This window comes from Tepidamorphus sp. 3E244 (genome assembly GCF_046159835.1).
Lineage (GTDB): Bacteria > Pseudomonadota > Alphaproteobacteria > Rhizobiales > Tepidamorphaceae > JACKJK01.
Map to the genome: position 1 here is coordinate 56148 of NZ_JBJXCY010000001.1, position 57494 is coordinate 113641.

A 57494-nucleotide genomic window follows, 5' to 3' on the forward strand; every position below is an offset into this window, starting at 1 on the left:
ACGGCCCGACCTGAGTCGTGATGTTGTCCTGGCCGATCTCGTAATCGGTGGTGATCACCTCGGATGGCCCTTCGGGCGTCGGAATGCCCGGGCTTCCCTCTGTTGAATCGCTCATTTTGAAATTTCTCCCCCGTTATTAGTTCAGGTCCGCGCTTGGCGCGCGGTGCTCAGCGCACGACGAAGACGGAAACCTTCGCGTGGCTGGCGACATGGCCGGCATTGGAACTGAACATGTGCTCCAGCGCGCCCGGCACGTGAGAGCCCATGACGACGAGATCTGCCCCGGTCAACTCGACGGCTTCGAGAAGCTTTGCGTCGAGATCGACGGCCGGATCGTGGCTGACGATGGTGTGCGTCGAAGCCGTCTTGCCGTGGCCGCTGGCCTGCTCGCGTGCGAACGCCTCCAGCCGCTGGCCGAACTCTTCCGGGTTGTGTGCCACCGAACCCGGTGCCGTCGACGTGACGCCGACATAGCAGATCTCGGCGGCGTACTGCTTGGCGAGGTCGCCGGCGGTTTTCAGCGCCTTGTCGAGCTTTTCGACATGGGCAAGGTCCACCGGGACCATGATTTTCGAATACATGAGTTGCCTCCCATTGTTGCGTGCGCTGCTACGCACGTCGCCGGCCACGAGGGCTCAGCGTGCCTTGGGGGCCGGTATGGGCATGGTACGCGTCAAAGTGACGCGCTCCATTCGCGTCACACGACGCGGTGTATGCTGAATGCGACAGCATCGGCGTGCGGGATACGCATATCCCGCTGCGCCCGGCCCCCTTCCAGTCGACCTAGTTCCGTGTCCAGGTCTCGTAGCCGATGTCTTCGCCGCCGCCATAGGTCCAGGAACCAACCCATGTGCCGTTCGGCTGCAGCACGTAGATCGTCGTGCCGTAGGTGTTGCCTGCCACATAGGCGACGGACAGGACGACATCGTTGTCCTGAGCCTCCCCGACCAGCAGCGCGCCGTCCTCGAAGACGGCACCAACGCCCGTGCCTTCGTAGCGCGTTCTGCCGACATCCCACACGATCTTGTAGGTATTTCCGGTCCGGGTGACTTCGACGGTGCCGGCATATTCGTTGCCGTCATCCGGGTTGGTGCCCTCGACACGGTACGTGCCCTCGGGGTTTGCAAGAGCAGCCCCGATCGTCAGCACGAAACCGGCGGCGGCAGCGACAAGTGTCGTGATCGCGGATGTGCGCATCAAAACTCCACGACCGAGCGGATCGACTTGCCCTCGTGCATCAGGTCGAAGGCGTCGTTGATCTTGTCCAGCGGCATCTTGTGGGTGATCAGGTCGTCGATGTTGATCTTCCCGTCCATGTACCAGTCGACGATCTTCGGCACGTCCGTGCGCCCCTTCGCGCCGCCGAAGGCGGTGCCGCGCCAGTTGCGCCCCGTCACGAGCTGAAACGGGCGGGTGGAGATTTCCGCGCCAGCCGGCGCCACGCCGATTATGATCGAGGTGCCCCAGCCCTTGTGGCAGCACTCCAGCGCATCGCGCATGACCTTCACGTTGCCGATGCACTCGAAGGAATAGTCCGCGCCGCCCTTCGTCAGGTCGACGAGATAGGGGACGAGGTCGCCCTCGACTTCGCTGGGATTGACGAAATGCGTCATGCCGAACTTCTCGGCGATCTCCTTGCGCGCCGGGTTCAGGTCGACGCCGACGATCATGTCGGCACCGGCGATCCGCGCGCCCTGGATGACGTTGAGACCGATGCCGCCGAGACCGAAGATGACGACGTTGTCGCCCGGCTGGACCTTGGCCGTGTTGATGACCGCGCCGATGCCCGTCGTCACGCCGCAGCCGATGTAGCAGATCTTGTCGAATGGGGCGTCCTCGCGAACCTTGGCGAGCGCGATCTCCGGTACGACCGTGTGATTGGCGAAGGTCGAGGTGCCCATGTAGTGGAAGATCTTCTCGCCGCCGGCCGAAAAGCGCGACGTGCCGTCCGGCATGACGCCCTGACCCTGCGTGGTGCGGATCTTCTGGCACAGGTTCGTCTTGCCCGAGGTGCAGTAGTCGCACTCGCGGCATTCCGGCGTGTAGAGCGGAATGACGTGGTCGCCCTTCTTCAGGCTGGTGACGCCGGGACCGACCTCGACGACGACGCCCGCGCCTTCATGGCCCAGGATCGCCGGGAAGATGCCTTCCGGGTCCGCGCCGGACTTGGTGAACTCGTCGGTATGGCAGATGCCGGTCGCCTTGATCTCGACCAGGACCTCGCCTTCGCGCGGACCGTCCAGTTTGACGGTCGTGACCTCAAGCGGCTTGCCGGCTTGGACGGCAACGGCGGCGCGTGTTTCCATGGGTCGTCTGGCCTCCCGGGCATGCGTATTCAAAAACGAAGCGGCAGGCTAAACGCGATTGGTGCGCAATGAAAAGGCCCAATCAGGAATGAGCGGCCTGCTTGCCCGTGAAGATCGATGCAATCGGCAGGATGACCTTGGTGACGATGGGGATGAGCAGCAGGCCGAGCACCAGCCCGATGACGCCGTCGAGCGCTGCGGTCACGAACCACTCGACGAAGCCTTCCAGCGACGGCGGCACTGCCTGCGCGGCGTTCACCGCGATCGAATGGATCACGTCGTAGGGCGCATGGAAGCCCAACTCGTCCGCGCCATGCACGATGATCGAACCCCCGACCCAGATCATCGCGGCGGTGCCGACGACGACGAGGATCTTCATCACCCACGGCATGCCCTTCACGATCCAAGACCCGATATGGCGGGTGATGGCGGCGTTGCCGGCAGCGGCCATGCGGATGCCAACGTCGTCGGCCTTCACGATCAGCGCGACCGCGCCGTAGACAGCGATGGTGATGATGACGCCGGCAATCGCCAGCGAGGCGGCCGTCATCGCCAGCCCCATGTCGGGCGGCAGGGCGGCGAGCGTGATGGTCATGATCTCGGCGGAGAGGATGAAGTCGGTCTTGATTGCGCCCTGCACCTTGGATTCCTCAAGGTGCGCGTCCTTCAGCTTTTCCTTGTAGACCTCTTCCACCGTGTGGTCGGCGGGGTTGATGGCGTGGAAGACCTTCTCCGCGCCTTCAAAGCAAAGATACGCACCGCCCAGCATCAGCAGCGGCGCGATCAGCCACGGCGCGAAGACCGACAGCAGCAGCGCGATCGGCAGCAGGATGACCAGCTTGTTGAAGAGCGAGCCCTTGGCGATCTTCCAGACAATGGGCAGCTCGCGGTCGGCGGAGAAGCCGTGCACGTATTTCGGCGTCACGGCGGCATCGTCGATCACCGCACCCGCTGCCTTGGTCGATGCCTTCACCGCCTGTCCGAAGACGTCGTCCACGGAAGCCGCGGCCACGCGGGCAATGGCAGCAACATCGTCCAGCAGGGCGAGAAGTCCGGTCATGTCGGGTGTCTTTCCGTTGAGAGCGTCACAGGAACAATCAGTTTCGGGCAGAAGCGTTCCATCCGCTCAGCCGCGCAGCCGGTTCACCAGGTTGGTGGTCGAGTGCCCGTCCAGCAGCGGCACGAGTTCCACGCGCCCACCGCGCGCCTCCACCACGTCGCGCCCGACGACCGGCTTGCCCTCGTAGTCCGCGCCCTTGAACAGCACGTCCGGCTGCACCGCCGCGATCAGCTCCTGCGGGGTATCTTCGTCAAAGATCACGACAAGATCGCAGAAACGCAGCGATGCGAGAAGCCTTGCGCGCGAGGCTTCGTCCTGCACCGGGCGGCTCTCGCCCTTGAGCCGCTTGACGGAAGCATCGGCATTCACGCCGACGATCAGCACGTCGCAGCGGCTGCGCGCATATTCCAGCCCGTGCAGGTGGCCCGCATGCAGCAGGTCGAAACAGCCATTGGTGAAGCCGACCGTCTTGCCGGCCTCGCGCCACCCGCCCGCGATGGCGGCAGCCTGCTCGCGGCTGACCGGGCGATGCGGTGCGTCGATGCCGACGCCGTGGCGAAGTTCCTCGCGGCTGACGGTGCTGGTGCCGGCCTTGCCCACCGCGATGCCGGCCGCCGCGTTGCCGAGCCGCACGGCGTCCGCCAGCGAAAGCCCGGTCGCAAGACCCGCGGCAACGGTGGCGATCACCGTGTCGCCTGCGCCCGACACATCGAAGACAGAGCGCGCCATGGCCGGCACGTGCAGCGGCTCGCCGCCGCGTTCCACCAGCGTCATGCCCGCTTCGCCGCGTGTCGCCAGCACGCTTGCAACACCGGGGAAACGGTCGAGCAGCAGGTCGCAGGCGCGCGCGGCATCCGCGTCGGAGCGCACGTTGATGCCGGTGATCTCGGCCAGCTCGCGCAGGTTTGGCGAGACCATATGCACGCTGGAATAGGCGTCGAGGTCCTGCCGCTTCGGGTCGACGAGAACCGGCACCCCGGCCTCCGCCGCGATCTGGCTGAGTTCCTTGCAGATATCCGGCGTCAGCACGCCCTTGGCATAGTCGGAGAGGATCAGCGCGCCGCAGCCGGGAATGATCTTGCGTGCATCTGCGATGATCTGTTCAGCCGTCGCGGCGCTGACGGGCGCGGCGGTTTCAGAATCGAGGCGGATCATCTGCTGGTTCTGCACGACGATCCGCGTCTTCACCGTGGTGCGGCGGTCCTCCTCGCGCACGAGGCGGGCTTCCAGTCCCGGTTCGGCGGCACAGCGCGCGATCAGCGTTTCGCCGTCCGGGCCGGCGCCGCAGACGCCGATCAATGTTGCGCGCGCACCGTAAGCGAGCAGGTTCATGGCGACATTGGCCGCGCCGCCCGGCATTTCGTGGACATGGGCTTCCGCCACGACCGGCACCGGGGCCTCCGGCGAGATGCGTGCCACGCCGCCATGCACAAACCGGTCGAGCATCACGTCGCCGACCACGCAGACATGGACGGTGTCCAGCCGGTCGATGGCCGCCGACAGATCGTTCGGGTTCGAAGCGCGCTGGATCATCCGCAAACCTTGAAGACGCCTGGCCGTGGTGGCGGCCCAACCGGCTCGGTTCTTCCCACAACCGGGCGCGCGGCTCAACCGATTCCGCCACCACCGGGCTTGCCGTGGCGCGCCGCGACCCTTAATCACCGGCCACGCCCTGTCGATTGGCGCGCGTGGTGCGTGCCTCCTTCGGGAGGGCAGGTCCGTTCCTGAATGTCGAAGCGAATTCTCCTCGTCAAACTGTCCTCGCTGGGCGATGTGGTTCACACCTATCCCGCCTTGACCGACCTTGCGCGCGCGGTTCCCGGCGCGAAAGTGGACTGGGTCGTGGAGGAAGCCTTCGCCCCGCTGGCAGCGCTTCACCCGGCTGTCGGCGAGATTTTCCCGGTGCGGCTTCGCGCACTGAAGAAGGCCGGATGGCGCGCGCAACTGGCCCACCTGAAGGAACTGCGCGGCAAGCTGAAGGGCCGCTACGACCTCGTCATCGACGCGCAGGGCCTGATGAAAAGTGCGCTCGTGGCAAAGCTCGCCGGTGCCCGCGTCGCAGGTTATGGCCGCGACCACGCCCGCGAGAAGCTGGCGGCGGTCGCCTATCGCGACGAATTCGACATTTCCGTCATGCAGCACGCGGCAACCCGCACGCGGAAGCTCTTTGCCGACGCGCTCGGCTACGATCTCGAAAAACTGCCGCTCGACCACGGCCTGAAGGTGCGCAACATCGCGTCCATCGGGCGCTCCGCCCTCGCCAAGCTCGGGATCACCAAGCCGCCCGCGATGATCCTTCATGGCAGCGCCTGGCACACGAAGACCTGGTCGCCGGCGGAATGGCGCAAGGTTGCGGAAATGATCGACGCGCGCGGCGTGCCGCTGGTGGTGCCCGCCGGCAGCGCGGAAGAACTCGAAACCGCCCAGACCATCATCGATGGTCTTGAGCGCGCCTACGTGCTGCCGCCGCTCTCCCTGCATGAACTTGCGGGAGTGCTGGCGAAATCGCGCTTCGTGCTGGGGGTTGATTCCGGCCTGACGCATCTCGGTGTCGCGCTCAACCGCCCCGGCGTCTTCCTGATCGGGCCGACGGACCCGGTGCGCACTGGCCCCATCGGCGACACCTTCCGCACCATTGTCTCGAAGGGGCCTGCCGCGCCGTGCTACAAGCGAACCTGCGACTTGACCCCCGACGGGCGCTGCTGCATGGACGCGATCAAGCGGCAGGACGTGCTGCGCGCCGTGGAATACGCACTCGCTGCGACCTGAGCGAAAGGCATCTTTTCAGCCATGATCATCGTGACCGGCGGCGCCGGATTCATCGGTTCCAACATCGTGCGCGCACTCAACGCGCGGGGGATCGGCGATATTCTCGTCGTCGACGACCTGACCGACGGCCACAAGTTCGAGAACCTCGCCGATCTCGACATCACCGACTACATGGACAAGGATGCCTTTCGCGATCTGATCCGCCGCGATGACGCGGGGCTTTCCGCTGAAATCGTCTTCCATCAGGGCGCCTGCTCGGACACCACCGAGTGGAACGGCCGCTACATGATGGACACGAATTTCGAGTTCTCGCGCGACCTGCTGGCCTGGGCGCTGCGCCACGGAACCCAGTTCATCTATGCCTCGTCGGCCGCCGTCTACGGTGCGGAGACCGCCTTTTCGGAGACGCCCGGCGGCGAGAAGCCGATCAACGTCTACGGCTACTCCAAGGCCCTGTTCGATGCCCACGTGCGCAAGCGAATGCAGGCGGGCGTCACATCGCAGATTGTGGGCTTGCGCTATTTCAACGTCTACGGCCCGCGCGAGCAGCACAAGGGGTCGATGGCGTCCGTCGCCTTCCACCTCGACCGGCAGCTTGCCGAGACCGACACGGTGAAGCTGTTCGAGGGCTCGCACGGCTACGCCGATGGCGGGCAGCTGCGCGACTTCGTCCATGTCGATGACGTCGCCGCCGTGAACCTGTGGTTCATGGACAACCCGAAAGTCAGCGGCATCTTCAATTGCGGCACCGGCCGCGCGCAGGAATTCAACGATATCGCCAATGCCGTCACCGGCTGGCACGGTCGCGGCGCAATCGAGTATGTCGCCTTCCCCGAACACCTGAAGGGCGCCTACCAGGCCTTCACGCAGGCGGACCTGACGCGCCTGCGCGAAGCCGGATGTGACGTCGAATTCCGCCCCGTCGAGCAGGGCGTGCGCGATTATCTCGACGTGCTGCACGGGGCGAACAGGTAGCCGCCATGAGCCGGGTTCTGGTGATCGCGCCGTCCTGGGTCGGCGACATGGTCATGGCGCAGACGCTGTTCCGGCGCATCGTGCGCATGGACCCGGACGCCGAGATCCACGTGGTCGGGCCGGAATGGTCGATCCCGCTCACCGCCCGCATGCCGGAAGTGACGCGCGCCTACGTGCTGGACGTGCCGCATGGCAGCTTCGGGTTCGGCGCGCGCCGGATGCTTGGCAAGGCGCTGCGGCCGATGGCCTTCGACGCATCCTTCGTCATGCCGCGCTCGTGGAAGTCCGCGCTGGTGCCGTTTTTTGCCGGTGTGCCGCGCCGCATCGGCTATCGCGGCGAGATGCGCTTTTGGCTGCTGAACGACATCGTGCCGCGCCGCGCAGTTGCCCATGACGGCGCGCACAAGCCGCGCACGGTGGATGAGTTCGTCGGCCTTGCCGACCCGAGCGAACCGGAAATGCGCGCCGAGGAAGCCCCGAAGATCGAACGCGACATGGCAAGCGAGGCCAAGGCGCGCGATGCGTTCTCGATTTCCGATGACGCCTCTCCCGTCACAATGTGTCCGGGAGCCGAGGCCGGCCCCATCAAGCAGTGGCCGGTGGAGCATTTCGCGACGCTGGCCAGCGAGGTCGGCAAAACGGGGCGGCCCGTCTGGCTGCTGGGCTCAGCGCGCGACCGCGAGGATTGCGAGAGAATCGCGGAAATCGTCGGCAGCAATGCGGACGTGCAGGTCTTCGCCGGGCGCACCAGCCTCGTGCAGGCCATCGACCTGATCGGCATGAGCGCAGGCATCGTCAGCAACGATTCCGGCCTGATGCACGTGGCCTCCGCCATGCGCAAGCCGACGGTCGCCCTCTACGGGCCGACGAGCGAGAAGGTCAACCCGCCGCTCTCTCCGGCAGCGCGCATCGTTGCCGACAGGCCGGCAGGCCGCGAGCCCGCCATGGACCGGATCGAACCGGCAGACGTGCTAGCCGCCCTGGAGGACGCCGGCGGGCTGTAGCGTGCGATCCGCCTAGTTGCGGACGACGTGGACCGACTGGGTGGCGTGGCGCACGACGCGCGCCGCATTCGGCCCGAGAAGGTAGTCCTGCAGTTCGGGGCGGTGCGAGGCGATCACGATCAGGTCGCAGCCGAGCGCTTCGGCGGCCTTGATGATCTCCTGGTACACGGTGCCCTTGGCCACGTGGCCCTTCACGACGAGGTTGTCCGGCGCGTTTTCGTCCAGGAACGCCTTCAGCCTGACCTTGGCGTCCTCGATGGCCTGCGCTTCGGCCTCCTTGGGCATGTAGCTGCCGACGATGGACATCCCCATGTCGGGGATGACCGTCATCACGTGCAGTTCGGCGGACGACGATTCCGCCAGCGCCACGGCCACGGGTGCGGCCTTGGTCCAGGAGCTGTCCTGTGCAAGGTCGATGGGAAGCAGGATTCGCTGGTACATGGGTCCGGTCCTCTAGAACGCGGGCTGCGTCTGGCGACGCCGCTGCATGACGATGACAAAGCCGAGCAGCAGCAGGGCCGGGATGTAGAACACTTCCTTCGGGATCCGTTCCGCTTCGAGTTCGACGGTTTCGATCACCACCGGCTCGTCCGCATAGAAGTCGAACATCTGGAAGGTGGTGAAGAACGGCGTGCCGGCGAACGGCTCTTCCAGAACCGTGCGGTCGGCTTCCTCGACAACCGGCAGGCCGGCCTGGCCAAGACGCGTGACGCCGTCGCCCTCCGCCTCGAGATCGGCCATCACGGTGATCTGCGACATCTCGTCTGGCCGGTCGAAGTCGGGACCGGAGACGATCATGCGCAGCGGCTGGCCGACGGGCTGGTCGGCGGCGAGCTGGACAACTTCGCTGCCGGGCCGGTGGTCATAGGGCGGCTGCACCATGTCGAGCCAGAAGCCCGGCCGGAACAGGGTGAAGGCAACGAGGACGAGAGCCACGGATTCCCAGATGCGGCTTCTGGCGAAGAAGTAGCCCTGGGTCGCCGCGGCGAACAACATCATCGCGATGACCCCGACGCAGAAGACGAAGATCGCCTTCCAGATGGTCACGTCGATGAGCAGCAGTTCGGTGTTGAAGATGAACAGGAACGGCAGCAGCGCGGTGCGGATGTCGTAGGCAAAGCCCTGCAGGCCGGTCTTGATCGGGTCGCCGCCGGAAATGGCGGCGGCCGCGAATGCCGCAAGGCCCACCGGTGGCGTGTCGTCGGCGAGGATGCCGAAATAGAACACGAACATGTGGACCGCGATGAGCGGCACGACGAGGCCCGACTGGGCACCGACCGTGACGATGACGGGCGCCATCAGCGAGGACACGACGATGTAGTTGGCGGTCGTCGGCAGGCCCATGCCGAGGATCAGGCTCATGATCGCGACGAGGAACAGCATAAGCATCAGGCTTCCGCCCGACAGCAGTTCGATGAACTCGCCGATCACCTGGTGCGCGCCGGTCAGCGACACGGTGCCGATGATGATGCCCGCGACGCCGGTCGCGACGCCGATGGGGATCATGTTGCGTGCGCCGGCGATCATGCCGTCGACGAAGTCACGCACGCCCTGCCTGAGTGCGCCGGCCACATCGCCGACACCCCGGAAGAGGTTCTTCACGGTGTGCTGGGTCAGCACGATGGTGATCATCGCGCAGGTCGCCCAGAAGGCAGACAGCGCCGGTGACAGCCGTTCGATCAGGATGCACCACAGCAGGATGACGATGGGCAGCAGGAAGTAGAGTCCGGTGACGGCAACCTCGCCCGGCCGCGGCAGGACCAGCAGCGGTGCGTCGGGATCGTCCATTTCGAGGTCGGGATGGCGGGCCGCATAGCCTGCCAGCAGCAGGTAACCGGCGAGGAACAGCGCAATGGCCATCCACAGCGTCATGTCGGGGAAGGCGACCTTCACCCAGCCGAGGACGTAGTAGACGAGCATGCCGAGCACGGCCATCGCGATGAAACCGGTGAGCACGCCGATCATCTTCTGCATCGCAGAGACGCGCGCCGGCGGCTTCTCAAGGCCCTTCAGGCCGAGCTTCAGCGCTTCCAGGTGCACGATGTAGACCAGCGCGATGTAGGAGATCAGCGCGGGCACCAGCGCGTGCCGGATGATGTCGGTGTAGCTGATCCCGGTGAACTCGGAGATGAGGAACGCGGCTGCGCCCATCACCGGCGGCGTCAGCTGGCCGTTGGTTGAGGAGGCGACTTCCACAGCGCCGGCCTTTTCCGGCGAGAAGCCGGTGCGCTTCATCAACGGAATCGTGAACGTGCCGGTCGTCACCGTGTTGGCGATGGACGAGCCAGAATACAGGCCGGACATGGCGGATGCCACGACGGCGGCCTTGGCCGGTCCGCCGCGCAGGTGGCCGAGCAGGGCGAAGGCGAGCTTGATGAAGTAGTTGCCCGCGCCCGCTTTCTCCAGCAACGCGCCGAACAGCACGAACAGGAAGATCATGGTGGCGGAGACGCCGAGTGCGACGCCGAACACGCCTTCCGTCTGCATCCAGTAGTGCCACATGGCCTTGCCGAAGGATGCGCCCTTCCACTGGATCGCGTTGGGCAGCCAGCTGGCATGGCCGAAGAACACGTAGAGCACGAAGACGCCGGCAACGATCAGCATCGGCAGGCCGAGCGAGCGGTAGACCGACAGCGCAATGGTGATCATGCCGATGGTCGAGAACACGAGGTCGCCGGTGGTCGGCAGTCCGGCGCGGCTGGCAATGTCGTCCTTGAACACCAGCAGGTAGAGGCAGCTGGATGCCGCGAGGATCGCAAGCACCCAGTCATAGACCGGGATCTTGTGGCGCGGGCTCGACTTGAACAGCGGGTAGGCGAACGTCGCCAGCGCCATGGCGAAGGCGAGGTGCACGAAGCGCGCTTCGGAGTTGTTGAAGACGGCGTTGAAGCCGAAGGTCTGTGTCACCCAGAAGGGCACGCCGGAGGCGATATAGAGCTGGAACACCGACCAGACAAACGCCAGCGCCGCGATGAACTTGCCGATGGTGCCGGGTACGTCCCGCGCACCGGAATCGACGGAAGCGACGAGATCGTCGACGTCGATGTTCTTGCGTGCCGTCTCGGCCTGTACGTCGGCCTTGGTGCTGACTTCGTTCATTCCAGCCATTCCCCCGAATGGACCGGTTCCGAAACGCCTGGCCGCGAATCTCGCGTCCGCTCGCCGAGCTTTCGTTTCCGGTCGTTCCCGCTCGTCATGGTGTCTCCGCGAGGCACCATGAAGAACGGGCGGCCCGTGTTGGGGCCGCCCGCCGGAAGGCTGTTACATCCAGCCGCGTTCCTTGTAGTACTTCTCGGCACCCGGATGCAGAGGAGCGGACAGGCCGTCCTTGATCATTTCCTCTTCCTTCAGGTTGGCGAAGGCGGGGTGCAGCTTCTTGAAGTCGTCGAAGTTGTCGAAGACGGCCTTCACGACCGTGTAGACGACCTCGTCGGAGACATCGGCGGACGAGATGAACGTCGCGCCGACACCGAAGGTCACGACGTCTTCGTCGTTGCCCTTGTACATGCCGCCCGGAACGGTCGCCATGCGGTAGTAGGCGTTGTCATCCACCAGCTTCTTCACTGGATCGCCATCCACCGGCACGAGCTTCACGTCGCAGGTGTTGGTGGCTTCCGTGATCGCTGCGGCCGGGTGGCCGACCGTATAGATCATCGCGTCGATCTTGCCGTCGCACAGGGCCTGGGCCATTTCGGCGCCCTTCAGCTCGGCTGCGAGCGCGAAGTCGGACATGGCAAGGCCGTACTTTTCCATGACGATTTCCATCGTCGCGCGCTGGCCCGAACCCGGGTTGCCGACGTTGACCTTCTTGCCCTTCAGGTCCTCGAACTTCGAGATGCCCGTGTCGCTGCGGGTCAGCAGGGTGAAGGGCTCCGGATGCACGGAGAACACCGCGCGCAGACCTTCGAACTTGCCCTGATCCTCGAACTTCGAAGTGCCGTTGTAGGCGTGGTACTGCCAATCGGACTGGGCAACGCCGAATTCCAGCTCGCCGGAACGCACGGTGTTGATGTTGTAGACCGAACCGCCGGTGGATTCCGCCGAGCAGCGGATGCCGTGTTCCTTGCGGTTCTTGTTCACGAGGCGGCAGATGGCGCCGCCGGTCGGGTAGTAGACGCCGGTGACGCCACCGGTGCCGATCGAGATGAACTGCTGCTCCTGGGCACTTGCGCCATAAGCGACGCCAGCGGCGAGCGCGACACCTGCGATCCATGAAATGGTGCGATCCATACGCATGTTTCTGAAAACTCCTCCTTTGGTGCCGCCGGTCATGTGGCGGCAGGTCAAGAATGCGGGATGCGGGGTCCGGGCCAGTGCCCGAACGCCGATCGACGCCAAGGTCAGCGTCCACGCCCGTTTCAGGGAACGGGTTGCGCAAAATGGAAGGAGAAGTGCATCCGGCGCGTAAAATGCCGGAATCCCGAATGCGCCGGCCCGACACGCGGTTCTCACGTGTCCACCCCTGCGTCTTCGCTTGCTCGCCCCTGTCATTCTGCGGTTTCTGCATGACCGCTGAGCGAGACTAGCAACGGATCGCGCGCGAGCGCAAATGTTCTTCTCCCCTGAGGCGAAGATCGTGCTGCGCCGTCTAAAGATATTCGTCGCGCAGCGTGAAGACTCCGTAGGCGAGCTTGAGACCGAGATTGCGGAACGCGGCGAAGGGAAAGCGCGCCGGCGGCTTGCGAAAGACTGACGGGATGCTGTCCGGTACCGCAATGCGGCCCGGCTCGTTTGCCGTTGTCGCCTGGATTGCCATCTGCGCGGTCGCGGTGCCGAGCAGGCTCGACATGGCGACCCCGCTGCCGCAATAGCCCATGGAAGCAAAGACGCGGGCGCTGCCGGGCACCTGCCCGCAGAAGGCTTTCATGTCGGAGGGCATGCACAGCAGCCCGTTCCAGAAGTGCGTCGTCTCGACGTTCGCCCAGTTCGGAAACATGCGGTCGAAGGCGCGGCGCAGCGTGTCTCTCATCTTCGCAACGCTCGCCGGATCCGTCGCCGTGCCGCCGCGGCCGCCGAACATCATCCGCCCGTCGGGCAGCATCCGGAAATAGTGCAGCAGTGCGCGCGTGTCGGCGCAGATCATGTCGCCGGTCCAGCCATGCGCTGCGCGCTCGTCGTCGGTCAGCGGCCGCGTGACGAGGATGTTGGAGAGCACCGGCATGAAGCGCCCGCCAAACCAACCCGGCAGGTTTTCGCTGAGATAGCCGTTGGTCGCGACAATGGCGGCGCGCGCCCTCACCGTGCCGCCCGGCGTCGTCAGCACCACGCCATCGGACGTTTCGTCCACTGCGTGAACCTCGCTGCCGCCATGGATCACCACGCCGAGGCGGATCGCGGCTTCCGCCAGCCCGCGCAGGTACTTGAGCGGGTGCAGCCCGAAACCGTGCGGCAGAAAGAATCCGCCATGCCACAGGTCGCCGGGCAGTCCGGCCTCGCGGCAACGATCGTTGTCCCAATAGGCAGCTGCGATGCCCAGCTTGTCGCGGTAAAGCGATGCCTCCTCGCGCACCTCGTCGATGAATTTTTCCCGGTGCACGAACAGCACTTCGCCCTCGCCATGGCGGTCCACGTCGAGGCCGAGCGCCTCGATCCGGCTTGCCACGAAGTCGATGGAGCGGACCTGCGCGCCGACAACCTCGCGCGTCGCCTCCAGCCCGTGCCGTGCGATGAGGCCGGCTGGATCGAGCCGCGTGCCGCCGAAGCAGCAGAACCCGCCGTTGCGCCCGGACGCGCCCCAACCGGGTCGCGCGGCATCAAGCACGACGACCTTCGCCCCGTGGGCTTCCGCAAGCTCGATCGCCGCACTCATGCCCGTATAGCCGCCGCCGATGATCGCGATGTCGGCTTGCGTCTCGCCGGCAAGCTGCGGCGTCTCGAACGAAAGCGGCGGCGCGGACGCTTCCCACCAGCTTGTCACAGGTTCGGGGCCATAGGCTTCCGGCCCGTAGAGCCGTTTCAGCGGTGAGGATTCGGAGAAGGTGTTCATCGGGACGCCGCCGGAATGAAAGACACTGTGAACTTGCGCTTTCGATGCGGAATACGCATGTTAGGGAGACAAAGCGACCTCAAATCGCACCCCCGCCCCGCAAAACCGTTTGCAGGGCCACCATTTAGGCCGGTTATGGCCGTCTTCGCTGGGGTGCAAGGAGATGCTGTCTTGGGCGGATAGGCCCGGCAACGACATGCATCATGTTCATCCGCCTCACGTGCTCGAATTCGTGGTGTTCGACGATATGTCACCACGACGACGCCAACCGTGCGTCGAAACCGTGCGCACTTCGGACGGGCAGATAGGGTGCCGCCCGGACCGATGATTTGCCAGCACCCCATGCGAGGGAGATACCCCCATGAGCCAGCTTTCCATCCTGTCCGGTCGCCTGTCGCGGCGTGGTTTCGCGGCCCTGTCCGCGGCAGCCGCGCTGTCCGCCGCCCTGTCTTCGGGTCAACCTGCCCACGCACAGGACACGATCCGGATCGGCGAGCTGAATTCCTACAGCAAGTTCGCTGCCTTCACCGTGCCCTATCGCCAGGGCTTCGAACTGGCGCTCGAGGAAATCAACGCCGCCGGCGGCGTCGATGGCAAGAAGCTGGAAGTCATTTCCCGCGATGACGGCGGCACGACCGGTGATGCGGTTCGCATCGCCGAGGAACTGGTGACGCGCGAGAGCGTCTCCTTCATCTTCGGCACGTTCCTGTCGAATGTCGGCCTTGCGGTCGGCGACTTCGCCAACCAGCGCAAGGTGCTGTTCATCGCCGCCGAACCGCTGACCGATGCGCTGACCATGGACAAGGGCAACCGCTACACGTTCCGCCTGCGCGCCAACACCTGGATGCAGGTCGGCATGCTTGTCGACGCGATCAAGGAAACCGGCGCCAAGCGCTGGGCCATCGTCGCGCCGAACTACGAGTACGGCCAGTCTTCTGCGGAGAACTTCAAGGCGCTCGCCGCCGCGGCCATTCCGGGCTTCGAGGTGGTTGCCGAGCAGTATCCCGCGCTCGGCAAGATCGACGCGGGCGCAACCGCGTCTGCCATCGAGCAGGCCAAGCCCGACGCCATCTTCAACGTGCTGTTCGGTGGCGACCTCGCCCAGTTCGTGCGCGAGGGCAACACGCGCGGCCTGTTCGAGGACCGCACCGTCGCCAGCCTGCTGACCGGTGAGCCGGAATGGATGCTGCCGCTCAAGGACGAGGTGCCGGAAGGCTGGGTCGTGACTGGCTACCCGTGGGACCAGATCGAGGATGCCCCGCACAAGGCCTTCGTCGAAGCCTACATGGACAAGTATGACGACAGCCCGCGCCTCGGCTCGCTGCTCGGCTACCAGCTCATGTACATGATCCGCGACATGCTGGCGAAGGCAGGCTCTACCGACACCGAAGCCATGATCGAGGCGCTCGAAGGCCTCGAGATCGACACCGTGGCAGGCCCCGTCACCATGCGCGCCGCAGACAACCAGGCCACCATGGGCGCATGGGTCGGCAAGCTCACCATGGAAGGCGGCAAGGGCAAGATGGTCGACTGGACCTTCTATGACGGTGCCGACTTCATGCACGCGGAAGACAAGGTCGGCGAGGCGCGCAGCGACTGATCGCTTGCGGCTTGGTTGACCCCCGCTTTGGCGGGACCCATTGTTGCGCCCGCCCGGACACCGGGCGGGCGTTTTCATTGACGAACCGCGAGCCTGTGGCGTGGACCTGTCCTTCTTCCTGATCCAGACCCTGAACGGGCTTGCCTCGGCCTCCTCGCTGTTCATCGCGGCCTGCGGCCTGACGATCATTTTCGGTGTCACCCGCATCGTCAATTTCGCCCACGGCTCGTTCTACATGGTGGGTGCCTATCTCGGGGTGCTTTTCGCCGAGCGGTTCATGGACGCGTGGTACGGCCCGGTTTCCTTCTGGGCGGCAATCGTCGCGGCAGCCCTCGGCGCAGGCATCCTCGGCGCGCTCATGGAGGTGCTGCTGCTGCGGCGCATCTACCGAGCACCGGAACTGTTCCAGTTGCTGGCGACCTTCGCCGTGGTCATCATCATCCAGGACGCGGTGATCTGGTTCTTCGGCCCGCAGGACATTCTCGGGCCCCGCGCGCCCGGCCTGCGCGGTTCGCTGCTTATCGCGGGCGAACGCTTTCCCCAATACGAACTGCTGCTGGTCTTTGCAGGTCCTGTGGTGCTTGGCGCGATCTGGCTGCTGTTCAACCGCACGCGCTTCGGCATTCTCGTGCGCGCCGCAACCCACGACCGCAAGATGCTGGCAGCCCTCGGCGTGAACCAGAAGCTGCTGTTCACGGGCACGGTGTTCCTCGGTTGCGCGCTGGCGGGGCTTGGCGGTGCGCTGGAAATCCCCAAGCAGCCCGCCAACCCGCACATGGACGTCAACATCATCGCCGAGGCCTTTGTCGTCACCGTCATCGGCGGCATGGGATCGGTGACCGGTGCGTTCCTCGCAGCATTGCTGATCGGGCTGTTGCAGGCCTTCGGCATCCTCATCTTCCCGAAGATCACGCTGGTGCTGGTCTTCCTCGTCATGGCCGTCGTGCTGGTGGTCCGCCCCTGGGGCCTGCTCGGAAAGCCGGAGCCGGAACTGCGCGGCGAAGCAGCGCTCATGGTGCCGCTGCGCCCGTGGGACCGCACGGCGACAGTCATCGCGCTGGGCGCGCTGGTTGCACTGGCGCTGTTCCCGCTGGTGGCCGATGCATTTTCCCTAAAGCTCGCCATCGAGGTGATGGTCTTCGCGCTCTTCGCGCTGTCGCTGAACCTGCTGATCGGCCACGGCGGCGTCATCAGCTTCGGCCACGCGGCATGGTTCGGCATCGGGGCCTATGCGGCCGCGCTGTTTGTGCGCCACGCCGATGCGCCGATGGAACTCGCGCTGCTGGCGGCTCCGGTTGCCGCAGGCATGCTGGCGCTGGCCGCCGGGTGGTTCATCGTGCGGCTGTCGGGGGTCTATCTCGCGATGCTGACGCTCGCCGTCGCGCAGCTTGCCTATGCCATCGCCTTCCAGTGGGTGGAGGTGACGGGCGGCGACAACGGGTTGCTCGGCATCTGGCCATCGGACTGGGCCAACAGCCGCGTCGCCTACTACTACATGACTCTGGGCCTCACCGCGCTTGCCGCCGGTTTCCTCATGAACCTGCTGTTCACACCGTTCGGGCTGGCGCTGCGGGCTGCCCGCGATTCCGCGCTGCGGGCCGAGAGCCTCGGCATCGACGTGCGCAGGCAGCGGCTGGCGGCCTTCGCCATCGCCGGTGCGGCGGCGGGGCTTGCCGGTGGCATCTACGTCTTCTCCAAGGGCAATATCGACCCGACGGCACTGGCAATCCCCATGTCCGTCGATGCGCTGACCATGGCGCTGCTCGGCGGCGTGCAGACCGTGACCGGCCCGATCCTCGGCGCGGCAGGCCTGCACCTGCTGAAGGATTTCGTCATGCCGCTGACGGACTACTGGCGCGCGCTGCTCGGCGGTCTCATCATCGCACTGGTGTTGCTGTTCCCGGCTGGTCTCGCCGGCACCGTGCGGCAGCTTCTCGCCCGCCGTGGCGAGGGGGAGGGCCGGGCATGACCCTTCTCGATGTGCAGGGCCTGACCAGGACATTCGGCGGCGTGAAGGCCGCCCAGGGCGTCTCCTTCACCGTGGATGCGGGGCAACTCGTCGCGCTCATTGGCCCGAATGGCGCTGGCAAGACGACGACCTTCAACATGGTCGGCGGGCAGCTTGCCCCCGATGCGGGCCGCGTCATGCTCGACGGCCGCGACGTTACCGGCTTCAACCCGCGCCGTATCAGCCGGGCAGGGGTCGGGCGCACCTTCCAGATCACCGCGACATTCGCCTCGCTCACCGTGCTGGAGAACATCCAGACGGCGCTGGTGGGCGCGGCCCGACGGCACTTCGACATGTTTTCGCGCGCGGCCAACGTGCGGCCTGACGATGCTTTGGCGCTGGCCGAGCGGGTCGGCCTTGCCGCCGTTGCCCGCCGCCCGGTGGGCGAACTCGCATATGGCGACCTCAAACGCGTCGAACTGGCACTGGCGCTCGCAGCCTCGCCGAAGCTGCTGCTGATGGATGAGCCGACCGCCGGCATGGCGGCTGGCGAGCGCAAGGCTCTGATGGCGGAGGTCGCCAATCTCGTGCGCGACGAAGGTCTCGGCGTCCTCTTCACCGAACATGACATGGACGCCGTCTTCACTCATGCCGACCACGTCATCGTGCTGCACCAGGGCGAGGTCGTCGCGCGCGGCACGCCGGAGGAAATTCGCGCCGACGAGACCGTGCGTGCGATCTATCTCGGGACGGCGGCATGAGCACCGGTGACGCGATCCTGACCGCGACCGCCCTGCGCGCCTGGTACGGGCGCGCGCAGGTCCTGTTCGACGTGGATATTGAGCTTCCGCGCAGCGCGGCGCTGGCGCTGGTCGGGCGCAACGGCGCGGGCAAGTCGACGCTGATGAAGGCGCTCATGGGGCTGGAGCAGGCGCGCGCCAAGGCCATCACCTTCGACGGACAATCCATCGCCGGGCTTCCCACCCACGAGATTGCCAAGCGGGGCCTCGGCTTCGTGCCGGAGGACCGGCGCATCTTCACCAACCTGACTGTCTCGGAAAATCTCGAAACCGGGCGGCAGGTTGAACGCGAGGGTGTCGAGCCGTGGACGGCGGAACGCATCTTCGCGCTGTTCCCGAACCTTGCCGCCATGCAGAACCGCTCAGCGCGGGAAATGTCCGGCGGCGAGCAGCAGATGCTGGCGGTCGCCCGCACGCTGATGGGAAACCCCAAGGCGCTGCTGCTGGACGAGCCGTCCGAGGGGTTGGCCCCGGTCATCGTCGATGCCATGGCGGATGCCATCGGCAAGCTGCGTGGCGAGGGGCTGTCCATCGTCCTGTCGGAGCAGAACCTGCGCTTTGCGAGCCTCGTCTGCGACAGTGCCATCGTGCTCGCGTCAGGCGCGGTGACCTATCGCGGTGCGCTGAAGCCGCTGGTGGACGATCACGAGATGCTGGAAGACAAGCTCGGGCTTTGAGGGCCAACCGATTGCAATGCCCGCGGCTTGGGCCTAGGTCATTGGGGCCTGGGTCTTCAAGATCAGGGCTCGTTGAAGCGATCTGCAATCAGGTGAGACAGATGACGCGCATTGCTTACGTGAACGGCGAATACTCGCCGCTCGAAGACGCAAAGATTTCCATTCTCGATCGCGGCTTCCTGTTCGCCGACGGGGTCTACGAAGTCGCCGCCGTTCTCGACGGCAAGCTCGCCGACTACGCGGGCCATGTCGCCCGCCTGCACCGATCCTTGGGTGAATTGCAGATCGCGCCGCCGGTCGGCGACGACGAGCTTCTCGAAATCCATCGTGAATTGGTGAAGCGCAACGCGGTGGACGAGGGCCTCGTCTACCTGCAGGTGACGCGCGGCGCGGGCGAGCGCGACTTTCCCTTTCCCAAGGACGCCAAGCCGAGCCTTGTCCTGTTCACTCAGGCCAAGAACCTCGCCGAAGCTCCAATCGCTGCGACCGGCTACAAGGTGAAGACCGTGCCGGACATCCGCTGGGCGCGCCGCGACATCAAGTCGGTGGCGCTGCTGGCGCAGGTGCTCGCCAAGCAGGCGGCAGCCGATTCCGGCTGCAATGAGGCCTGGATGGTGGAAGACGGCAAGGTGACCGAGGGCGGTTCGTCCAACGCCTACATCATCAAGGATGGCCGCATCATCACGCGGCCCGTCTCCAACAAGATCCTGTCGGGCATCACGCGCGCGTCCGTCCTGAAGCTCGCGGCAGAGCGCGACATGGAAGTCGAGGAGCGCGTGTTCAGCGTCGATGAGGCGCTTGCCGCCGACGAGGCCTTCGTGACCGCCGCCTCGACCTTCGTCATGCCGGTGGTGGAAATCGACGGCAAGATGATCGGCGGTGGCCAGCCCGGCCCCGTCGCGCGCCGCCTGCGCGAAATCTATATCGACCACGCCCGTTCCAGCGCTATCTGAAACGCGCAACCCGCGAAGTGACACTCAAAGACATGACCGACAAGACGCCCGAAAAAGGCATGGCCGAAGCCGCCCTGCTCGCCAAGGCGCTGCCCTACATGCAGCGCTACGAGAACAAGACCATCGTCGTGAAATACGGCGGTCACGCCATGGGCGACCCGGCGCTTGGCCGCGCCTTCGCGCGCGACGTTGCCCTGCTGAAGCAGTCCGGCGTGAACCCGGTCGTGGTACACGGCGGCGGTCCGCAGATCGGCAAGATGCTGGAAAAGATGGGCATCGAGAGCGAGTTCCGCGGCGGCCTGCGCGTCACTGACCGCAAGACGGTGGAAATCGTCGAGATGGTTCTCGCCGGCTCCATCAACAAGGAAATTGTCGCCCTCATCAATGCCGAGGGCGAATGGGCCATCGGCCTGTGCGGCAAGGACGGCAACATGGTCTTCGCCGAAAAGGCGCAGAAGACCATGCGCGACCCTGACTCCAATATCGAGAAGGTGGTGGACCTCGGTTTCGTCGGCGAGCCGGTCGAGGTGGATCGCACGCTGCTCGACCTGCTGGCCAAGTCGGAAATGATCCCGGTCATCGCCCCCGTCGCGCCGGGCCGCGACGGCGAGACCTACAACATCAACGCCGACATCTTCGCCGGTGCCATCGCCGGATCGCTGAATGCCGAGCGCCTGCTGTTCCTCACCGACGTGCCGGGGGTCCTCGACAAGTCCGGCAAGCTGATCGACCAGCTCACCGTCGACGAGGCGAAGGCCCTGATCGACGACGGCACGATCTCCGGCGGCATGATCCCCAAGGTCGAGACCTGCATCGACGCGCTGCAGCGCGGGGTGAAGGGCGTGGTTATCGTCAACGGCAAGGCACCGCACGCGGTGCTTCTGGAAATCTTCACCGAGCACGGCGCCGGCACGCTCATCACCTACTAACCGGAATTGGAAACGGCGCTCGATGACGTCATGGCATCAGGAGATCGACACCTGGGTGTTCGATCTCGACAACACGCTCTATCCGCCGCGATCCAACCTGTTCGCGCAGATCGATCAGCGCATGGGTGCGTTCATCGCCGACCTGCTGAATGTCGCGCCGCAGGAAGCCCGGCGCATCCAGAAGGACTACTACCGCGTCCACGGCACCACGCTGCACGGGCTGATGGCGGAGCATGACGTCGACCCGCACACCTTCCTCGACTTCGTCCATGACATCGACCACTCACCCATAGAGCCGGACCCGGCGCTGGGCGCGATCCTCGGCGAGTTGCCGGGCCGCAAGTTCGTGCTGACAAACGGCTCTGTTGCCCATGCGGGCGCGGTGATGGCGCGGCTCGGCATCGCCGAGCATTTCGAGGACGTGTTCGACATCATCGCGGCCGAGTTCAAGCCCAAGCCCCGGCGCGAGCCCTATGATATGTTCCTTGCTCTTCACGGCATCGAGCCGAAACGCGCGGCCATGTTCGAGGACCTGCCGCGCAATCTCAGCGTTCCGAAGGAACTCGGCATGGCGACCGTGCTGGTGGTGGACGAGGACAACCCGCAGTCCGGCAGTCGCTCGGCATGGGAAGTCTCCGGCGCGGATGACGATCACATCGACCACGTGACCGGCGACCTGGCGCAGTTTCTCGCCGACATCGTTGCGCCGCCCGCCAAGGGCGAATAGGTTCCGCGCGCGCATTTTTCCAATAGTACCCAAGGACCCGAGACCCATGTCCCACGCCCAGCTTGCTTCCACCATCGAGGCCGCCTTCGAGGATCGCGCCAATATCGGCTTCGACACGAAAGGCGACGTGCGCGATGCGGTGGAAAAGGCGCTCGGCATGCTGGATTCGGGCGAGGCCCGCGTGGCCGAGCGTGGCGCCGACGGCAACTGGACGGTCAACCAATGGCTGAAGCAGGCGGTGCTGCTGTCCTTCCGGCTCAACGACATGGCGACGATTTCCGGTGGCCCCGGCGGCGCGGAATGGTGGGACAAGGTGCCCTCCAAGTTCGCTGGCTGGAGCGAGGCCGACTGGCGCAAGGCGGGCTTCCGCGCGGTGCCGAACTGCGTCGTGCGCCACTCCGCCCATATCGGCAAGGGCGTGGTGCTGATGCCGTCCTTCGTGAACCTCGGCGCCTACGTGGACGAGGGCACGATGGTCGACACCTGGGCGACGGTCGGCTCCTGCGCGCAGATCGGCAAGGGCGTGCACCTGTCCGGCGGCGTCGGCATCGGCGGCGTGCTGGAGCCGTTGCAGGCCGGCCCGACCATCATCGAGGACAATTGCTTCATCGGCGCGCGTTCGGAAGTCGTGGAAGGCTGCATCGTGCGCGAAGGCTCGGTGCTTGGCATGGGCGTCTATATCGGCAAGTCGACGAAGATCGTGGACCGGTCCACCGGCGAGATCTTCATGGGCGAAGTCCCGTCCTACTCGGTGGTGGTGTCCGGCTCGCTGCCCGGCAAGCCGCTGCCCGACGGCACGCCCGGCCCCTCGCTCTACTGCGCGGTGATCGTCAAGCGCGTCGACGAGCAGACCCGCTCCAAGACCTCGATCAACGAGCTGTTGCGGGATTAGCCGCATAGCCCCGAAAAGTTGCAGACTTTTCGGACAAGGCTATGCGCAAAGAAGAGAGACTAATTGCTCGACGTCTTGCCGAGGCCGAGTTTTGACCACACCGCCGGCCCGGGCTCGACCTCATCGGGGTTCAGGCCCAGCGCCGAAATGATCGGCGCGTAGACGGCGCGGGAATCCCCGCTGCCGGGCGTCAGCGACAGTCCGCCGTCCACCACGAGATTCTGCCCCGTCACGAAGCTTCCCGCATCCGAGGCGAGGTAGCCGACGGCCTGCGCGATATCGTCCGGCGTGCAGGCGCGCGGCAGCGGTTGCGCGGCTTTTGCCGGGTCATCCAGCCGCTTGGCGAATTTGGCCGAGGTCTTCTCGGTGAAGCCCATGGAGCGGGCGAAGATGGCGGTCGGCACGAAGCCGGGGCACACGCAGTTCACGCGGATCATGTCGCCGGCAAGCTCCACTGCCGCAATCTGCGCAAGCTGGATCAGCGCACCTTTGGACAGGGAATACAGCACCGGCGCGTAGCCCTGCCGCATTCCGGAAACCGATGTGGTGAGGATGATCGATCCGCCGTCGCGCTTGCGCATGTGCGGCACGGCCGCGCGGATTGCCGCGACGCCGGCCCGCAGGTGCAAGTGCATCATCCGGTCGAGGTCGTCGTCGGTCGCCTCGTCCACGGTGCTGGACGGTCCGCTCGCGCCTGCGTTTGAAAAGACGATATCGACCCCGCCGAAGGTCTCGGCGCAAGCATCGATGGCCGCGGTGATTTCGGCGGTCTTCAGCACGTCGCAAGTTGCCGCGACGATGCGCCCTTCGGAGGCTTCGCAAAGCTGCGCCAGCCCGTCCGCGTCGATGTCTGCGGCGATGACGCGCCCGCCCTCTCGCGCGATCAGCGCGCAGGTCGCAGCGCCGATGCCATGTGCGGCGCCGGTCACGACTGCGGTCTTGCCCTCGAAGCGGTTGGTCACGCGAACACATCTCTCCGGTTGAAGTCCTTGCTCAATAACCGCTTTTGGTCGCGCTCGCCAGTTGCGCGGGCATTCAGCGTGAATCGGGCTACGTGCAGGCCGCAGGCAGTGCCATTTGTCGCAAAGCTGCGCTAAGTCTGTTGGGACTGACCACGTGCCTGGAAATTGCAGACAACACGCATGACCGATCTTCTCGACCCGATTGAGCTGACGCGCGCGCTCATCCGCTGCCCCTCTGTCACCCCGGACGAGGGCGGCGCCCTTCAACAGATCGAGGGCTGGCTCGACAAGGCCGGTTTTGAGGTCCACCGCGTCACCTTCAGCGACGACGACACGCCGGACGTGGAAAACCTCTACGCCCGCATCGGCTCCGGCGAACCGGCGCTCTGCTTTGCGGGGCATACCGACGTGGTGCCGCCGGGCAGCGAGGCGGACTGGACCCACCGCCCTTTCGCGGGCGAGATCGTCAACGGCGAGATCTGGGGCCGGGGCGCATCCGACATGAAGGGCGGCGTCGCCGCCTCCATCGCAGCTGTCCTGCGGCACATGGAAAAGGTAGGCAAGCCGGGTAACGGCTCGATCTCGTTCCTCATCACCGGCGACGAGGAAGGCCCCGCCGTCAACGGCACCGTGAAGCTGCTGGAATGGGCGAAGGCGCGCGGCGAGGTCTTTTCGCACTGCGTGCTGGGCGAGCCGACGAACCCGGACAGGCTCGGCGACATGATCAAGATCGGGCGGCGCGGCTCGGTATCGGGAGAGATCGTCGCCAGCGGCGTGCAGGGCCACGTCGCCTATCCGCACCTGGCGAAGAACCCGGTTCCCGCGCTTGCGCAGGCCGTCGCGGAAATTTCCGCAACACCGCTCGATGAGGGCACTGACCACTTCCAGCCGTCCACGCTCGCCTTCGTTACCGTCGATGTGGGCAACCCGGCGACCAACGTCATCCCGAGGCAGGCGCGCGCGCGCTTCAACGTGCGCTTTAACGACCTGCACACGGCGGACAGCCTGTTCGCGAGGGTTCGCGAAACGCTCGACAAGGTGTCCGGCGAAACGGGGATCGACTTCGAGCTGTCCCTCGTCAACACGGTCTCGGAAGCCTTCGTCACCCAGCCGGGCAACCTCGTGAAGGTGTTGAGCGCGGCCATCGAGGCGGAGACGGGCCACGCGCCGGAGCTTTCCACCTCCGGCGGCACGTCGGATGCCCGCTTCATCAAGGACTATTGCGAGGTGGTCGAGTTCGGCCTGGTCGGAAAGACCATGCACCAGGTGGACGAGCGCGTGCCGACCGCCGACCTGCAAGCCCTGACGCGCATCTACGAGCGCTTCATCGGCGGCTATTTCGCGACCTTCGGCTGATGCTTTCACTCGCAGACATTCGGGCTGGCTTCAGCGGCGCGATTGCCATCGCGCAGAACCAGCCGGACCCGATGAACCGGTTCGACCTCACCTTCGAGGGCTTCTGGAAATCGTTCCTGGCGATTCTGGTCGTCATCCCTGCGCTGGCAATCTACATGCCGGCGGAGTGGGCAATCATCGCCGAGCAGGATGCCGCCCTGAACGTCACGGCTGAACGCGCCGTCGGCCGCTACATCGCTGTGCAGGTCGTCGTCACGGCAATCGACTGGCTGGCATTTCCGCTGATCGTGCTGCTCTTTGCCCGCCAGCTTGGCATCGAGAACAAGGTCGCCGGTTACATTACAGCGCAGAACTGGACGGCGGCGCTGGCCAACCTGATCCTCGTCGCGCCCGCCATTCTCTACGCTGGCGGAGTCGTGCCCGGTGCCATCGCGGGCTTCATGTCGCTGGCGCTTTTCGCGTTCATCCTGCACGTGTTCTACAAGGTCGCCCGGGTGGCGCTGGATGCCCCGTTCGGGCTTGCGTCGGGGCTGGTCGCATTCAATGCGCTGCTGAGCCTGACTTTCGGCGAAATCGCCTCACGCCTGATCTGACGCGTAGTCGACGCCGACGAGGTACAGCCCGGCGGACGGTGCCAGCGGCGGGCATTGCCTGCGATCGCACGCTTCGAGTGCTTGCTTCAGGTCGCCAGCGGTCCACTTTCCTTCGCCGACGAATTTCAGCGCGCCCGCCATGGATCGCACCTGGTGGTGCAGGAACGAGCGCGCCGACGCCTCGATGATGATGGTCTCGCCCGACCGGCGCACGCTCAGCTTGTCGAGCGTCTTTACCGGCGACTTCGCCTGGCAGGCGGCGGCGCGGAAGGTGGTGAAGTCGTGGTTGCCGATAAGCGCGGGCGCGGCCTGCGCCATCGCGTCCGCATCGAGCGGCACATGCACCAGCCACGCCCGGTTCGCCATCAGCGCCAGCGGCGGGCGGCGGTTGACGATCAGGTAGCGATAGTGCCGCGCGGTGGCGGAGAAGCGCGCGTCGAACGTCTCGTCAACCTTGCGCGCGTCGAGGATCGTCACCGGGTGGCCGCGCAGATGCGCGTTCAGGGCGTCGCGGACCGTGTCTTCCGGCCAGTCCTTTTCAAGATCGAGATGAGCGACCTGCCCCATGGCATGAACGCCGGAATCCGTCCGCCCCGCCCCGCCGGGGATGACCTCCTCGCCGCAGAACTTCTTCACAGCCGCGCTCAGCACGCCCTGCACGGTCGGTTCCTCGACCTGCATCTGCCAGCCCAGGAACGGCGTGCCGTCATATTCGATGTCGAGGCGGTAGCGCGGCATGGGTCAGGCCAGTTTCGCGCCGGCAGGGATTTGCGTCCCGCGCAGGAAGTCGCTCGCCGCCATCGCGCCCTTGCCTGCGCGCTGCAATTGGGTGAGCCGCACCGCGCCATCCGCGCAGGCAATGGTCAGGTTCGCATCGAGCACCGTGCCGGGTTCGCCCGAGCCATCGTCCAACTCGCTGCGCAGCGCCTTGATCCGTTCGGCCTTACCGGAAAGCTCCGCCTCGAACCACGCGCCGGGAAACGGCGACAGGCCGCGAATGTGGTTGTGAACCTCGCGGGCGGGCCGGTTCCAGTCGATGCGGGCTTCCGCCTTCTCGATCTTCTTGGCGTATGTCGTCTCGCCGTCCTGCGGGTGGAAGTCGAGGGTGCCGCGCGACAAGGCGGCCAGCGCGCGCCCGGCAAGGTCGCCGCCAAGGCGCATCAGCCGGTCGTGCAATTCACCGGCGGTCTCGTTCTCGCCGATGGTGAGTTTCTCCGTCATCGCGACGGGGCCGGTGTCGAGGCCCGCTTCCATGCGCATGACCATGACGCCGGTTTCAGCATCCCCCGCCATGATGGCACGCTGGATCGGCGCGGCCCCGCGCCAGCGCGGCAGCAGCGAGGCGTGCAGGTTCAGGCAGCCGTGTTCCGGTGCATCCAGCACGACCTGCGGAAGCAACTGCCCGTAGGCGACGACCACCGCGACGTCGGCTTCGTGCGAGGCGAACTCCGCCTGCGCGATGTCGTCCTTCATGCTGGCGGGGGTGAGGACGGGCAGGCCGAAACCCGCTGCCGCCTCGTGCACCGGCGAGCGGCGTTCTGCTTGTCCGCGACCGGCCGGGCGTGGCGGCTGCGAATAGACCGCGACCACCTCGTGGCCCTGTCCGACGATCTCCACCAGCGTCGGCACGGCGAAGTCGGGCGTTCCCATGAAGATGACGCGCACGGCTGGCTGGTCCTCGTTGATGTGAACGTGAGGCGCGCGGTCCGCGCGCACGACTCTGGCTCTAGAGCGTGTGGCTCTTCAGCCGCTCGGCCTTGGCGAATTTCTTGACCACGCGGTCACGCTTCAGCTTCGACAGGTAGTCGATGAAAAGCTGCCCGTTGAGGTGGTCGATCTCGTGCTGCACGCAGGTCGCCAGCACCCCGTCGGCCTCCATCACCTGCTGCTTGCCGTCGCGATCCGTGTAGCTGACCTTGCATGTCGCGGGACGCTCGACCTCGGCATAGTATTCCGGGATCGACAGGCAGCCTTCCTCGTAAGCTGACATCTCCTCCGACGTCCACACAACCTCGGGGTTGATGAGCACGTGCGGGCTGCGCGCATCCTCGTCGCGCGACACATCCATTACCAGAAGGCGGCGCGGCACGGCGATCTGCACGCCCGCAAGGCCGATGCCCGGCGCGTCGTACATCGTCTCCAGCATGTCGTCGATGAGCGTCTGCAGCTCGTCGTCGATGCGCTCGACGGGAGCGCTCTCCTCGCGCAGCAGCGGCGCGGGCAGCGTGATGATTTCTCGAATGGCCATGGCGCGGGATTTATGCGTTCAGCCGCCCCCGGTCAATCCGGTGCGACGACCTTGAAGCCGCGCAGCGCATCCGCGCCGAGCCGGGTCACCGCCGGGCCGTCCGCCGCATCGCTCCATACCAGCGCGGCTTCCACGCGCTTGCCCGGATGGATCGCGCCGAGCAGCGCTCGGTAGGCGGCAAGCTGGCGCACATAGGCCTGCGGCGTCGCCTCGGGCGTCGCCGGCGGCTGGCCGGTCTTGTAGTCGGCAATCAGGATCGCGTCCGGCGTCACCACAAGCCGGTCGATGCGCCCGGCAATCTGCAGGCGTTCGCCGTCTTCCTCGCGTTCCAGCGTGCCGGCGACGGGCACCTCCGCCCGGCTGTCGGCGCCAAACAGGAACGCAAGTGAGCTGTCTTCCAGCAGCGACATGACGGACGCCAGAAGTGAACTGCGCTCCTCATCCGTCCAGTGCGTCGCGTTGACGGCAAGCAGCGCCGCACCGGCCTCGCGGCGGCGGTCGGGTGCGACCTCGGGCAGATGTTCCAGCAGCATGTGGACGAGGGTGCCGCGCGCCCGCCCGCCTTGGCCTGCGCCCGCGTGAAAGGCTGCGGTTTCCTGAAGGGCGCTGGCAGCACGGCGGGTGCGCACCGGGGCGGGTTGCATCGGTGTCGTCGCCCACTTCGGCAATGGCGCACCGGCAGGCGCAATCGCGCCGGCTGTTTTCGCGCTTGGCTCGTCGCCGTCGACTTCCGGCACGAAGCGGAAGCGGCCCTCGCCGATCTCTTCGAGTTGTTCACCGAGTGCGGTCTCGATCAGCTCGTACCAGCAGCCCTTGCCGCGGCCATTGCCGGTCTCCGCCCCGCAGATGATGAGCCGGTCCTCGGCACGCGTCATCGCCACATAGAGCAGGCGGTGGAACTCCTCGCGCGACCGCTCCTTGGCATCATCCAGAAATCCCTGGATCGTCGGCGTGCGGAACATCTTTCCCGCGTCCCAGAAAGCGAAGGGCTGCGAATCCAGAACGTCGCCCTGCCGCAGGACCTGCAGCGGATTCTGGCGGCCGGAGGTGACAGGCGAGCAGGTGTCGGCAACGAAGACCACGGGGGCCTCCAACCCCTTCGCGCCGTGCACGGTCATCACCCGCACCGCGCCGCCGCCCTCGTCGAGGTCGCGCTTGATGTCGCCGCCGGAGCGCTGCAACCACGCGAGGAAGCCCGAGACGGTCGGCACGTTGTCGCGCTCGAAGGCAAGCGCGCGATCGAGCAACTCGTCCATCACGTCGTCGGCCTCGTTACCGAGCCGCTCGCGATAGGCACCCTTGCCGCCGGCAGCACCCAGCACATGCGCGATGACGGTATAGGGCCGCTCGGTGCGCACCAGCCGCGCCAGCTCCTCGAACTTCTGCGCCGCCGCGCGGATCTTCTCGGTCTTGTTTGCCCGCAGCGCCAGCGCCAGCGAACCGGGCCGCCCGATGGCAAGCTCCATCAGGTGGTCGTCGTTCAGTCCGAACAGCGGGCTTTTGAGCACGCAGGCGAGCGAATAGTCGTCCTCCGGCAGCAAGGCGGCCTGCATCAAGGCCATCAGGTCGAGCGTCACGATGGAGTCGGTCAACTTCATCCGGTCGGCACCGGCAACCGGCACGCCCTCGGCTTTCAGCGCGCGGATGATGGGCGCGGCCAGCCGGTTGCGCTTGCGCAGCAGGATCAGGAAATCCTTCGCCTGCGCCGGTGCGCCCTTGGAGGGCAGGATTTCCTTGGCTTCGATGCTGGCGCGGATCGCTCTGGCGATGTTCTTCGCAAGCACCGCCTCGGCGGAATCGCTGCGCTGCGCATCGAGCGGCGCGTCCCACGGGCGCTCGTCCGGCGTGTCTGGACGCGGGACCGGCTCCCAGAGTTCCACCGTGCCGCGTGCCCGCTCGCGCGCCGCCGAATGGGAAATCGGATCGTTGTCGAACATGACGCCCGTTGCAGCGGCGGAGGCATTGGCGAAGACCTTGTCGACCGCATCCAGCACCGCCGGGGCCGTGCGGAACGAGCGGAACAGCCCGACGCGCTCGAATCGGTACGCCTCGCGCAGCCGCGCCTCGAAATGCCGCGCCATGCCGATGAAGCCCGCCGGGTCCGCGCCCTGGAACGAATAGATCGACTGCTTCGGGTCGCCCACCGCAAAGACCGTGCGGTCCTTCACGCTGGCGCCGGAGCCGGCGAAGAATTCTTCCGTCAGCGCGCGCACGATGCGCCATTGATCGGGGCTGGTGTCCTGCGCCTCGTCGACGAGGATGTGGTCGAGGCCGGGATCGAGCTTGAACAGCACCCACGCCGCGTCCGACGACGTTTCCAGCAGCTTCACCGTGTGGGCGATCATGTCGGCGAAGTCGAGCATGCCGCGCTCGCGCTTGGCCCGCTCGTAGCGGTCGATGACGGCATCGGCCACCATGGCGAGATCGCAGGTCAGGTCGATGAGGCGGGCAAGCTTGCCCTGTTCGACCAGTCCTTCAACGCGCGCCTGCTCCTGCAGAATTGCGTTGGCGATATCGGGGTGCGCCTCGGCTTCAGCCTTGGTGACGGGCGACTTTCGCGGCGAATGGTCCTTGGTGAGGAACACCAGCAGGTAGGCCGCGCGTGCAAGCTCCTCGTCTGCGGCGCTCGCTGCCAGCCGCAACTGGTCGACGGCATTGCCGGTGCCGGTCTTGCGCGCGTGTTCCAGCGTGTCGGCGATGGCCCGCCACTCGCTGCGCGGCAGGTGCGGGCTGTCGAGAATCTCGGCCTCGATGGCGTCCGCGTTCACAGATCGCGAGACACCGAACAGGTCGGCAAGTCCCGAGCGGACGTAGCCGCGATCGAAATTGTTCTCGTACTGCCAGGCCTGGAACTCGTGGCGGCGGTCGGTGATTGCTGCCAGCAATTCGCCGAAACCGCGCGCGTCGATGTACTGGCTGACCTGCCCGATGGCCTGCGCCAGCGCGTCGCTGCCGGGATCGGCTAGAACGTCATGCCGTGCCGCCGTCTTCAGTGCCTGCGCGGTGTCGTCGTCCAGTACGCTGAAGCCCGCCGGAACGCCGGCCTCGAAGGGGAAGCGCTGCAGCACGCTTTCACAGAAGGCGTGAATAGTCTGGATCTTCAGCCGCCCCGGCGTCTCGATGGCGCGCGCGAAGAGCTGCCGCGCCAGCCGCATCTCGCTTGAATCCGGCGCGTGCCCCAGCAAATCCGTCAGCGTTTTTTCGAGGGCCGCATCGTCCAGCTGCGTCCAGTCGGCAAGCTCGGCAAAGACGCGGGTCTGCATTTGCGCGGCGGCCGCCTTGGTGAAGGTCAGGCACAGCACCGCGCCGGGGTCCGCGCCGTCCAGCAAAAGCCGCAGCACGCGGCGCGACAGCACGTAGGTCTTGCCCGACCCGGCATTGGCCGTGACCCACGCCGAGGACGAAGGATCGGTCGCCTTCTTCTGCTCGTCGCGCGTCCGCGCGTCGATGACGATGTCGTCGCGCACGCTCATTCGCCGCCCTCCGAACCGCCATCCGCCGTGCTCCACTCCTTGAAACGCGACAGGTGGTCATAGGGCTCTTCGGCGCGCGACAGCTTCGCCGACAGTCTGGGCCGGTAGGGCTGGTTGGCATCGTCGTAGCGCGCCACGAGTTCCTTGAAGCCCGCCAGCGCCTCGTCTGCGAGCGTCTGCGTGTCGCCTTCGTCGGTGGGCGCGACACGTCTGATTTCACCAGCGGGAAATGCGCCGCTCAGCCGGATATAGATCAGTTCGCCCGGCACCAGCGCGCCCGAATTGGCAAAGCCCCCGCGCTCGGCAATTGCCGCTTCCAGCGTCAATTGCGGCGAGAGCCCTGCCGCCACCTGCTTGATGGTGGGCGGTGCGCCGGTCTTGTAGTCGATGAGTGCTGCGGACCCGTCATCCAGCATGTCGATCCGGTCGGCGCGCGCGCTGAGCGTGAATGGACCGGCGGGCGCATCGAAGTCGAGATAGCCGGACTGCTCGATGATGAGCGGCTTTGCCCCGCTCGCGCGCCGCTCGGCTTCCGTCGCCACGAACCAGTCGGCAATGCGCTGCATGCGCGCCCGCCACAGCGCGCGGGTGTGCGGCGGCACCTCCGCCTCGCTCATCTCGTCCTCGAACAGCGTCATCAGGCCCGCCGCATCGCCAAGCTGTCCGTTGTTGAGCAGCGCGCTTTCGATGTAGTTCGCCAGCCCGTCATGGACGATGGAGCCGCGCAACGCGGCATCGGCGTCTTCCTCCAGCGGGGGCAGGGGATCGAGTTCGAGTATCTTCGCGGCGTGGATCGCGTAAGGGTCTCGGATCAGGGTTTCGACCTGCGTCACGCTGAGCTTGCGCGGGCGTTGCTTAACTGGCGGCTTCGGCGTCGGCTCGACGGGAACCGGTCCCTGCGGCGCATGGTCGAGCGCCCGCGCCCAGTCGATGAAGTGCCGCCCCCGGCCGCGCATGTCCGAATAGGCATCCGCGCCGATCACCGCTTCCAGCCTTTGCAGCCAGCGCGAGGCGACGGCCGGCGCGCCCTCGTTGCGCGCTGCGCGCGTCACCACCACATCGCCTGCCGCCATGTGCTGCGCGAGATCGTGGGCCGCCTGACCGATGCGGCGTTCGGGAAGGTCGAGGCCGAGTTGGGCGCGCATGGCGCGGCTCAGCCACGGATCGGTCTTCGCGTCGCCTGGCCACGTGCCCTCGTTCAGCCCGCCCAGGACCACGCGGTCGAATTGCAGCAGGCGCGCTTCCAGCGGGCCGAGGATCGCGATGCGCCGGTCCTGCGCGTAGCCGCGCACCGGCACCCCATCCATCAGGCTGCCGATGAAGGCCGGCAGTGCGCCGAAGGGCAGCTCCATGCCGGTGTCGAAACAGGCTTCGATCTCGGCGAGGAACCGCGCCAGCTGGATGCCGTCCTCCCCGGTGAAGAGGCGCGGCGTGCCCGCCGCGTCCCGCCCGCCTGATAGCGCGATGGCAGCCTGCGCGAGATGGCTCATGGTCTCGATGAAGGGCGCCTTGCCGGAGGTCGCAGGCGCCAGCGGCTGCGTCGCCCTCTCGAGCAGGTCGATAAGCGCGCCGGCCTCTGCGGTCGAACTGCCCCTCAGGCGGGCCGCGACGCGGTTGTGCAACTGTTCAGCCGTCGCGGCACCCATGTAGGCCAGGCGAAGGCCCACGATGCCCGGCTGCGGGCGCGGGCCGCGCAGCACCATGACTTCGAGCGCCTCGACGCCGGAGCGGGTCTTGTCGCCCGCCTCGTTGCGGAACAGCGGATGGTCGAGCAGTGCGGTCAGCGGCACTGGCGCGAACGCTTCCGCCACCGCCTCGCAGACCAGCCGCAGGAACGTCCCGGCTGGTGTCGCGGATAGCGGCCGGCCAGCCGTGTCGTCGACGTTCAGGCTCCAGCGGCGAAGCTGCGCGGAGACCCGGCGCGCGAGGTTGCGGTCCGGCGTGACGAGGGCCGCTGTCGCCTTGCCGCTCTCGATCGCCTCGCGCAGGGCGAAGGCGATGGTCAGCGCCTCTTCCTGCGGGGTCTCGCATTCGCACAGGGCGAGGTGACCGGCGGCATCTTTCGCCACTGTGCCGCGCCGCTCCTGCCAGAGCTCGCTGGTCTCCGCCGGTCGGAAGATCTCGGTCATCAGCGCGGCAGGCGGCGTCGCGTGATCGTGCGCGGGCAGCAAGTCGGGCACGTCGGCGCGGTCCACGCCGAGCGAGGCCAGCAGCTTCGCCAGACCGTGCTGCGGGTGGGTCTGCGCCTGCGCTTCGACCGCCTTCCACGAGGCGTCGTCGAGGTCCCGGTCGAGACCGGGCAGCACCACCCAGCCGCGCGGGAGGTTGCTGACGATCTTCATCAGCCGCGCAGTGGCCGGAACCGAGCCGGTCGAACCGGCCACGATGTAAGGTCGCTCCTCGCGGCGCGCGGCAAGCTGTGCCGTCTCCGCTCCGATCAGCGCGCTCCGCCGTGCGACCGGGTCGGACAGCCCGCGCTCGGCGAGATGTTGCGGCCAGGATTCCACGACGATGTTCAGGAAGGCGTGCGCGATGTTCCAGTACTCGGCGTGGTTCTCCGGCACGAGGCCGGTCAGCGCGGACGCGGCCACCTCCTCCGTCTCCATCGCATCGAGCAGGCGGGCGAGGTCGCGGGCAAGCGCGCTGGCATCCGCCGCACCCGTCGGGATGAGGATCGCCTCGTCGCGCCTGGGATAGCTCAGGGCAGAAGCCTTGTGGATGCCGAACTCGTAGACGAGCCGCGTCAGGGCGAGGTGGCGCTCCAATTGGCTGACGGCAGGCGGAACGGGGAGCAGCATGCCCCGCCCGAGTGCTGCGCCCGCGTCGAACTCCGGGTCGGCGAACTGTCCGGCAAGCGCTGCATCCTCGTCCACGTCGCCGATGGCCGCGATGCGCGGCAGGATCACCGCACCGCCCGCGCGATTTGAAAGCATGTCGGCAAGCACGCGGGCTGCGCGCCGGTTGGGCAACAGCACGGTCGCATCCGCCAGTTGGGCCGCCGGTTCCCCGTCCGCGCCCGAAAGCAGCGTCCCGTCGATCAGCCGTTCGCAGAGGCAATCCAGAAACGCCACGCCGGCGGGGATCGAAACGATACTGCTGCGCGGCGCGGTGTCGGTCATGGGGCTCTCAGGGTGGGGCCGATCAGGAAATGCTGTCCTCGATGACGGCTTCGGCCTCCGCGATGGCATCGGGCGTGCCGACATGCATCCACAATCCGTCGAGCCGGATGCCGAAGAGCCGCTCCGCCTCGATGGCGCTGTCGAACAGCACGTTCAGCGAGAACGCATCGTCGGGCGTCCCGTCGAACAGTTCCGGCTTGAGGATGCAAACGCCCATGTAGACGAAGGGGGCGACGATGCTTTCCGGTCGGCGCGAGAGCCGCCCTTCCGGATCCATCAGGAAATCGCCGTTCCCGGCATAGCCGGTGGAGGTGGCGGAGTTGGCGAGCGCCAGCAGCATGTCCATGCGCTCCGGGTCCCAGGCTTCCGCCATCCGCGTCAGCAGCGGGCGGGCACCCTCGATCCAGAACGAATCCGAATTGAGCACGAAGAACGCATCGTCCGGCAGCGCGGGAAGGGCATGCTTCACGCCGCCGCCGGTTTCCAGCAGAAGCCCGCGTTCATCGGAAATCGTGATGCTCGGGCTCTGGCGCGAAGCGAGATGCGCTTCCAGCTTGTCGGCAAGATAGTGCACGTTGACGACGCATTGCCCGATGCCCGATTCCGCCGCCTTGTCGAGCACGTAGTCGATGAGCGCGCGACCACGCACCGGCACGAGAGGCTTGGGCGTGGTGTCGGTCAGCGGGCGCATGCGCTTGCCAAGCCCCGCCGCGAGGACCATGGCCGCGCTGGGTTTGTTGGCGCCTGCTGCCTGCTGCTGTTCGGTGTTCATGCGCTTGTTCGTTCCGTCACGATGTCGGGCAGGTGCTGCGCGAACCACGCCGCCACCGGTGCAAGCGCCGGGTGCGCGAGGTCGCGGGCAAGGTATGCCTGCACGCGCGGCAGGTGCGCAAGGTAGTGCGGCTTGCCGTCGCGCGCGTTGAGCCGCGCGAAGATGCCGAGGATCTTGGTGTTCCGCTGTGCGCCCATCACCGCATAGTCGGCGAGGAAGGCGGATTCGTCGACCCCGTCGCGCGCCGCGAAATATGCGTTCAGGATGTCGCGCTCGAGGTCCGGCGGCACCGTGATGCGGGCATCCTGCGCCAGCGACACCACGTCGTAGGCGGCAGGCCCCCACAGCGCGTCCTGGAAGTCGATGACACCGACCCGGTCGAGCGGGCTGAGGGGGCTTTGCGTCTCCTCGCACCACACCACGTTGGGAGAATGGAAGTCGCGCAACACCCATGTGGGCTGGCGCGTCAGCACCCCTGTCGTCGCGAGGACCTCGTCCCACGCGGTGACGAAATCGGCACGCGCCTCCGCGTCGATCTCGCTGTCCTTCGCGTGCGGCCAGTACCATTGCGGCAGCAACGATGCCTCGGCATGGAAGACGCCGGCATCGAAGGCGGGAACCTCGTGCGAGGTGACGCCGTCGACCGGCAGAACTTGGCGCAGGTCCTGCGTATGAAGATGGGCAAGCAGCCTGACGCTGTCGATGTAGCGCTCCGCAATCGGCTTGCGGTCTGCGGTGATGATCGTGCCGCCGCCGAGATCCTCGATCACCAGCAGGCCGCCATCGAGGTCTTGGGCGAGAATCTCCGGGGCGTGGGCACCGGCCTTGCGCAAGCCGTTGGCGAGCGCGACGAAGGGCGCGACGTCTTCGGCCAGATGCGCGATCTGGCTGTAGGAGGGTTCGCCCGGCTTGCCCGGATCGGGGCGGGCCGGTGAATCCATCAGGATCGCCTTGCCGCTTGCCCCGTTCAGCCGCTCGTAGCGCCGCGTCGAGGCATCGCCCTGCAGGTGGCCGCGCTTGTCGCCTGTCCGCCCGCAGCGATCGAGGAACGCACTGATCTCGCCCATGCGGGCAATCCGCGAAGCCCATGTCTCGCCATGCGGAGCGAAGCGCGCGATGCGTCCCGCGCCATCCATGTCCAGCTGCATGTCCAGCCGCGTGGTGGCGAGGCTGCCGGGGGCATTATCCGGCCATTCGACCAGCACGACGCCTTCGGCGAGGGCTTCGTCCAGCCCCAGTTCATCGATCTCGCCGGCATCCGAAATCCGGTAGAGGTCGCAATGCAGGACAGGCAGCCGCGTCTCGTCATAGGTCTGCACAAGGGTGAAGGTCGGGCTTGGCACCTCCAGCGCATCGTCCCCGGCAAGCGCGCGGATGAAGGCGCGGGCGAAGGTGGACTTGCCCGCCCCGAGATCGCCGGAGAGCGCGATGAAGTCACCGGGGCGTGCAAACAGCGCAAACTCCCGCGCCAGCGCCTGCGTCGCTTCCTCGTCGGGAAGAGCGCGCGACCCGCCGTCCTTGTCAGCCATGCGGCTGCATCTCCGCAGGCTCCGACTTGACCTCGGTCGGCTCCGCCGGTTCAGCGGGCAGGGCGTCGGGTTCGAACGCACGCGGCAGGCGGATGGTGACCGTGGTGCCCTGTCCGGGCTCGGATTCCAGCGTGATTTCGCCGCCGTGCTTGATCGCGAAGCCGCGCGCCAGCGACAGGCCGAGCCCGGGACCGCGCTGGCCATCGCCGTGGGTCTCGAAGCTGCCGAACACGCGCGATTTCAGGTGGTCGGGAATGCCTTCGCCCTGGTCCGCGACGCGGATGGCGATCATGTCGCCATCGGCGAAGGCATCGATGCCGACCTTGCCGCCTTCCTTGGAGAAGGCGATGGCGTTGGCGGCCAGCGAGAAGATCATCTGGCGGATTCGGCGGGCATCGCCGCGCAGGTGCTCGGCGCGCGGCGCGACGTCGATGGTGACTTCCACCTTCTTCTCGCCGATGCGGTCCTTAAGGGCGTCCAGCGCGGTCATGATGGTGTCGCGCAATTCCACGTCGCCGATGGAGAGTTCCAGCGCGTTCGCCTGGATGGAGGCGAGGTCGAGGATGTCGTTGACGATGGTCATCAGCGAGGTTGAGGAGGCGAGGATGTAGCTTGCATATTCGCGCTGCTGCTCCTCGTTCGGCGTCATGGCGTCGCCCGACAGGACCTGCGCAAAGCCGATGATCGACTGCAGCGGATCGCGCAGGTGGTAGGAGACGTTGGAGACGAAGTTGCCGCGCAGCTGATCGGCCTGTTCCAGCGCCTCGTTGCGCTCGCGCAGGGCGCGCTCCACTTCCTTGGCCGCCGTGATGTCGGTGAAGACGGCAAGCGTCGCGCCGTCGGACAGCGGCACGGTGGTCAGTTCGAAGGTCTTCTCGTCCTCGCGTTCGATCATGCGCGAAATCGGCTCGCGTGCGTCCATGAACCCGCAGACATTCTGCTTCAGCGCCAGCCAGTCGTCGTCGCCCTGATACAGCTTGCGGCACGCGGCGATGATGTCGTCCACGTGCGGGCGCGCCTTGAGGTCCTTGCGGTCCAGGTCCCAGATCGCGGCGAACTGCGGGTTGGAGAGCTTCAGCTTGCCGTCCTGCCCGAACACCGCGATGGCCTCGCTGAGGCTTTCGAGCGTCTGCCGCTGCACGCGCGCCTGAGCGGAAAGCTTGGTCTGCAGGTCGAGGCTTTCGGTCAGGTTGTGGACAAGGTGTGTCGAGCCGCCGTCGCGATGCGGGATCGTCACCAGCTTGAGCGAAAGCGACGCGTTCGGCAGGTCCCATTCGGTTGTGCGTACCTCGCCGTCGGTGTTGTCGATCAGCGAAGCGACCCAGTCGCGCCAGGTCATGCCGTCCGGCGGCGTGGGGACGCGTTCGTCGGCGCGCAGGTGTTCGAGGATCTCGTCGAACTCCGGCTTCATGATGAGGAAGGCGGGGTCGAGCTGCCACAGGCTGCGATAGGCCTTGTTGCAGAAGGTCAGGCGGCGGTTGGCATCGAAGACGGCGACGGCGGTGTCGATGCGGTCGAGGATTTCAGCGCGGATCGTTGCTTCCCGCTCAAGCGCCGCCTTCATGCGCGCCGAGGCCTGCTCGTCCAGTGCAAGGCCGGCTGCCCCGGTACGGGTGGCAACTTCCGTTAGCGCCAGCTTGCGGTTGTCGTGGCCGAGCGAGGCCTCACCGTGGAAGGTGCGGCCCTCCAGTCGGGCCTGCGCCATCTCATCCTGAATCTTGACGGCGGCGATCTCCAGCCGACCGGCAACGGCCTCGTCGCGCGTCTTGGCGCCGGCAAGCTGCGCGTAGGTCTGGTTGACCCAGCTCAGCGCGCCCTGTTCGTCACGCAGCCATGCGGGAAAGTCGAGCGTATCGAAAAGCTGGTGCACCGCCTGCATCTCGCGCGACAGCCGGGATTGCTTGTCACGCAGTTCGGCCAGTTCGCGCAGCGAGCCCGATGCGCTGCGCAGCCGCACCAGCGCGCGTCCCCCGCCTGTGCGCCCGTTGGCTTCCACCGGGTGCCCTGCGCGGGTCGTCAGCGTCAGGTCGAAGGCGGTGCCGCGCTCGCGCAGCCGGGCGATGGCGGTGGCAAGGGCTTGCGCGGCCTCGCCCGTCAGCCATTGTTCGAAGTCGAGGATGGCGTCTTCGTTGCGCGGGCCGCCCTGGATCGCATCGGCGTTGTACTGGACGTCGGCGGTGCCAGCGCTGCTCGACCATGCAATCAGGATCTGCGGCTCGGCACTGAGCAGGTTCTCCGCCCGGTCAAGCCGCGCTTGCTGCGCCGCGCGCTGGGTCTCGGATTTGCGCCGGTAATCGGTGAACTGGTTCTTGGTGCGGATGTAGAGAATGGCGGCGAGAACCGCGAAGGCGACGAGCGACAGCGTCAGGCTGAGCGCGGCCATTTCCTCTGCGCTCAACGCATCGATAACCGCTTCGGCGAAGCGTCCGGGGGCGTTCTGGGCATTGGCCGTCGATGGTATCAGGATGCCTGCTGCGGCTGCCGAGCAAATGCGGGTCACTACGCGGTAGCGCAAACCCATATGCCCTCGGCCCAGCCGATCCATCCGTTCCCCCGATATAAGTGCTTCCAATGTCTACCGGGCCTTCGACCGTCGTCCGCTCCGACCGCCCAGACCCGCACGCCACAACCGAAAACTCAGAATCAACAAAGCGCCCGGCACGGGCAACTTGGCCCGGTATCCGTGCGCAGGGCGGCTCGCCGCGCCTGTCGGCCCGCTTCAGCTCAGGCCGGATGATTCGAAAACTTTAGCCGGTTGCCGCGCGGCTGCCCACCGGAACAAATGGAGTCCGATGCATCCGCGCGGCAATTTCCCGCTGGCAGGGTCGCCTAGTAGCGATAGTGGTCCGACTTGAACGGGCCGGTCACCGGCACGCCGATATAGTCGGCCTGTTCCTTGGAAAGCTCGGAAAGCTGGGCGCCGACCTTGGCCAGGTGCAGCGCCGCGACCTTCTCGTCGAGATGTTTGGGCAGCACGTAGACCTTGTTCTCGTACTCCTCGCCCTTCGTCCACAGCTCGATCTGCGCCAGCGTCTGGTTGGTGAAGGACGCCGACATGACGAAGCTCGGGTGGCCGGTCGCGTTGCCGAGATTCAGCAGGCGGCCCTGGCTCAGCAGGATCATGCGCTTGCCGTCCGCGAAGGTGATCATGTCGACCTGGTCCTTCACGTTCTTCCAGCTGAGGTTGCGCAGGGACTCGACCTGGATCTCGTTGTCGAAGTGGCCGATGTTGCCGACGATCGCCATGTCCTTGAGCTTGCGCATGTGATCGAGCGTCAGCACGTCCTTGTTGCCGGTCGCGGTGATGACGATGTCGGCGCGCGGTGCGCCTTCATCCATGGTCACCACCTCGAAGCCGTCCATGGCCGCCTGCAGGGCGCAGATCGGGTCGACCTCGGTGACCATGACGCGTGCGCCCGCACCCTTGAGCGACTGGGCCGAGCCCTTGCCGACGTCGCCGTAACCGGCGACGAGCGCGACCTTGCCGGCCATCATCACGTCGGTGCCGCGGCGGATGCCGTCGACCAGCGATTCCTTGCAGCCGTACTTGTTGTCGAACTTCGACTTGGTGACGGAGTCGTTCACGTTGATCGCCGGGAAGGGCAGGGTGCCTGCCTTCTGCCGCTGGTAGAGGCGCAGGACGCCGGTGGTGGTCTCCTCGGTGACGCCCTTGATGTTGGCCTTCACCTTCGAATACCAGCCCGGGTTCTTCTCCAGGCGCTTCTTGATGGTCGCGAACAACGCCTCTTCTTCCTCGTTCGACGGGTTGTCGAGGACGCTCGGGTCCTTCTCGGCGTCCGCGCCGAGCAGGATCAGCAGCGTCGCGTCGCCACCGTCATCGAGGATCATGTTGGCGGTCTCGCCGTTCGGCCATTCGAAGATCTTGTCGGCGAGGTCCCAGTATTCCTGCAGCGTCTCGCCCTTGAAGGCGAAGACCGGCGTGCCGGCGGCGGCGATGGCGGCCGCCGCATGGTCCTGCGTCGAGTAGATGTTGCACGAGGCCCAGCGCACGTCCGCGCCCAGCGCCTGCAGCGTCTCGATCAGCACCGCCGTCTGGATGGTCATGTGCAGGGAGCCTGCGACGCGCGCGCCCTTCAGCGGTTGTGCCGAGGCATATTCCTCGCGCGTGGCCATGAGGCCCGGCATCTCGGTCTCGGCGATTTCGATTTCCGTGCGACCCCAGTCCGCCAGGGAGAGGTCGGCCACCACGTGGTCCTTGTCTGCGCTCACAGGTCTGCCCTTTCGTGAAAAATACCGCTTCGTCTCAGCGGTTCCAGTACGCATCCGCGCGCGCCGGAGATCATCTGCCCCGGCGCGTAGCAGCACTGGCGACAACGTTCAATAGATTTATAAACATATCTTTATATAGATCGGAACGCGGCGCGTCAGCCCTTCGGCGGAAGATCCTCGATTTCGCCAAATCCCTGCTCGATCAGTTCGATCAGGCTTTGCAGGGCGGTGCCGGCTTCCTCGCCGCTCGCCGCGACCTCGACTTCGCAGCCCTTGGCGGCCGCGAGCATCATCAGGCCCATGATCGACGTGCCGCCGACAACGGCCCCTTCGCGCCGCACGGCGACCTCCGCATCGAACTGCTCGGCCATGCGCACGAACTTGGCGGACGCGCGCGCATGAAGGCCTTTGTCGTTGCAGATGGTGGCAGACTGCGAAACGGCCTGAGGGTCCTCGAAGACCTTTTCGGCGTCCTCGCTCAAGCTACTTGCCTGACAGGATTTCGCTGGCGACGCTGATGTACTTGCGCCCGGCTTCGCTTGCGGCGCGCACCGCGTCGTTGAGGTTCATGTCGGAGCGAACGCTGACAAGCTTCACCAGCATCGGCAGGTTGACGCCGGCCAGCACCTCCACCGGCGCGCTCTCCATGATCGAGATGGCGAGGTTGGAGGGCGTGCCGCCGAACATGTCGGTGAGCACGACGACGCCGTCGCCGTCATTGACCTTGGAAATCGCATCGAGGATTTCGCTGCGCCGCTGCTCCACGTCGTCATCCGGTCCGATGGAGATCGTCTCGAACGCATCCTGCGGGCCGACGATGTGTTCGACCGCGGCCCGGAATTCGCGCGCCAGCAGCCCGTGGGTAACGACGACGAGACCAATCATTTCAACAATTGCACTCTTTTGCTGCGCCATGTCGCCAGGGGCGGAAGCCGGCGGCGGATCGGTTGAGTTCGTGACCGTGCACTTGAACAGCAAGAAACCGAAACTTCAAGCGCGCGGACCCGGCGAGACACCTTGGCGCGTCAGACATCCACAGCCAGTACGATTCCAGCCGTCGATCGGGTCAGTGCGATGCGCACCCGTTCCGCCTGCATCGAAGCGCTGTCCCCGGCACGCAGCAGCACGCGGGGGACCGTGATCCCTTCAATGCTCGTGACGGCTTGATCGTCTTCCGGCAAGCGCGGGCTTTCTTCCGGCTGAACGAAATCGACGACGAGTGAAATGCGCGCAGCGGGCAGGGCGCTGAGCTGCCCGACACCAAGCCCGCGAACCTCCACCAGTCCGGCCGTCGGCGGGGGTGCGGTGGCAAGCAGCACGCCGTTGCAAACACTCAGCACGGTGCGGTCGTCGCTGACGAGCCGGGCCTGTGTCGTGTCGGTTGATGTCGCGATGAGCGCCAGCGCCAGCGCGGTCTTGCCGCTGCCCGATGGCCCGCGAATGAGGACACCCTCGGTCGCGATCACGACGCAGCAGGCATGGATCGTCGCCTGGTCGTTCACGCGCGCGGCAGCCGGACCACGAAGCGCGCACCAGCCCGCTCGCCGTCCGCGTCGAAGCGGTTCTCGGCGTGCAGCGTTCCGCCGTGGCCTTCCACAATCTGGCGCGAGATGGAGAGGCCGAGCCCGGAATTCTGGCCAAACGGCGAGTCCTCGCCACGGTCGGTGTAGAAGCGCTCGAAGATGCGCTCGAGATTTTCGGTCGGAATGCCCGGCCCGGTATCGTCAACGCGCAGTTCGATCCAGCGCTTGTCGGATGCCGTCGAGATGCGGATCGGCTCATTGGGGTCGCTGAATGACTTCGCGTTGTCGATGAGGTTGTGGAAGACCTGCCCCAGCCGGCTGTCATGCCCGAGGATCACCAGCGGCCGGTCCTGGTCGCGAATGTCGAACTCGATCATGGAATGCTCGTCGGCGCGCATCTCGTTGCTCATGGACACGACCGCGTGCAGAAGCGATTCCACGTCGAGCGGGCGTGCATCGGCCTTGGCAAGCTCGGAGTCCAGCCGCGAGGCATCGGAGATGTCGCTGATGAGCCGGTCGAGACGACCGACATCGTGCTTGACGATTTCAAGCAACCGCTTGCGGTCTTCCGGCTTCTTGGCAAGCGGCAGCGTCTCCACTGCGCTGCGCAGCGACGTCAGCGGGTTCTTGATCTCGTGCGCCACGTCGGCGGCAAACCGCTCGATGGCTTCCATGCGCATGTAGAGCGCGTTGGTCATGTCGCGCAGCGCGCCGGACAGGTGGCCGATCTCGTCCTGGCGGACGGTGAAATCCGGAATCTCCGTTCGCGACTTCACGCCGACGCGCACCCGTTCCGCAGCCGCTGCCAGCCGGCGCACCGGGCCGGCGATGGTCTGCGCCAGCAGGATCGACAGCACCAGCGCGACGCCGGCGGCGATCATGAAAATCTTCACGATGGCAAGCCGCTCGGCATGGACGATCGCATCGATGTCGCCGCCCTGCGTGGACAGCAGCAGCGCGCCATGCACCGCGCGGAAGCGCTGCACAGGCACCGCGACCGAGACGATCAGCGCCCCGTCGGCGTTCACCCGGACGATGCTCTCCGAGGTGCCGCTCAAGGCCGCCGCGACTTCCGGATACTGCATCCCCTCCATGGGGCCGAGTTCCTCGTAGACCGGCAGGTCCGCGCGCTGCAGCCAACGCCGCACCTTGGCGCTGAACCAGCCATACCAGCCGTCGGCCTCGGTCTGCGGCGGCGGCAGGTCGAAACGCAGGATCTGCCCGCGCGAGTAAAGATGCCGGGAGTCGAGGATCAGGATGCCTTCGCGGTCATAGATCCGCGCCCGCGTCTTGGTCGGCGAGATCAGCCTTCGCAGGATCGGCGCGACGTCTTCCGGGTTGATCGGGAAGTCGAGCGAATCCGGTTCACTCGGCACGAGGCTCTCGCCGGCTTCCAGTTCCAGCAGCCGTTCCGGGTCGAGCACGATGGAATCGGTGCTGACCGTCGCCGAGGAGGCAATTGCCGCACCGATGATCTCGCCCTGGATGAGCAGGCTCTCGACGCGCGCCTCGATCAGGCCTTCGCGGAACTGGTTGAGGTAGAGAATGCCCCACACCAGCGCCAGCATGGCGGCGAGGTTGAGGAAAACGATGCGGCGGGTGAGGCTGGAGGAGACGATATGGCCGAGGCCGCGCAGCGGCCGAAGCAGCCGCGCAGCCTTGTTTGCGCGCTTTTCGGACGTGCCGGATTTCGTCTCCGGCTTGTCCGGCGCGGCCCGAGTCGGCCAGCGCGTGTCAGTCTCTATCGCCATGCAGTCTCGCGGGTTGCGGCAGGAGGTCAGGCCTCCTTGAACCGGTATCCTACCCCATAAAGCGTCTCGATCATGTCGAACGTCCCGTCGACGGCGCGGAACTTCTTGCGCAGGCGCTTGATGTGGCTGTCGATGGTGCGGTCATCCACGTAGACCTGGTCATCATAGGCTGCATCCATCAGCGCATTGCGGCTCTTCACGACGCCGGGGCGCTGGGCCAGCGATTCAAGGATCAGGAACTCGGTGACGGTCAGCGTCACGTTCTTCCCGTCCCAGGTGCAGGTGTGGCGTTCCGGGTCCATCAGCAGCGAGCCGCGTTCCAGCACGCGGGCCGCATCGGTGCGCGGCGCGGCGCTGTCGCGCGGCTGGGCACGGCGCAGCACGGCCTTCACGCGTTCCACCAGAAGGCGCTGAGAGAACGGTTTGCGGATGAAATCGTCCGCGCCCATCTTCAGGCCGAACAGCTCGTCGATTTCCTCATCCTTGGAGGTGAGGAAGATCACCGGCAGTTCCGAGCTTTGCCGCAACCGTCGCAGCAGCTCCATCCCGTCCATGCGCGGCATCTTGATGTCGAACACGGCAAGGTCCGGCGGGCTGGACTTCAGCCCGTCCAGTGCGGAGGCGCCGTCGGCATAGGTCTGGACACGGTAACCTTCCGATTCCAGAGCAATGGAAACGGAGGTCAGGATGTTGCGGTCGTCATCGACAAGGGCAATTGTGGGCATGGCGGTTTATGAATCTCTTCAAGGAATGTTCTTTTCACCCGTCCTGCGGAACGCCAGCTGTTGAGAGGCGGCCCGAAAGCGGGCAGGAGCGTTGTTACCTGAAGCAGGAATAAACCTGCCTGCCTGAATACCGCATGAACCAGCGCAATTCACCCTGCGCTGCGGCAGAATTATGACGCACGGTCACGCCCCGTCCCCCGTCGCGAACGGGAACGGGCCGAAATCTGAAACAACTGTACAAGGACGAAGGTAGCCCATGACGGACGCACGGCAAGCCGGACAGCCCGCAGAACCCGAGTTTGATGCCTCCGCAGCCGCCCGCCACCTGCTGCGGGCAACGCTGGTCGGCACGCTCGCGACCCTGAGCCGCGACGGTGGTGCACCCTATGCCTCGATGTCCGCGGTCGCGCCGGATTTCGACGGATCGCCGATCCTGCTGCTGTCCACCCTCGCCCGCCACACGGAAAACATCGCGGCCGACGCCCGTGTGTCATTGTTGCTGGATGCGCGCACCGACGATGACGGCAGCGCCGACCCGATGACGCGCCCGCGCGTGTCGTTGACGGGCACGATTGCCGCCACCGACGACGAGGCCGTTGCCGAGCGCTACCTGCGCCACCACCCGGATGCGCGCTTCTATTCCCGCTTCAAGGATTTCTCGTTCTACCGGGTGGCGATCGATGCGGGGCATCTCGTGGCGGGCTTCGGGCGCATCGTCGATCTCGAACCCGCTGACATGCTCGACGACACGTCCGGGGCCGGTGACCTGGCTGAAGCCGAGGCCGGTGCCGTCGCCCACATGAACGAGGACCACGCCGACGCGCTGCAACTCTATGCGCAGGTTCTGGCGGGTGCGCAGGGCGACGGCTTCACCTGCGTTGCCAGCGACATGACCGGCCTGACGCTTCGCCGGGGAATGGCATTGGAGCGCATTTCCTATCCCCGAACCGTCACCTCGCCGCAGGTGCTGCGCATGGTTCTCAAGAAGATGGCCGAGGACGCCCGTGCAAAAGTTAACGATTTATGACGTTTCGGCATAACTGCTTATTGCCGGAGATATGGATTTCGGCTTAGGGTCCGCGCCCTGAAAAGCCGGCCCGTTTCTTGGGTCCGGGAGGAATCCGCAAGGCCCGCAAACTCAAACAATCGCGGCAAACGCCGCACGACGGGCAGTTCGACATCAGGGGAGATGTGGCGTGAACGCAAACGTGCAGGTGGAAACCGGTATCCATAACGAAGCCCACGGGGCCGACAAATTCGGCCTTTCCGACCTTGGTTCGCTGGCCTGGAACGACCTTGCACCGGTTCTGGTGGAAAAGGCCGTGGCGCGCGGTGAAGCGAAGCTCACCGCACATGGCGCAGTCTGCGCCGAAACCGGCGCGCATACGGGCCGCTCCGCGCAGGACAAGTTCCTCGTGCGCACCTCCGGCACCGAAGACCAGATCTGGTGGGACAACAACAAGGCCATCAGTGCGGAAGCCTTCGACCGCCTGCACGCCGACATGCTCGAACACGCCAAGGGCAAGGACATGCTGGCGCAGGACCTCTATGGCGGTGCCGACCCGGAACACCGCGTGAAGGTGCGCGTCTTCTGCGAGTTCGCATGGCACGCCCTGTTCATCCGCTACATGCTGATCCGCCCGGAGATCGACGCGCTGGCCGATTTCGTGCCGGAGATCACCATCATCGACCTGCCGAGCTTCCGCGCCGACCCCGAGCGCCACGAGTGCCGCTCCGAGACGGTCATCGCCTGTGACCTTGAGCGCGGCATCGTGCTCGTCGGCGGTTCGTCCTATGCGGGCGAGATGAAGAAGTCCGTCTTCGGCGCGCTCAACTACGTGCTGCCGACCAAGGGCGTCATGCCGATGCACTGCTCGGCCAATGCCGCCGACGATGGCCGCGTCGCCGTCTTCTTCGGCCTGTCGGGCACCGGCAAGACGACGCTGTCCGCCGATCCCGCCCGCACGCTCATCGGTGACGACGAGCACGGCTGGAGCGAGAACGGCATCTTCAACTTCGAAGGCGGCTGCTACGCCAAGACGATTCGCCTGTCGCGCGAGGCGGAACCGGCCATCTTCGGCGCGACGGAGCGTTTCGGATCCGTGATGGAAAACGTCGTCATCGACGAGCGCACCCGCATGCCGGACTTCGATGATGCGACCCTCACCGAGAACGCCCGCGTTGCCTATCCGATCGAGGCGATCCCGAATGCAAGCCTCACCGGCCGCGCCGGCCAGCCGACCGCCGTCGTCATGCTGACCTGCGATGCCTTCGGCGTGATGCCGCCGATCGCCAAGCTCGACCCGAGCCAGGCCATGTACCACTTCCTGTCGGGCTACACTGCCAAGGTGGCAGGGACAGAAAAGGGCGTGACCGAGCCGCAGGCGACCTTCTCCACCTGCTTCGGTGCACCGTTCATGCCGCGCCACCCCAGTGTGTATGGCGACCTGCTGCGCGACCTCATCGACAAGCACGGCGTCGACTGCTGGCTGGTGAACACCGGCTGGACCGGCGGCCCGCACGGCGTCGGTTCGCGCATGCCGATCTCGGCGACCCGCGCGCTGCTGTCCGCCGCGCTCGACGGCGACCTGCGTGACGCCGAGATGCGCCGCGACCCGATCTTCGGCTTCGAGGTGCCGCTGCAGGTCGAAGGCGTCGACCAGGCGATCCTCAACCCGCGCGAGACGTGGGACGACAAGTCCGCCTACGACCACCAGGCGATGTCGCTGGCCCGCATGTTCAACGACAACTTCAAGCGCTTCGCTGACCACGTGGACGGCAAGGTCTTGAGCGCAGCGCCGGGCTTGCGTATAGCCGCCGAATGAAGGCAACCCGGTTTGTGACATGAGCGCGCGGTCGGCCAGGCCGCGTGCAAGCGTTGCGGCCGGACATGCGGCGACCGCTGGCGCAGCCCAGCAGATTCTGCTCGACGGCGGCAGCGCCGCCGACGCGGCCATCGCAGCCTTGTGGATGGCGTGCGTCTGCGAGCCCGTGCTGGCGTCTCCTGGCGGTGGCGGATTCGCCACCGTCATGGGCCGTGGCCGGGCCGAAATTCTCGATTTCTTCGTCGATGCGCCGGGCAGGAAGCAGCCCGAAGGGTCCATCGAATTCAGCGAAGTGCTCGCCGATTTCGGCACCACGACGCAGGCTTTCCATGTCGGGGCTGGTGCGAGCGCAGTTCCGGGTTTCGTGCCCGGTCTCTTCGCGCTGCACGAACGCTACGGCCGCACGCCCATGCGCGTGCTTGCCGAACCCGCCATCATCGCCGCGCGCGAAGGCGTGAAGGTTTCAGCCTTTCAGGCGAAGCTGTTCGCCGTCGTCTCGCCGATCCTGACATTCACGCCGCAAGCTGCCGCCCTGTTCGGCGCCGACGACGGCAAGACATTCGCTGCCGGCGAGACCATGGCCAACCCGCAGCTTGCCGACACGCTCGATGCCCTGTCGCGCGAGGGCAGCAGGCTTGCGACCCACGGCGAGATCGCAGCCCTGATGGCTGAGCAGTCGGAGGCCTTCAACGGTCACCTGCGCCGCGCCGATCTGGAAAGCTTCAAGCCATGCTGGCGCGCGCCGGTGGAACTGCGTCTCGGGCCGCTGAAGGTCTGGACCAATCCGCCACCGGCACTCGGCGGCGCGCTGATCGCCGCCATGGCGCGGGTGCTGTCGCGCGAAAGCGGCGGCTCCTTTGCAATGGCCGTCGCGCGCGCCATCGACGAGGTGGACCGCTTCTGGCGGCAGGCCCCGCAGGACGCGGGCCGGTTGCTTGGCATGGCATCATCCCGCGGGCATGTGACCCAGCGCGGTACCACGCATGTGTCCGTTGCCGATGACCGCGGCGAGGCCGTCGCCGTCACCGTATCGAACGGCGAGGGCAACGGGCGCATCGTTCCCGGCTGCGGCTTCATGATCAACAACATGCTGGGCGAGGAAGACGTGAACCCGCGCGGCTTCCACGCGTGGGAGCCGGGCGAGCGGCTGTCTTCCATGATGGCGCCGAGCGTTGGGACGTGGCGCACCGGCGGAACGCTGGCTGTCGGTTCCGGCGGGTCGAACCGCATCCGCACGGCCATTCTGCAGGTGCTGGCGAATATTGGCTTGCGGGAGTTGCCGCTCGGCGATGCCGTTGCCGCCCCGCGCATGCACATCGAGCGCGGCTTCCTCGATTTCGAGGACATCCTGATCGAGCAGCTTTTCGAGGAAGAGGAGCGCGACGAACTCGTGCGCGCCTTCGAGGAGCATCGCGCATGGGCCGAACCGAGCCTCTATTTCGGCGGAGTGCATGCTGCCGCCTGCCTGCCGAGCGGGCAAATCGATGCGGCGGGCGATGCACGGCGCGAGGGCGCAGGGCTTACGGTCGGCTAGGCCAGGAATTTCGGCTGGAGGTTGCTGGTCACTGGTGCGCGAGTTCCGCGATGGCGCGAATGGTTGCCGGACCGAAATTCCCGTCCACCGAACTCTTGTAGACGCCGCTGTCGGTCATCATCTGCTGCAGCGCCTCGCGCATGTCCGGCGGCCATTGCGTGTGGTTGCGCGTCATCTGTGCGCGCGCCGTCTCGCTGTTGGCCTTCAGCGACAGAAACATGTAGCGCGCCGCCTGTTGCGGGTTGCGGTCCGCCCCGCGCCCGAAAGCGTGTGCATAAGCCAGCGAATAGTAGCTGTCGGTCATGCCGGCCTCTGCCGCGCGCCGCATCCACGAGACTCCCTCGCGCTGGTCGGCCTGCACGCCGCGCCCGTTGAGATACGACGCGCCGACCTCGTAGAGCGCACGAGCGTCACCCGCCATCGCTGCCAACCGGAAATGCGACAGCGCGGTCGACGGGTTTTTCTCCACCACCCGCCCGTCCCGGTGGAACGTGCCGATGGTGTAATGCGCCGTCGGCGCACCGGCGCTCACCGCCTTGTTGAGCCAGTCAAGCGCATCGGCATCGACCTCAGCGCCGCCGTTCTGCGCGGACAGCGTTTCGCCGAGCCGCTGCATCCCGATGGGGCTGCCAAGCGCCGCCGCCTTGTGGAACAGGGTCTTGGCCTCGGACTCGTCCCGCGCGGTGGCGATCCCGCGCATGGTCAGTTCGCCAAGCATGGCGATGGAGAACGGGTCCTGTCGCGCGGCGGCGGCTTCCACCAGCGCGAAACCCTTCGCCGCGTCCCGGTCGGTGCCCTCACCGGCGATCAGCATGAGGCCCAGCTGCGCCTGCGCCGGGACGTGGCCGTTGGCGGCGGCCTGGCCGAATTGCAGGGCCGCACTCTCGTACTTGTTCTGCCGGTAGAGCGCGCGCCCTAGCTGGAAGCGCAGACGGCCTTCTGTGGGCGCGGCCTTCACCGCCTGCGTGCACACGAGCGCCGCCGCATCGGCGTCCATCACCGTCTGCCAGATTCCATCTGCGGTGCGGCCAGCATCGTTGGGGCTCGCCGCCAGCCGGTCGCAGGCGGCAATTGCCTCTTCCGCCGAGATGGCCGGCGCGACTTCCGCGTTGGGACCGGACGGCACCTCGTAGTCGGTGTAGCCCTCTTCCATCGGCGCGAACTTCACCGAGCCGGTCACCATGCTGTCGTCGGCTTCGGCTATCTGTTCCGGTGGATCGTCGCGGGCGGCGCGTTCGCGCATGTCGGCAATGATGGAAGCCTGCCGGTCGCTCAGAGGGGCATCGTCGGCAAGTCCGTCGATCAGCACGCTCAGGTCAACGATGGACAGCCCGCCGACGTGCCGTCCGTTGCGAAGCTGCACGGCGATGTCGCTGGCGGGATGCTGTTCGACGATGTCGATGAGGGTGTCGAGCGCGGCGCGCAGCCCGGACAGCCGCTCCGGCCCGCGCTGCGCGATGGCCGTGTCGGCAAGTTGCCGCGCGCGCTCGATCATGTTGGCCGGCGCGCTTTCGCGCGAAATCGCCTTTGCGCGCTCCGTCATGCGCGGCGCGGGGATCTTTTGCTGGGCGAAAGTTGCCGGAGCGCCGGCCGCCAGCATTGCAGCCAGCAGGGCGCAAACCGCCGCGCTGTCGCGCAGCCGCGTCACAAGTCGCGGAAAACGGCCAGAATCCAGCACCACCGATTCGCCTCCTCGGGCTTCAGGATGGGTGCGGGTGGCTGGGCCGTCAATTCCCGCGCGCCTGCGCGCATCCGGCATCTTCCCGCCCCGCGAAACCGGTGCTATCTAGCGCGCCATGACAGACCTTTCCCTGATCCGCAACTTTGCGATCGTCGCCCATATCGACCACGGCAAATCCACGCTCGCCGACCGGCTCATCCAGATGACCGGCGGACTGAGCGAGCGTGAGATGAAGGAGCAGGTGCTCGATTCCATGGATATCGAGCGCGAGCGCGGCATCACCATCAAGGCGCAGACCGTGCGCCTGCACTACGATGCCAAGGACGGCAAGCGCTACATCCTGAACCTGATCGACACCCCCGGCCACGTCGACTTCGCCTATGAGGTGAACCGTTCGCTGGCAGCCTGTGAAGGCTCGCTGCTGGTGGTGGACGCCAGCCAGGGCGTGGAAGCGCAGACGCTCGCCAACGTCTACCAGGCCATCGAGAACGATCACGAGATCGTCTCAGTCCTCAACAAGGTGGATCTGCCTGCTGCCGAGCCGGAGCGCATCAAGGCGCAGATTGAGGACGTGATCGGCCTCGACGCGTCCGAGGCGGTCGAAATCTCCGCCAAGACCGGCCTCGGTGTGCCGGACGTTCTGGAAGCCATCGTCAAGCGCCTGCCGCCGCCCAAGGGCGAGCGTGACGCGCCGCTCAAGGCCATGCTAGTGGACAGCTGGTACGACGCGTATCTCGGCGTTGTCGTGCTCGTGCGAATCGTGGACGGCGTGCTCAAGAAGGGCATGAAGGTGCGCATGATGCGCACCGGCGCGATCCACGACGTGGACAAGGTCGGCATCTTCACGCCGAAGCTGGTGGACTGGGGCGAACTCGGGCCCGGCGAGCTGGGCTTCCTCACCGGCTCGATCAAGGAAGTCGCCGATACCAATGTCGGCGACACCATCACCGAGGAAAAGCGCCGCGCCGAGACGCCGCTGCCGGGCTTCCGCCCGTCGCAGCCGGTGGTCTTCTGCGGCATCTTCCCGGTGGACGCTGCCGACTTCGAGGACCTGCGCGCCGCCATGGGCAAGCTGCGCCTCAACGACGCCAGCTTCTCCTTCGAGATGGAAACCTCCGCCGCGCTGGGCTTCGGCTTCCGCTGCGGCTTCCTCGGGCTTCTGCACCTGGAAATCATCCAGGAGCGGCTGGAGCGCGAGTTCGATCTCGACCTGATCGCGACGGCACCCTCGGTGGTCTACCACCTCAAAATGAACAACGGCGATGTGGTCGAGCTGCACAACCCGGCCGACATGCCGGACGTGGTGAAGATCGCCGAGGTCGAGGAGCCGTGGATCCGCGCCACCATCATGACGCCGGACGACCATCTCGGCGCGATCCTGAAGCTGTGCGAGGAGCGCCGCGGCATCCAGGTTGAACTCACCTATGCCGGCGCACGCGCCATGCTGACCTATGACCTGCCGCTCAACGAGGTCGTGTTCGACTTTTACGATCGGCTGAAGTCGGTCTCGCGCGGGTACGCCTCGTTCGACTACCAGATCACCGGCTACCGGACGGGCGACCTCGTGAAGATGCAGGTTCTCGTCAACGCCGAGCCGGTCGATGCGCTGTCGATGATGGTTCACCGCTCGCAGGCCGAGCGCCGTGGCCGCGCCATGTGCGGGAAGCTCAAGGAGCTCATCCCGCGCCACCTGTTCAAGATCCCGATCCAGGCGGCCATCGGCGGCAAGGTCATCGCGCGCGAGACGATCGCGGCCCTGCGCAAGGACGTCACCGCCAAGTGCTACGGCGGCGATGCGACGCGTAAGCGCAAGCTTCTGGACAAGCAGAAGGAAGGCAAGAAGAAGATGCGGCAGTTCGGCAAGGTCGAAATCCCGCAGGATGCCTTCATTTCTGCGCTGAAAATGAGCGATTGACGCCGCTTTCCGCTACGTATTTCCAGAGTTTCAGCCGTTGGGGAAACGAATCTTAGAGATTTGACACATAGTCTTGCCGCCGAATGTCCCCAGGCAGGCAGTCTGACTTTGAGTCCCAACGAACTCCACGACGGTGAAATGGAGTGGGAATGGCGCACGCTGCGCAATCCCAATCTGTTCATGAACCGTGCCGCAAGCGAGCTGCAATACGCGTTGCAGCCGATTGCCGATATCTCGACCGGCAAGACCTACGCTTACGAGGCGCTTCTGCGCAACGTGGAGGCGCTCGACTGCGAGACGCCCCACGAGGTGTTCGACAAGGCCGACGAGATCGGCTGCCTCGCGCGGCTCGAACTCGTGCTGCGCGCCAAGGCCATCGAGAAATTCCTGGCAGTCCCCGACGCCGCCGAGCTGAAGCTGTTCTTCAACATCGACGGACGGCTCATAGAGCGCGACAATTCCCTGCTCGCTGAAACCGCCGCGCTGCTGATGCGTCACGGGCTTGCCCCGTCGAATTTCTGCATCGAGGTGACCGAGCAGAGCAACACGGCCAGCGCCGAGGCCATCGACCATTTCATTACCAGCGCGCGCACCCTGGGCTTCCCCTTCGCGCTGGATGATTTCGGCCAGGGCTACTCGCAGCTTCGGCTGCTCTACGAGTATTCCCCGCACATCCTCAAGATAGACCGCTTCTTCATTTCCTCCATCCAGAAGGACGCAAAGAAGCGTCTCTTCGTGGCGAGCCTCGTCGACCTTGCTCACGTCATGGGCATGCGCATCGTCGCCGAAGGCGTGGAGACGGTGGAGGAATTGCATTCGTGCCGGGAGGTCGGCTGTGACCTCGTGCAGGGCTACCTGCTCGCCAAGCCGGAACTGGACCTCGACCTGCTGCCGCGCACCTATGCCACGATCACCGGCAACGGCGAACGCCGGGCCGGGCGTACCAGCGCCGATGCCGAGCTGGTCCAGGCCAAGTTCGACAAGGTCGCGACGCTTCAGGAAGACGCCACCATCGACGATGCGCTCGGAATCTTCGTCAATTCTGGCCAGTCGGTCATCCCGGTCCTGAACACCCGCTCCGAGCCGGTCGGCATCGTGCGCGAGCGCGACTTCAAGGCATTCCTCTACACGCCCTTCGGCCGCGATCTGCTGCGCAACCGAACCTTCGTCAATTCCATCAAGCGCTACGTGGGCTGGTGCCCGACGGCGGATGTGAACGCGCGGCTCGACCGACTGATCGACCTGACGACCGACGGCCTCGACGACGGCCTCATCATCACCTGCGGCGGGCTTTATTGCGGCTTTCTGTCGACCGCGGCCCTGCTCGACATCGCCAACGAGATGCGCGTGCGCGCCGCCGTGGACATGAACCCGCTGTCCAAGCTGCCGGGCAATGCCAGCATCAACGCCTATGCCGCGACCGCCATGCGCGACGACACGCAGGACCGGTTCTTCTGTTATGTGGACATCGACAGCTTCAAGCCGTTCAACGACACCTATGGCTTCCGCATCGGCGACCGCGCGCTGATCCTCCTGTCGGAACTCATCAAGCGCGACATGGCGCAGCCGGGTGCGTTCCTCGGCCACGTCGGCGGCGACGACTTCTTCATCGGCGTTCGCGGTGAAGACGTGGATGCGTTGGTCATGCGGGCCGAGGAATTCCGGCGCAACTTCTCGGCTGAAGCGGAGAGCTTCTACGAGCCGCACCACCGCAGGCAGGGCTTCGTGCTGGCGCGCGACCGGGACGGGAACTCCCGCCGCTTTCGCCTGCTGACATGTTCCGTCTCCCTCCTGCACATGCCCCAGGGCGTGACGGTGGACGACACCGATGCCCTCAGCCGCCAGATCGCCATGGTCAAGCAAAAGGCGAAGCAGGACCCCGGCGGCGTCGTTGTGCGCAAGTACCGGCCCGGCGAGACAACCGCCGGAACCGGCATTTCCGGACGGGTTGACTACTCGGCGGCGGCGCGCGTTGCCGTCGGCAACTGGCCCTCGATCACGTAAGTCAGGATCTGGGCCACCTGCGAAGGCTCGCTGCAGACAGCCAGCGCGGCCGCGTCGACTTCCTTCAGCGCGTGCTGGTGGTCGGCGCCGTGCACGATGATCAGCGCCTTGCCGAGCGCCGCTGCCATGCCGGCATCGAAGGCGGCATTCCACTGCTTGTACTTCTCGCCGAAGCGCACGACGACGATGTCGGCTTCCTCGATCAGCGTGCGCGTGCGGATGGCGTTCAGCTTGGCACCCTTGTGGTCATGCCAGAACTTGTCGCTCTCAGCACCCATGATGACGACGCCGCAATCGTCGCTGGCATCGTGGTCGGTTACGGGTGCGGAAAACGCAACCGGCAGCCCGGACGCACCGGCCTTGATCTCGTCGCGCCAGTCGGTGTGGATTTCCCCTGACAGGTAGATGTTCCAGGTCTTCATGGTGTGATCCTTTCGTGCCGCATGGCTGTTACGGACGATCTGGTCCGCAAGCCGCGATCAATCCAGCCTGTACAGGGAATAGGTCCCGCAACGCGCAAGAGCAACCGCTTGGGCGCGATGGGACGCGGCAAGGGCGCGGCCGGGAAAGGGCTGCCCGGGCGGCGTCCGCCGGGGCAGGTCGTATGTCGGGAGCGTCCCGGTTCAGCGCTTCAGCACGACCCGCGAGGAGCCGGCACCATGCGCGCGCACCAGGTTGAACAGCGTGCGTGCGTTGGAGGGGTGCAGGCGAACGCAACCATGGCTGGCCGGACGGCCAAGCTGGCGCACGTAGCTGGTGCCGTGGACCGCATAGCCGCCCCGGAAGAACAGCGAATGCGGCATGGCCGCGCCGTGATACTTCTTGGAGTAGTAGGTGCGGTGCATCCGCTTGATGGAATACGAACCCGTGGGCGTGCCGTAGCCGCGCCGCCCGGTGGAAACCTTCCACGTGTACTTGTGGCGTCCGTTCACATAGACGCGCATGTTCTGCTGGGAGATGTCGATCTGAGCCACGACACCGGCTTCCGCCGGGGCGCTTTGCAGTGTCAGGAATCCGGCCACAAGACCGGCAATCAGGAGAGCCATGATACGCATGGTATTGCCTCGTAGGTCAAAGCGGGCCGGCACGATGCCGCCCCTCCCTTTTTGGGCTTTTGCCCTAGAATACACCGGCCTCAGCCGCCACGAAAAACATCATCCGTCGCACTTGCCGTTGTGTAAAGCCCGAGATGGTGGCGCCAACACCCGGATTCACGCCGCAATCCGCGCCATGGTAAAGATTGAATGGCGATTCGACGGATGCGCCGGTGCGAGGGGAGGTAACGACCCGATGTGGAATTCTTCGCGTTTTACGGCCCTGCGGCGGCTTTTGGTGGCGGCGCTGGCCTGTCTCGCGCTGGGCCTTGCCGCCGGCGAGGCGCAAGCCGAGCGGCCGGCCAAGCAGCTGTTCGGCAAGGTCTCCCAGCCGGCCAATCTCGCGGCGCGGTCCATCGGGTCCTATGCGCGCGGGTGCCTCGCCGGCGCGCAGCCGCTTCCGGTCACCGGCCAGTACTGGCAGGCCATGCGCTTGTCGCGCAACCGCAATTGGGGCCACCCCGCGCTGATCGACTACCTCGAGCGCTTCGCGCGCGACGCGGTCAGCAGCGGCGACTGGTCCGGGCTTCTGGTGGGCGATCTCGCCCAGCCGCGCGGCGGGCCGATGCTGTCGGGCCACAACTCCCACCAGATCGGTCTTGATGCCGATATCTGGCTGACGCCCATGCCCGACCGCGAACTCACGCGGCAGGAGCGCGAGGACATCAGCGCGGTATCCATGCTCAAGAACGGCAAGATGGAGGTCGATCCGTCCATCTTCACCATGCAGCACGCAAAGCTGCTGGCGCGGGCAGCGAGCTACCCGGAAGTCGCGCGGATCTTCATCAATCCCGGCATCAAGCGCGCGCTCTGCGATATCCAGTGGTCGGACCGCAGCTTCCTGCGCAAGATCCGCCCCTGGGGCGGCCACCACTACCACTTCCACGTCCGGCTGAATTGCCCGCCCAATTCCGAAGGTTGCCAGGACCAGAGCCCGCCGCCCCCCGGCGATGGGTGCGGACGCGAACTCGACCTGTGGTTCCAGCCACCGCCCGCCGACGCGCCCAAGCGCAAGCCCAAGCCCCCGATAACCATGTCGTCGCTGCCGCGCGATTGCGGCACGGTCCTGCAGGTCGGCGGCGGCGGCGTCAGCGCCGCGACGATCACCGGCGGAAGCGGTGATCCCTCGTCGATCGGCAACGTTCCCTCGCCGCGACGGCGCCCGGTTCGCTAAAGGTCAGGAACCTGCGCGATCAGCGTTAATCCGCCATTAGCGCGCGTGGTGGATACTTCCCTAACGCGGCCATGCGGATGGGTTTTCGCATGCGGGTGTATCGCCGCGAAGTATCGAGTTGGAGTTGAGTATGTCGCGTATCGAAGCGGAGGCCGCTGACGGCCTCGATCGCGCGCGCGCCGAGTTCTACGAACAGCGCGCCATTTCCGGACAGTCGGACCTGACGTCCTCCCTCACCACCACGGCGGCCATGGCCGTGTTTGCGGCCATCATGGTCGTCACCGCGCCCAGCCTTGGACCCGTGGTCGAGAAGCACGTCTTCGCGGGGCTCGCCGACATTGAAGGCGAAGACGAGGGCGA

48 protein-coding genes (2 of these 48 cut by a window edge) are annotated in these 57494 nt (G+C 66.1%); 20 read left to right on the plus strand and 28 right to left on the minus strand.

Going from position 1 to position 57494, the window contains the following annotated elements; all coding sequences use genetic code 11:
* The 6 genes from ACKTEK_RS00255 to rfaE1 form a co-directional block, all read right to left on the minus strand.
* A protein-coding gene (locus tag ACKTEK_RS00255; RefSeq protein WP_409163239.1) for a BCCT family transporter crosses the window boundary here: on the minus strand, positions 1-115 show its 5' portion. 1529 nt of this gene lie to the left of the window's left edge; only the first 115 of its 1644 coding nucleotides appear in the window; its start codon is at positions 113-115; its stop codon lies beyond the left edge, outside the window.
* Between the two features lie 52 nt (positions 116-167).
* Positions 168-581 (minus strand): universal stress protein, encoded by a 414-nt coding sequence (locus ACKTEK_RS00260; protein WP_409163240.1) that lies wholly within the window; start codon positions 579-581, stop codon positions 168-170.
* 202 nt (positions 582-783) lie between these two features.
* Complete coding sequence (locus ACKTEK_RS00265) at positions 784-1197, minus strand: hypothetical protein (protein WP_409163241.1); 414 nt, start codon at positions 1195-1197, stop codon at positions 784-786.
* A complete protein-coding gene (locus tag ACKTEK_RS00270) occupies positions 1197-2306 on the minus strand; it encodes an S-(hydroxymethyl)glutathione dehydrogenase/class III alcohol dehydrogenase (protein WP_409163242.1) in 1110 nt (369 codons plus the stop codon). Before ACKTEK_RS00270 ends, ACKTEK_RS00265 begins: the two co-directional genes overlap by 1 nt.
* A gap of 82 nt (positions 2307-2388) precedes the next feature.
* Positions 2389-3366, minus strand: coding sequence for a DUF808 domain-containing protein (locus ACKTEK_RS00275; protein WP_409163243.1), 978 nt, complete (start codon positions 3364-3366; stop codon positions 2389-2391).
* A 66-nt stretch (positions 3367-3432) separates the two neighbouring features.
* Positions 3433-4899, minus strand: a complete 1467-nt coding sequence (rfaE1, locus tag ACKTEK_RS00280) for a D-glycero-beta-D-manno-heptose-7-phosphate kinase (protein ID WP_409163244.1) — start codon at positions 4897-4899, stop codon at positions 3433-3435.
* A gap of 195 nt (positions 4900-5094) precedes the next feature.
* Between rfaE1 and waaC the strand changes: the two genes are divergently transcribed.
* Genes waaC through waaF form a run of 3 tightly spaced genes read left to right on the plus strand, consistent with a single transcriptional unit; the run spans position 5095 to position 8114 of the window.
* Entirely contained in the window at positions 5095-6135 is a 1041-nt protein-coding gene (gene waaC, locus ACKTEK_RS00285) for a lipopolysaccharide heptosyltransferase I (RefSeq protein ID WP_409163245.1), read from the plus strand.
* A 21-nt stretch (positions 6136-6156) separates the two neighbouring features.
* Positions 6157-7110, plus strand: coding sequence for an ADP-glyceromanno-heptose 6-epimerase (gene rfaD, locus ACKTEK_RS00290; protein WP_409163246.1), 954 nt, complete (start codon positions 6157-6159; stop codon positions 7108-7110).
* Between the two features lie 5 nt (positions 7111-7115).
* Positions 7116-8114 carry a lipopolysaccharide heptosyltransferase II gene (waaF, locus tag ACKTEK_RS00295; protein WP_409163247.1) on the plus strand — a complete coding sequence of 333 codons (999 nt, stop codon included), beginning with the start codon at positions 7116-7118 and terminating at the stop codon, positions 8112-8114.
* Positions 8115-8126: 12 nt separating this feature from the next.
* Here waaF and ACKTEK_RS00300 read toward each other — a convergent pair whose 3' ends face one another.
* The 4 genes from ACKTEK_RS00300 to ACKTEK_RS00315 form a co-directional block, all read right to left on the minus strand.
* A complete protein-coding gene (locus ACKTEK_RS00300; protein ID WP_409163248.1) occupies positions 8127-8555 on the minus strand; it encodes a universal stress protein in 429 nt (142 codons plus the stop codon).
* Between the two features lie 12 nt (positions 8556-8567).
* Positions 8568-11213, minus strand: coding sequence for a TRAP transporter permease (locus ACKTEK_RS00305; RefSeq protein WP_409163249.1), 2646 nt, complete (start codon positions 11211-11213; stop codon positions 8568-8570).
* Between the two features lie 162 nt (positions 11214-11375).
* Entirely contained in the window at positions 11376-12350 is a 975-nt protein-coding gene (locus ACKTEK_RS00310; protein WP_409163250.1) for a TAXI family TRAP transporter solute-binding subunit, read from the minus strand.
* Positions 12351-12702: 352 nt separating this feature from the next.
* The gene (locus tag ACKTEK_RS00315) at positions 12703-14100 is read right to left on the minus strand and encodes an NAD(P)/FAD-dependent oxidoreductase (RefSeq protein ID WP_409163251.1); all 1398 of its coding nucleotides are present in this window, start codon (positions 14098-14100) and stop codon (positions 12703-12705) included.
* Positions 14101-14461: 361 nt separating this feature from the next.
* Between ACKTEK_RS00315 and ACKTEK_RS00320 the strand changes: the two genes are divergently transcribed.
* From ACKTEK_RS00320 to dapD, 8 genes are all read left to right on the plus strand, one after another.
* Positions 14462-15700: an ABC transporter substrate-binding protein gene (locus ACKTEK_RS00320; protein ID WP_409163252.1), complete on the plus strand. Its 1239-nt coding sequence runs from the start codon at positions 14462-14464 to the stop codon at positions 15698-15700.
* A 106-nt stretch (positions 15701-15806) separates the two neighbouring features.
* On the plus strand, positions 15807-17669 hold the full coding sequence (locus ACKTEK_RS00325; protein ID WP_409164855.1) for an ABC transporter permease: 1863 nt from the start codon (positions 15807-15809) through the stop codon (positions 17667-17669).
* Positions 17666-18409, plus strand: a complete 744-nt coding sequence (locus ACKTEK_RS00330; protein ID WP_409163253.1) for an ABC transporter ATP-binding protein — start codon at positions 17666-17668, stop codon at positions 18407-18409. Before ACKTEK_RS00325 ends, ACKTEK_RS00330 begins: the two co-directional genes overlap by 4 nt.
* The gene (locus ACKTEK_RS00335) at positions 18406-19125 is read left to right on the plus strand and encodes an ABC transporter ATP-binding protein (RefSeq protein WP_409163254.1); all 720 of its coding nucleotides are present in this window, start codon (positions 18406-18408) and stop codon (positions 19123-19125) included. The genes ACKTEK_RS00330 and ACKTEK_RS00335 overlap by 4 nt, the downstream gene beginning before the upstream one ends.
* A gap of 101 nt (positions 19126-19226) precedes the next feature.
* On the plus strand, positions 19227-20078 hold the full coding sequence (locus ACKTEK_RS00340; RefSeq protein ID WP_409163255.1) for a D-amino-acid transaminase: 852 nt from the start codon (positions 19227-19229) through the stop codon (positions 20076-20078).
* Between the two features lie 32 nt (positions 20079-20110).
* Positions 20111-21007, plus strand: a complete 897-nt coding sequence (gene argB / locus ACKTEK_RS00345) for an acetylglutamate kinase (protein ID WP_409163256.1) — start codon at positions 20111-20113, stop codon at positions 21005-21007.
* A 22-nt stretch (positions 21008-21029) separates the two neighbouring features.
* Positions 21030-21734: a pyrimidine 5'-nucleotidase gene (locus tag ACKTEK_RS00350; RefSeq protein WP_409163257.1), complete on the plus strand. Its 705-nt coding sequence runs from the start codon at positions 21030-21032 to the stop codon at positions 21732-21734.
* A gap of 46 nt (positions 21735-21780) precedes the next feature.
* The gene (dapD, locus tag ACKTEK_RS00355; protein WP_409163258.1) at positions 21781-22626 is read left to right on the plus strand and encodes a 2,3,4,5-tetrahydropyridine-2,6-dicarboxylate N-succinyltransferase; all 846 of its coding nucleotides are present in this window, start codon (positions 21781-21783) and stop codon (positions 22624-22626) included.
* A gap of 59 nt (positions 22627-22685) precedes the next feature.
* Here dapD and ACKTEK_RS00360 read toward each other — a convergent pair whose 3' ends face one another.
* Entirely contained in the window at positions 22686-23588 is a 903-nt protein-coding gene (locus ACKTEK_RS00360; protein WP_409163259.1) for an SDR family NAD(P)-dependent oxidoreductase, read from the minus strand.
* 180 nt (positions 23589-23768) lie between these two features.
* On the opposite strand from ACKTEK_RS00360, the gene dapE reads away from it, so the two are divergent.
* Both dapE and ACKTEK_RS00370 read left to right on the plus strand, forming a co-directional pair.
* Entirely contained in the window at positions 23769-24944 is a 1176-nt protein-coding gene (gene dapE / locus ACKTEK_RS00365; RefSeq protein ID WP_409163260.1) for a succinyl-diaminopimelate desuccinylase, read from the plus strand.
* A complete protein-coding gene (locus tag ACKTEK_RS00370; RefSeq protein ID WP_409163261.1) occupies positions 24944-25537 on the plus strand; it encodes a hypothetical protein in 594 nt (197 codons plus the stop codon). The genes dapE and ACKTEK_RS00370 overlap by 1 nt, the downstream gene beginning before the upstream one ends.
* Here ACKTEK_RS00370 and truA read toward each other — a convergent pair.
* The 14 genes from truA to ACKTEK_RS00440 form a co-directional block, all read right to left on the minus strand.
* Positions 25523-26275, minus strand: a complete 753-nt coding sequence (truA, locus tag ACKTEK_RS00375) for a tRNA pseudouridine(38-40) synthase TruA (protein WP_409163262.1) — start codon at positions 26273-26275, stop codon at positions 25523-25525. The two genes, ACKTEK_RS00370 and truA, sit on opposite strands and share 15 nt — an antisense overlap.
* 3 nt (positions 26276-26278) lie before the next feature.
* Entirely contained in the window at positions 26279-27187 is a 909-nt protein-coding gene (fmt, locus tag ACKTEK_RS00380) for a methionyl-tRNA formyltransferase (RefSeq protein ID WP_409164856.1), read from the minus strand.
* Between the two features lie 76 nt (positions 27188-27263).
* A complete protein-coding gene (gene def / locus ACKTEK_RS00385) occupies positions 27264-27785 on the minus strand; it encodes a peptide deformylase (protein WP_409163263.1) in 522 nt (173 codons plus the stop codon).
* A gap of 32 nt (positions 27786-27817) precedes the next feature.
* Positions 27818-31258, minus strand: coding sequence for a double-strand break repair helicase AddA (addA, locus tag ACKTEK_RS00390; RefSeq protein WP_409163264.1), 3441 nt, complete (start codon positions 31256-31258; stop codon positions 27818-27820).
* Positions 31255-34377, minus strand: a complete 3123-nt coding sequence (gene addB / locus ACKTEK_RS00395) for a double-strand break repair protein AddB (RefSeq protein WP_409163265.1) — start codon at positions 34375-34377, stop codon at positions 31255-31257. Before addB ends, addA begins: the two co-directional genes overlap by 4 nt.
* A gap of 22 nt (positions 34378-34399) precedes the next feature.
* Entirely contained in the window at positions 34400-35149 is a 750-nt protein-coding gene (locus tag ACKTEK_RS00400; RefSeq protein ID WP_409163266.1) for a nucleotidyltransferase family protein, read from the minus strand.
* Positions 35146-36678: a tRNA (adenosine(37)-N6)-threonylcarbamoyltransferase complex ATPase subunit type 1 TsaE gene (gene tsaE, locus ACKTEK_RS00405; protein WP_409163267.1), complete on the minus strand. Its 1533-nt coding sequence runs from the start codon at positions 36676-36678 to the stop codon at positions 35146-35148. The genes ACKTEK_RS00400 and tsaE overlap by 4 nt, the downstream gene beginning before the upstream one ends.
* The gene (locus ACKTEK_RS00410; protein ID WP_409163268.1) at positions 36671-39199 is read right to left on the minus strand and encodes an ATP-binding protein; all 2529 of its coding nucleotides are present in this window, start codon (positions 39197-39199) and stop codon (positions 36671-36673) included. Before ACKTEK_RS00410 ends, tsaE begins: the two co-directional genes overlap by 8 nt.
* Positions 39200-39507: 308 nt before the next feature.
* Positions 39508-40962, minus strand: a complete 1455-nt coding sequence (gene ahcY, locus ACKTEK_RS00415) for an adenosylhomocysteinase (RefSeq protein WP_409163269.1) — start codon at positions 40960-40962, stop codon at positions 39508-39510.
* A 101-nt stretch (positions 40963-41063) separates the two neighbouring features.
* Positions 41064-41390, minus strand: a complete 327-nt coding sequence (locus ACKTEK_RS00420) for an HPr family phosphocarrier protein (RefSeq protein ID WP_409163270.1) — start codon at positions 41388-41390, stop codon at positions 41064-41066.
* A 1-nt stretch (position 41391) separates the two neighbouring features.
* Entirely contained in the window at positions 41392-41793 is a 402-nt protein-coding gene (locus ACKTEK_RS00425; RefSeq protein WP_409163271.1) for a PTS sugar transporter subunit IIA, read from the minus strand.
* 140 nt (positions 41794-41933) lie between these two features.
* Positions 41934-42410: an HPr kinase/phosphorylase gene (locus ACKTEK_RS00430; RefSeq protein ID WP_409163272.1), complete on the minus strand. Its 477-nt coding sequence runs from the start codon at positions 42408-42410 to the stop codon at positions 41934-41936.
* Positions 42407-44182, minus strand: coding sequence for a stimulus-sensing domain-containing protein (locus ACKTEK_RS00435; protein WP_409163273.1), 1776 nt, complete (start codon positions 44180-44182; stop codon positions 42407-42409). The genes ACKTEK_RS00430 and ACKTEK_RS00435 overlap by 4 nt, the downstream gene beginning before the upstream one ends.
* A 26-nt stretch (positions 44183-44208) precedes the next feature.
* Positions 44209-44907 carry a response regulator transcription factor gene (locus tag ACKTEK_RS00440; protein WP_409163274.1) on the minus strand — a complete coding sequence of 233 codons (699 nt, stop codon included), beginning with the start codon at positions 44905-44907 and terminating at the stop codon, positions 44209-44211.
* A 256-nt stretch (positions 44908-45163) separates the two neighbouring features.
* Between ACKTEK_RS00440 and ACKTEK_RS00445 the strand changes: the two genes are divergently transcribed.
* From ACKTEK_RS00445 to ACKTEK_RS00455, 3 genes are all read left to right on the plus strand, one after another.
* Complete coding sequence (locus ACKTEK_RS00445; RefSeq protein WP_409163275.1) at positions 45164-45934, plus strand: HugZ family protein; 771 nt, start codon at positions 45164-45166, stop codon at positions 45932-45934.
* A gap of 187 nt (positions 45935-46121) precedes the next feature.
* Positions 46122-47732: a phosphoenolpyruvate carboxykinase gene (locus ACKTEK_RS00450; protein WP_409164857.1), complete on the plus strand. Its 1611-nt coding sequence runs from the start codon at positions 46122-46124 to the stop codon at positions 47730-47732.
* A 19-nt stretch (positions 47733-47751) separates the two neighbouring features.
* Positions 47752-49266 carry a gamma-glutamyltransferase gene (locus ACKTEK_RS00455; RefSeq protein ID WP_409163276.1) on the plus strand — a complete coding sequence of 505 codons (1515 nt, stop codon included), beginning with the start codon at positions 47752-47754 and terminating at the stop codon, positions 49264-49266.
* Between the two features lie 28 nt (positions 49267-49294).
* Here the strand turns inward: ACKTEK_RS00455 and ACKTEK_RS00460 are convergent, their stop codons facing one another.
* Positions 49295-50947: a tetratricopeptide repeat protein gene (locus ACKTEK_RS00460; RefSeq protein ID WP_409163277.1), complete on the minus strand. Its 1653-nt coding sequence runs from the start codon at positions 50945-50947 to the stop codon at positions 49295-49297.
* A gap of 115 nt (positions 50948-51062) precedes the next feature.
* Here ACKTEK_RS00460 and lepA point away from each other — a divergent pair, with 115 nt between their 5' ends.
* Positions 51063-52862: a translation elongation factor 4 gene (gene lepA / locus ACKTEK_RS00465; protein ID WP_409163278.1), complete on the plus strand. Its 1800-nt coding sequence runs from the start codon at positions 51063-51065 to the stop codon at positions 52860-52862.
* A 108-nt stretch (positions 52863-52970) separates the two neighbouring features.
* On the plus strand, positions 52971-54866 hold the full coding sequence (locus tag ACKTEK_RS00470; protein WP_409163279.1) for a GGDEF domain-containing protein: 1896 nt from the start codon (positions 52971-52973) through the stop codon (positions 54864-54866).
* Here ACKTEK_RS00470 and ACKTEK_RS00475 read toward each other — a convergent pair.
* Positions 54815-55288, minus strand: a complete 474-nt coding sequence (locus ACKTEK_RS00475; protein WP_409163280.1) for a YtoQ family protein — start codon at positions 55286-55288, stop codon at positions 54815-54817. The genes ACKTEK_RS00470 and ACKTEK_RS00475 overlap by 52 nt on opposite strands.
* A gap of 201 nt (positions 55289-55489) precedes the next feature.
* Entirely contained in the window at positions 55490-55921 is a 432-nt protein-coding gene (locus ACKTEK_RS00480; RefSeq protein WP_409163281.1) for a L,D-transpeptidase, read from the minus strand.
* A 235-nt stretch (positions 55922-56156) separates the two neighbouring features.
* Here ACKTEK_RS00480 and mepA point away from each other — a divergent pair, with 235 nt between their 5' ends.
* Positions 56157-57134 carry a penicillin-insensitive murein endopeptidase gene (gene mepA / locus ACKTEK_RS00485; RefSeq protein ID WP_409163282.1) on the plus strand — a complete coding sequence of 326 codons (978 nt, stop codon included), beginning with the start codon at positions 56157-56159 and terminating at the stop codon, positions 57132-57134.
* A 130-nt stretch (positions 57135-57264) separates the two neighbouring features.
* A protein-coding gene (locus tag ACKTEK_RS00490) for a hypothetical protein (RefSeq protein WP_409163283.1) crosses the window boundary here: on the plus strand, positions 57265-57494 show its 5' end (the start). It continues 244 nt past the right edge of the window; only the first 230 of its 474 coding nucleotides appear in the window; the start codon lies at positions 57265-57267; the stop codon falls past the right edge of the window.

Bases quoted from the DNA above. Each gene is read 5' to 3' on its own strand.
- ACKTEK_RS00260 (WP_409163240.1), bottom strand. From the start codon at position 581: ATGTATTCGAAAATCATGGTCCCGGTGGACCTTGCCCATGTCGAAAAG.
- ACKTEK_RS00265 (WP_409163241.1), bottom strand. From the start codon at position 1,197: ATGCGCACATCCGCGATCACGACACTTGTCGCTGCCGCCGCCGGTTTC.
- ACKTEK_RS00270 (WP_409163242.1), bottom strand. From the start codon at position 2,306: ATGGAAACACGCGCCGCCGTTGCCGTCCAAGCCGGCAAGCCGCTTGAG.
- ACKTEK_RS00275 (WP_409163243.1), bottom strand. From the start codon at position 3,366: ATGACCGGACTTCTCGCCCTGCTGGACGATGTTGCTGCCATTGCCCGC.
- rfaE1 (WP_409163244.1), bottom strand. From the start codon at position 4,899: ATGATCCAGCGCGCTTCGAACCCGAACGATCTGTCGGCGGCCATCGAC.
- waaC (WP_409163245.1), top strand. From the start codon at position 5,095: ATGTCGAAGCGAATTCTCCTCGTCAAACTGTCCTCGCTGGGCGATGTG.
- rfaD (WP_409163246.1), top strand. From the start codon at position 6,157: ATGATCATCGTGACCGGCGGCGCCGGATTCATCGGTTCCAACATCGTG.
- waaF (WP_409163247.1), top strand. From the start codon at position 7,116: ATGAGCCGGGTTCTGGTGATCGCGCCGTCCTGGGTCGGCGACATGGTC.
- ACKTEK_RS00300 (WP_409163248.1), bottom strand. From the start codon at position 8,555: ATGTACCAGCGAATCCTGCTTCCCATCGACCTTGCACAGGACAGCTCC.
- ACKTEK_RS00305 (WP_409163249.1), bottom strand. From the start codon at position 11,213: ATGAACGAAGTCAGCACCAAGGCCGACGTACAGGCCGAGACGGCACGC.
- ACKTEK_RS00310 (WP_409163250.1), bottom strand. From the start codon at position 12,350: ATGCGTATGGATCGCACCATTTCATGGATCGCAGGTGTCGCGCTCGCC.
- ACKTEK_RS00315 (WP_409163251.1), bottom strand. From the start codon at position 14,100: ATGAACACCTTCTCCGAATCCTCACCGCTGAAACGGCTCTACGGGCCG.
- ACKTEK_RS00320 (WP_409163252.1), top strand. From the start codon at position 14,462: ATGAGCCAGCTTTCCATCCTGTCCGGTCGCCTGTCGCGGCGTGGTTTC.
- ACKTEK_RS00330 (WP_409163253.1), top strand. From the start codon at position 17,666: ATGACCCTTCTCGATGTGCAGGGCCTGACCAGGACATTCGGCGGCGTG.
- ACKTEK_RS00335 (WP_409163254.1), top strand. From the start codon at position 18,406: ATGAGCACCGGTGACGCGATCCTGACCGCGACCGCCCTGCGCGCCTGG.
- ACKTEK_RS00340 (WP_409163255.1), top strand. From the start codon at position 19,227: ATGACGCGCATTGCTTACGTGAACGGCGAATACTCGCCGCTCGAAGAC.
- argB (WP_409163256.1), top strand. From the start codon at position 20,111: ATGACCGACAAGACGCCCGAAAAAGGCATGGCCGAAGCCGCCCTGCTC.
- ACKTEK_RS00350 (WP_409163257.1), top strand. From the start codon at position 21,030: ATGACGTCATGGCATCAGGAGATCGACACCTGGGTGTTCGATCTCGAC.
- dapD (WP_409163258.1), top strand. From the start codon at position 21,781: ATGTCCCACGCCCAGCTTGCTTCCACCATCGAGGCCGCCTTCGAGGAT.
- dapE (WP_409163260.1), top strand. From the start codon at position 23,769: ATGACCGATCTTCTCGACCCGATTGAGCTGACGCGCGCGCTCATCCGC.
- ACKTEK_RS00370 (WP_409163261.1), top strand. From the start codon at position 24,944: ATGCTTTCACTCGCAGACATTCGGGCTGGCTTCAGCGGCGCGATTGCC.
- truA (WP_409163262.1), bottom strand. From the start codon at position 26,275: ATGCCGCGCTACCGCCTCGACATCGAATATGACGGCACGCCGTTCCTG.
- fmt (WP_409164856.1), bottom strand. From the start codon at position 27,187: ATGGGAACGCCCGACTTCGCCGTGCCGACGCTGGTGGAGATCGTCGGA.
- def (WP_409163263.1), bottom strand. From the start codon at position 27,785: ATGGCCATTCGAGAAATCATCACGCTGCCCGCGCCGCTGCTGCGCGAG.
- addA (WP_409163264.1), bottom strand. From the start codon at position 31,258: ATGAGCGTGCGCGACGACATCGTCATCGACGCGCGGACGCGCGACGAG.
- addB (WP_409163265.1), bottom strand. From the start codon at position 34,377: ATGACCGACACCGCGCCGCGCAGCAGTATCGTTTCGATCCCCGCCGGC.
- ACKTEK_RS00400 (WP_409163266.1), bottom strand. From the start codon at position 35,149: ATGAACACCGAACAGCAGCAGGCAGCAGGCGCCAACAAACCCAGCGCG.
- tsaE (WP_409163267.1), bottom strand. From the start codon at position 36,678: ATGGCTGACAAGGACGGCGGGTCGCGCGCTCTTCCCGACGAGGAAGCG.
- ACKTEK_RS00410 (WP_409163268.1), bottom strand. From the start codon at position 39,199: ATGGGTTTGCGCTACCGCGTAGTGACCCGCATTTGCTCGGCAGCCGCA.
- ahcY (WP_409163269.1), bottom strand. From the start codon at position 40,962: ATGCGTACTGGAACCGCTGAGACGAAGCGGTATTTTTCACGAAAGGGC.
- ACKTEK_RS00425 (WP_409163271.1), bottom strand. From the start codon at position 41,793: ATGATTGGTCTCGTCGTCGTTACCCACGGGCTGCTGGCGCGCGAATTC.
- ACKTEK_RS00435 (WP_409163273.1), bottom strand. From the start codon at position 44,182: ATGGCGATAGAGACTGACACGCGCTGGCCGACTCGGGCCGCGCCGGAC.
- ACKTEK_RS00440 (WP_409163274.1), bottom strand. From the start codon at position 44,907: ATGCCCACAATTGCCCTTGTCGATGACGACCGCAACATCCTGACCTCC.
- ACKTEK_RS00445 (WP_409163275.1), top strand. From the start codon at position 45,164: ATGACGGACGCACGGCAAGCCGGACAGCCCGCAGAACCCGAGTTTGAT.
- ACKTEK_RS00455 (WP_409163276.1), top strand. From the start codon at position 47,752: ATGAGCGCGCGGTCGGCCAGGCCGCGTGCAAGCGTTGCGGCCGGACAT.
- lepA (WP_409163278.1), top strand. From the start codon at position 51,063: ATGACAGACCTTTCCCTGATCCGCAACTTTGCGATCGTCGCCCATATC.
- ACKTEK_RS00475 (WP_409163280.1), bottom strand. From the start codon at position 55,288: ATGAAGACCTGGAACATCTACCTGTCAGGGGAAATCCACACCGACTGG.
- ACKTEK_RS00480 (WP_409163281.1), bottom strand. From the start codon at position 55,921: ATGCGTATCATGGCTCTCCTGATTGCCGGTCTTGTGGCCGGATTCCTG.
- mepA (WP_409163282.1), top strand. From the start codon at position 56,157: ATGTGGAATTCTTCGCGTTTTACGGCCCTGCGGCGGCTTTTGGTGGCG.